A 57,127-nucleotide genomic window follows, 5' to 3' on the forward strand; every position below is an offset into this window, starting at 1 on the left:
AGGAGAAGCTGAAGGAGCTGAGGGACAAGGGTTATATTGGCGACACGGAACATCAAATTCTGACGGTGTTGACGGATGCTGGAAACGCCGCGGCCCACCGCGCCTGGTCTCCGACTGAAGAGGAAACCACTCATCTTCTCGATGTGCTGGAGAATTTCATGCATCGCGTGATCATCAATGGCAATCAGGCACTGGCGATGAAGGACGGCATTCCGGCGCCGCGGAAGCGAAAGGCGAATAAGCACCAACCTCTCGAGTAGCGACGAGCGAAGATCGAGCACGTTGCAGCATGTGAATGTGCGGTCGATCCCGGACCCGCTAGGGTCGAGACTCAATCAATTTGCCCACCATATGATGACTGCCGCGATAGCGACGGCGGATGAGAAGTTGGCGGCGAGTTTGTCGTATCGTGTGGCGATGCGCCGCCAATCTTTGAGCCTGCAGAACATTCTCTCGATGATGTTTCTGGCTTTGTAGGCGAGCTTGTCAAAAGGGTGAAAGCGTCGGCGTGTGGGGTTGTTCGGAATGACCGGCAAGGTTCCGCGTTCGGTGAGAAACTGGCGCAATCCGTTGCTATCATAGGCGGCATCTGCGGCCAGGTGCTTTGCTGGCGGCAAGGGTGCAATCAATGCCAGAGCGGCTCGCACATCACCCAACTGGCCAGGCGTGATCTCGAATGCCAGCGGTCGACCTTTTGCATCGACTACCGCGTGGATTTTGGTGGTGCGACCGCCACGAGACCTGCCAATCGCCTGCGCGTCCGCCGCCCTTTTCCTCCGCCTGCGGAGCGATGAGCTTTGGCGGTGGTGCTGTCGATTGCTTGGAATTCACGTCCATCCATGGCGACAAGGGCCGCCAGAATGCGGTGCCAGACCCGCCGGCCCGACCATCGATGAAAGCGGTTGTAAATCGTCGTTGGGGGTCCGTACTGCGACGGACAATCCTGCCATCGGCAGCCAGACTGGAGCACATGGATGATGCCGCTAATCACACGACGGTCGTCAACGCGACGCGCACCAGCAGCATTCCTCGGCAGCTTGAGCAGACGACCTTGAAGCGAATGGTTTCAATCTTGGTGTCGGGGCCGAACCGCCAGACGAGTTGCAAAATGTCGCTCTGCGACAGCCTCTCACAGCTTGCGTATTCGAAAAAGACTGCCAGCCGATCGTCCACCACATCGCGCAGCGTCCGGTCTTTCGGGTTTCGGTTGTCTTCAAACTTCGGGTTCGGCGTGGGTTAACAAAATAGGAACAATATCCTGTTCGACTCCACACCTATCGCACTTCCCGTGTTCCTTTTCCTCTTTCATTTTGTGACGAACGGCGAAGGCCGCCCTGAGCGGCCGCGTGAGACTTTCTGTCTAAATATTACGTCTATGCCATGTGGGGCTTTGGGTGAGTATCTCGCGTGGACAGCCCGCGAACAGCCGTTCTTCCGACCCTTGGCAGGAACCTCAAGGACCTACGCAGATCGGGGCCTGTCCGGTCGCCGTCTGGCCTGCCTCGGCCTCATAGGCTCGGAAGCCATGATCGTCCAGGATCATGATACGGTAGCAAGGGTTGCCGCCCGTCCAGTGCGGATCGGGCGCATCAAGGTCCGTTACGAAGCGATGCGCGCAGGCTTGGCCGGAGCTGTAGGGAATGCCTTCGCTGCTCATGCCGGTCATCGGCACATGGATATGGCCGAAAGCGATGTGGCGTAGGCCTGGCGCATGGGCGGCGAGTCTCTTCATAAGGCGGCCGTCATCATGCATTCCGATCCGGTCGAAATGCGCGATGCCGCAGCCCATCGGCGGGTGATGGATGAAGATCGTGGGAGGGGTCTCGTCAGCGCCGGAAAGCGCCTCGTCAACGAAAACCATGCGATCGTCGCCGAACATGCCGCCAATCACCCCCTTCTCGTGACTGTCGAGGAAGATCAGACGCCCATGCGGCGTGTCGATGAACGACTGGATGAAACCGTTGGCGTCGCGCGGATGGTCGGGAAAGGCCTCTATGAATTGCGGGCGTGCATCGTGATTACCGAGCAGTAGCCGCACTTCGCAGGGAACGGGCGCAAGAATGTCCTTCAGTAGCGCATAGGCCGCCGGCTCGCCATCGTTGCAAAGGTCACCCGTGATCACCAGAAGGTCGGCATCCGCATGCCTGGCCAGGATATCGGAAATGGCTGCGCGCAGCTGCCGCTCCGGATTCACGCCATTGACAGAAACGCCGGACGGAACGAGGTGGGTGTCGGTGATCTGGATGATTTTCATGCGCGGGTGTCTTTCCAATAAAAACGGCTGCCGAAGGGGTGCCTTCAGCAGCCGCATTCCGGTGATGTTGCTTACTGCATCAGTGCGTTGGTCTGCTCGACCATCTGCTTCAGGCCCGCTTCCGGCGTGACGTCGCCGCGCATGACCGAACCGATAATGTCGCGCTGGGTGCGCCAGATGCGAACCGAGTCGCCGCCCGGATAGCCGGCCCAGGGAAGCGAGCGGTCAGCCTGCAGGGAAGCCGTCTTCACATTCGGATGTTCGGCATAATAGGGCGCCAGATAGTCGGGGCCGGTTGCCAGCTTGTTGGTCGGCAGGTAGCCGGTGATGCGGACGATCGTGTTCTGAGCTTCAGGGCCGGTGATCCACTTCAGATATTTCCAGGCGGCATCCTGCTTGGCCTTGTCCTGGGTCAGGATCACGGCGGAGTTGCCGCCTGTCGGCACACCGCCCTTTTCCTTGTTGTCCAGCGGGAATGTGGCTGTCTTCAGCGGGAAGCGGTTGCCGACCAGCGCTTCGATCGTCTGGACATGGGCCGGTGTCGAGAAGATGAAGCCGGTGAGGCCGGCGCCGAACTGCTGGCGGGACTGGTCCCAATCGAGCAGGTTCTGGCCACCTTCTGTGACGAACTGGCGCGCCATCTTCAGCGCATTCAGGCCGATCTCGTTGTCGAAGGCCACCTTCTTGCTGGCCTCATCAACCAGCTTGCCGCCCTGTTCGAAGACGAGCGACTGCCAGAGCCAGTCATCCGGCCAGCCGTTGATGTCGTAGCCCATGCCGGCTATCTTCGGGTCGAGCGCATGGATCTTCTTGGCCAGTGCAATCAGTTCCGGGAAGGTCGTGGGCATGTGGTCCGGGTCGCCGCCAGCCTTCTTCACCAGATCGGCATTGATATACATGATCGGCGAGGAGGCGTTGACCGGCAGGCCGAACTGCTTGCCGTCGACCTGACCGAGAGCCGCCATCTTGGGCGAAAAGTTCTTGTCGAGAAAGGCCTGGCCGCCTTCAGCTGCAATGAACGGACTCAGATCGGTGATCTGATGGCGCGGCAGCAGCGTGTGCACCAGTTCGGCCGTCATGTTGTAGCCGGAGAAATAGACATCCGGGAGATTGCCGGTAACGGCGGCGCGCAGGACCTGCTGCTGGCCATCGTTGTAGCTGGCGGCGGGCGCCAGAAAGTTGATCTTGATGTCGGGATTGTTCTTCATGAATTCATCGGCGAGCGGCTGATGGAATTTCGTGAAGCCCGGCAGGTTGTAGAGCACGTTGAGCGTGATCTGGTCGGCGGCGTGGACCGGTGCCGAAAGCCCGCCAAGCGTTGCGGCGGCGAGCCCGGCAAGGCTGCCGAGCATGAGGCGTCGATTGATTTTCATGACGATCTCCAGACGTTGGGTTGGGAGGAGGAGAGGGTTATTTGACACCGGTCATGGTGATGCCGGCGATGAAGTGGCGACGTGCCAGAAGGAAACAGACGAGCATGGGAAGCGTGATCAGCGTGGCGCCCGCCATCAGTGCCCCGTAATTGGCGCCGGATTCGATATCGGCGAAGAACAGCATGCCGAGCGGCGGCGGCGCGAGTTCGGGCTGCGAGATGACGATCATGGGCCAGTAGAGATCGTTCCAGTGGGCCACCAGCGAGAAGACCGAAAAGGCGGCCAGCGACGGCAGCGACCCGCGCAGCACCAGGCCCCAGCAGATTTCCATTTCCGAGAACCCGTCCATCCGCGCCGCCTCGATGATCTCGTCCGGGTAGCTGCGGAAGGATTGATGGAAGAGGAAGATCGCGAAGACCGAGAGGAAGAAGGGGGCCATCATGGCAAAATAGGTGTTGAGCAGTTGCGCTTTGGCCAGCCCGACGAAGAGCGGCAGCGCCAGCGCCTGGATCGGCACGCAAAGGGCGGCGATGACGAGACCCATCAGCAGCTTCCGGCCCGGAAACTTGATCTTGGCGAGCGCATAGGCAGCAGGCACAGCGGTCAGGATCTGCACGATCAGAATGCCGCCGCAGACGATCACGCCATTCAGCATGAAGCGCGCCATCGGGGCCTGCGCAAGCGCTGCGCCGTAATTGGCCGCACCGCTGAAGTCCTTGGGGATCGGCCAGAGCGAGACGTCGAAGATCTCCGCCGGCGAGCGGATCGAGGTGAGGAACATCCAATAGAAGGGCAGGAGCATGATGGATGCGCCCGCTGCAAGAACCAGATGTGGACTGTATTTGCGCAGCATCAGTAGTGCACCTTGCGATCCAGATAGAAGGTCTGGCCGATCGACAGGACGAGGATGATGGCGAGAAAGATCAGCGTCAGCGCCGCCGCATAGCCGGTGTTGGAATATTCGAAGCCCTCGAGATAGAGTTCGAAGAGCAGGACTTCGGAACCCGCCCGCCCCTTGGTCAGAACCGCGACCGTCTCGAAGACCTTGAAGGCGGAAATCGAGGTGGTCACCGCCACGAAGAGCGTGGTCGGTCCGAGCATCGGCCAGGTGACGGTGAGAAACCGGTCGATCGGGTTCTTCGCGCCGTCGAGCTGTGCCGCCTCATAGAGATCCTTCGGGATCGCCGTCAGGCCCGCGAGAAACAGCACCATGTTGAATCCCAGAACCTGCCAGACGCCGATGGCGGCCATGGAGGGGATGAGCAATGTCGGATTGGACAGGAAGGAGACCGGCTCGAAGCCGAACCATTTGATCGCCGCATTCACGGGCCCGATCGAGGGGTGAAGCAGGAACTGCCAAACGGTTGCCATGGCCACGAGCGTTGCGGTGACCGGCAAAAAATAGGCGGCCTCCCAGAAGGCGCGGCTGCGCTTGCGGGCATGCACCAGCATGGCCACGCCGAGCGCCAGAAACACGCCGAAGGGAATGACGATCGCTACATAGAGCGCCGTGTTGGTCAGCGCGCGCAGGAAGACAGCATCGTGAAACGCCTTCACGAAATTGCCGATGCCCACGAAGTGGAAGGCGAGGGCGCCCAGCTTGTAATCCGTCACCGAAAAGCCGGTCAGCACCACGATTGGGATGATGTAGGTGGCGAACAGCAGCAGCACGGCGGGCGCAGCGAAGGCGAGCCCCCGCCAGGCCATGCGGCTTCCGGCGCTTCTTCGCTTGGCCGTGGACATTGCGGAAGGGATCTCGCCGGCTTCGATCGCGGTCATGCCGCCACCTCGCGCCGGTCGGCCAGGGCGCAGCGCAGGCCGTCGTCGCCGAAGAGATGGGCATTTTCCCGCCGGAAGCCGAGATGCAGGACGCCGTCGGCATCAGCCTCGAGCGCTGCGCCGGCATGGATGCGGACTGTCAGTCTGACAGCCTCGTCCTTCAGCAGGTGGCAGTGAACGAAGCGATCAGCGCCATGCATTTCGCTGCGCGCGATCCGCACGGCCAGTCCATCGACGACGGGGTGGAGGTCCTCCGGGCGAAGGCCGAGGGTTGCGGCATCACCCTTGCGATCGGCAACAGCCAGACCGAGATCCTGTCCCTGCGCATGGACCCGGCCCTCGGCGGAAATCTCGACTGGCAGGAGGTTGATCGAAGGCGTTCCGATGAAGCGGGCGACCGTCAGCGTGGCAGGCTGCCGGTAGAGTTCGTCCGGCGTGCCCAGTTGCTCGATGCGGCCTTCCGTCATCAGAGCGATGCGGTCCGACATGGTCATGGCTTCGACCTGGTCGTGGGTGACATAGATGAAGGTAGCGCCGAGGCGGCGATGCAGGCCGGCGAGCTCGTCGCGCATGTGGGCGCGCAGCTTGGCGTCGAGATTGGACAGCGGCTCGTCCATCAGGAAGGCCGCCGGTTCGCGCACGAGCGCGCGCGCCAGCGCCACGCGCTGCCGCTGGCCGCCCGACAGCTGGGCCGGCTTGCGGTCTAGCAGATGGTCGATCTGCAGCAGGGCCGCCGCCGCAGCGACGGCTTGGTCGATCTCGCCCAAGGTGTGACTGGAAGCCGCCATCCCCCCGACGAGCGGCAGACGCGCGGCGAGCGAAAGGCGGCGCATGCGCAGGGGCGTGGCGATGTTCTGCCTCACCGTCATATGCGGATAAAGCGCATAGGACTGGAACACCATGGCGAGGTTCCGGTCGCTCGGGTCGCGTTTCGTGACATCTTCGCCACCGATCAGCACCGTGCCGCGATCCGGCTGTTCCAGCCCCGCGATGATGCGAAGCAGCGTGGACTTGCCGCAGCCGGACATGCCGACCAGAGACAGAAATTCGCCCGGACGGATCGTAAGATCAATGTTCTTCAGAACATCGTCCGCTCCAAAGCCCTTGCCGATTCCGTGAAGCTCAACTGCGCGAGGTGTCATTTTAACCGTCCTTTTTCAGGCGGCTAATGGAACCTCGCCATGACAGACAGGCGACAATTGTGAGAAAGTTTCATGACCTGCACTGTTTCCGCATCGATGCTAAACTTTCAAAGATCAGGATCTCCCACAGAGATGCATAATGGCTAGGTCATATACCCATAAACTAATTTTTGATTTGAATGGATTGTGTTTCACTGCCTCTGTTGATTTGGAGGCAGAGATGGCGCGCTTTGATTTGACGGATTTCGAATGGTCGGTGATTGAGCCGCTTCTTCCCACGAAGGTTCGTGGTAAGGCACGGGTTGATGACCGGCGGGTATTGAATGGCATATTCTGGCGGTTGCGGACCGGTGCGCCCTGGGCCGATATTCCAGCTCGATATGGTCCCTATACGACCTGCGTCAATCGCTTCAACCGGTGGCGTCACGCCGGTCACTGGGCTCGCATTCTCAAGGCAATTTCAGAAGCTTACGACGGCGACATTCAAATGATCGACAGCTCATCGATCCGCGTGCATCAACACGCCGCCAACGGTCAAAAAAAGAGGAACGATCCGGTTGCATGGGTCGTTCGCGTGGCGGGCTGACAACCAAAATCCATGCCCTTGTCGATGCCGAAGGGCGTCCAATCATGTTGAAGCTGACAGCAGGCCAAGCGCATGATGGACGCTCGGCGGCGAATATGTTCGACACCGTCAAATCCGGCAACATTCTTCTTGCTGATCGCGCCTATGACAGCGACGCTCTGCGTGACACCCTCAAATCCCGTGGAGCATGGGGATGCATTCGCCCCATGCCCAACCGGGTCAATATTCCCGTCTTCAGCCCGTGGATTTACAAACAGCGCAATGCGGTAGAGAGGTTCTTCAACAAACTCAAACACTTCCGAGCCATCGCAACTCGTTATGACAAACGCGGCGACAATGTCCTCGCATCCGTCCAGCTTGCTTCAATTCGGATTTGGCTCCGTTCTTATGAGAACGTGGCCTAGACCGCCGTCCGCCGCTTAGGCGTTACGAACCCTCTCCGCTTGTCTGTTTCAGATCAAATTCCGCCAGCTGGCCGCGGATCAGCCGTTTGTAGTCGGCCACGATCCGTTCGCCCTCTTCGCCGCCCTGAAAGAGTGCAAGTCGCACTGCCCCGCCGGCCAACTGGAAGAGGAGATAGACGGAGCGGGTGAAGTTCTCGCGATGATGCTCGGCGATGAAATGCTGGAGTCTTGAGGAGACGGCCGCCGCCTGCGCGCGCGTCTGCGCGATATCCAGGTTCAGCAATTCCTTGTCTGCCTGCACGGCATGCAGGAGATCCTGGATGGCGGGTTTATCCTTCAGCAGATCAAAGTAGCTGTCGATGATGGCGTCCGTTGCGGGGAAAATGTCTTTCGCCGCCGTAACCGATTGAAGGAGCCCGGTGAGCTGGGTGAGAAACCCGTTCGAGAAACGGCGGTAGAGCTCCGCCATCACGGCCGTCCGGTTGGGGAAGTAGTGGTAGACCGTCGGCAGCGGCATCTTGCTGGCAGAGGCGATATCCGACATCGCCAGCCCCGCCAGCCCCTTTTCCCCGATCAACACCTGCGTAGTCGCAAGGATATGATCCACGCGCTCGCGGCTGCGATCCTGGCGCGGCTGACGCCGCAGCGTTTTCGTCACGTCTTTCATCCGCGCCCCCGATTGACAACATCCGGCAATCCTAGCATGTTTCAAAAGCTGATAGTCTATCAGTTTTTGAAAAGCTTCAAGAAATAGAAGCGGGGAACGGGAATGGATGCACAATGGCTGGTCGGCAATCCGACCCGCGCCAATGTATGGGCGGCGCTGTGGGTGGGCTCGGTAGGGCTTCTGGTTCTGGGACTGCAGCCCATTCTGCTCGGCGCGCTGCTGAATGAAGGGCGGGTCAATTTCGACCAGCTTGCTTTGGCCGCGACGGTCGAGATTCTGGCGATCGGGATCGGATCGGTTCTGTCGGCCTTCGCTCTCGGGAGCGGCGCAATTCGCACAAAGGCTCTGGTTTTTCTCGTTCTCGCGGCTGTCTGCGACCACGCCACGGCGGCAACCACCGGCCCAACCTCCGTCATCGTGACCCGCGGCCTGGCCGGCCTTGCCGAGGGCGCGCTGGTCGCCTTTGCCGTCGAGTTGATTGCGCGGTCTCGCCATCCTGGACGGATCGGCGGTTATTTCGTATCGTTTCAGACGCTGGGGCAGGCGCTGATGGCAGCCATGATGGCACTCTGGACCGTGGGGCGCTGGGGGGCTGCCGGCGGGTTCGAGACGATGGCTGTCGTTGCTCTGGCGAGCCTTGTCGTCGTCTTTTTCCTGCCCCGCGCCTATGGCGTGCTTCCGAAACCTGCCGATGAAACTGCATCGGGCCTTTTGCGTCTGGCGCCCGTTACCGCGCTTCTGGCGATCTTTTGCTTCTACCAGTTTCTCGGGGCGCTCTGGGCTTTTCTGGAGCCTCTGGGCGGTGACGCCGGCATTTCCGCCGATATCGTCGGATTGATGGTGTCGTTCAGTCTGGCAGCCCAGATCCTGGGCGCAACGCTGTCGACGGTCATCGAGGCGAGGTTGCCGTTTCGCCCTGTTGTCCTGATCGCCGGTCTGCTGGCCATCGGCATAGCCCTGATCATCCCGCTGCATCCGCCGGCCCTCGTTTTCTGGGGGCTTGCCATGACGATCGGTTTCATCTGGCTCTTCGTCGTCCCGTTCCAGATCCGCTTGGCTGTGGATGCGGACGCCTCGCGCGGGGCGGCCCTTCTGGTGCCCGCCGCTCAGCTTTTCGGCGCAGCGCTTGGGCCGGCAGGGGCTTCAGCCTTTGTCGAAACGGGTTCCGCCGCCGGCGTCGCCTATTATGCGGCAGCCAGCGCCGCCGCTTCCGTCGTTTTCGTCATTTTCAACGCGCTTGTTCGCCGGCGGCCGCGCTGAGAGAAGAAAGGGAGCCGCCACGCATGACGCAGATTGCACCCTCCACATGGTCCAACTGGGCTGGCAATGTCCGCGCCATGCCCCGCCAGATCGCGCGCCCGGCCGATGAGGCAGAATTGGGCGACGTCATTCGCATGGCTCCGGGACCGGTGCGGATCATTGGTTCCGGCCATTCCTTCACGCCGCTCGTGGCAAGTGAGGGAACGATCCTGGATCTGGCAGCCTTTTCCGGTCTCAAGGCGCATGATGCCACGCGCATGACCGCGACGATCGGCGCGGGCACGGCGCTCGGCACGCTGACCCAATTGCTGCATGCGGCGGGACAGGGCTTGCCCAACATGGGCGATATTGACCGCCAGACGATCGGCGGAGCCCTGGGCACGGCCACGCACGGCTCCGGCATAGGCCTCGGGGCCTATCACACGCAGCTCCTGAATGTGCGCCTTGCCGATGGGCGCGGTCAAATCCGGACGATCAGCGCAGAGACGGAGCCGGAAATGATCCGCGCCATCGGCGTCAATCTCGGAGCCTTTGGCGCGATGACCGAGGTCACATTCCAGAATATGCCGTCCTATCGGCTGCGCCGCCGCCGCAGGGCGCTGCCGGTTGGAGATGCGCTGACCAATTTCGACAGCCTGCTGAAGGGGCATCGCTCGGCAGAGTTCTTCGTAATCCCTTTTTCGGGTCATGCGCTTCACCTGAGCTATGACATCGTCGACGATCCCGTCAGTACCCATCCGCCCGAACAGGACGAAGATGGTCTGAAGACCCTCAAGATGCTGCGCAACGCGTTGAAATTCCTGCCGTGGCTCCGGCGCAAGCTGATCGGATCCGCCATTGCCAGGCTCGCGCCGGAGGATTTCGTCGACATCTGGTTCGGCGCCTATGTCAGCGAAAGGCGGACGCGCTTCAATGAAATGGAATACCATCTGCCTTTCGAGGCTGGCGCGCGGGCGCTCCGCGAAATTCTCACGCTGATGGAAAAGCAGTTTCCCGAGGTCTATTTCCCGCTGGAGATCCGCTCGGTGGCGGCCGATGAAACCTGGCTCAGCCCCTTCTATCGCCGGGAGACATGCTCGATCGCCGTCCATCATGACGCGGCGGAAGATTCCACCGCCTTTTTCCGCGCGGTGGAGCCGATCTTCCGCAAATATGAGGGCCGGCCCCATTGGGGCAAGATGCACAGCCTGACCGCCCGCGACTTCGCCGCCCTCTATCCGCGCTTCACGGAGGCAATGGAGGTGCGCCGCGACATCGATCCGGAAAACCGTTTCATCTCCCCTTATCTCGCGAAAATCCTGGGCGTCGGGGCATGAGCGACGGCGCCTATTTTGGGTCTCTGACGACAGCCCTGCAGGATGCCGGACGCTATGGTCCCACGCTGGTGATCGACCTTGACCGGCTGAACCGGAATCTCGAGATCGTCCGCCAGGGGGTCCGCCCCGGGGTGACGCTGCGCGTGGTGGACAAGTCGCTTCCCTCGATCCCGCTGCTGGCGCATGTGATGGAAAGGCTGGGAACCCGGCGCATCATGAGCTTCGATCTGTCCGTGACGCGCGCCGTGCTGCGGGCCTTTCCGGATGCCGATATCCTCTTCGGCAAGCCAATGCCGAGCGCCGCGCTGGCCGTCTTCCTCTCCGGCATGGAGAGAGATGCAGTCTGCGACTTCGCGGCTCGCTCCGTGCTTCTGGCGGATGGATTGCCGCGGATCGAGCAGCTGGCGATGCTCGCCCAGGCGCATCGGGTTTCACTGCGCGTCGCTTTCGAGGTCGATGTCGGCATGCATCGCGGCGGACTGCAGAGCCCGGCGGCAGTGGCCGAGGCCGCGCAAGCGGCCTTGAAATCCGGCGTTCTGACGCTGGAAGGCCTCATGGGTTATGAAGCGCATATTCCCGCCATTCCCGGTTTCGCCGGCGGGGCGGCCGGCGAAGCGAAGGCCGTCAAGGCAAGGCTTGCTGCCTTTGTGGAGGCCTTGCCTCCCGCATGCCGCATGATCGTCAACAGCGGCGGCAGCAAGACGGTTCTCACCTATGCCGATCCGGGTGTGGCGACGGAGCTATCCGTGGGTTCGGCCTTCGTGAAGCCCACCGATTTCGATACGCCCTCGCTTGCCGCCCTGCAGCCGGCCGTGTTCATCGCGACGCCGGCGCTGAAGGTCGTGTCGGCCATGTTGCCCGGGCCTGTCTGGATGACGAAGGTCTTTCAGGCGCTGGGACTGTTCGCGAAGAAGGGGTGTTTTCTCTACGGCGGTCATTGGCTCGCCAGGCCGGTCTATCCGGAAGGCATGCGCGGAAGCAGTTTCTGGGGACAGTCGTCCAACCAGCAATTCATGGCCCTGCCAGCCGGCTGCGATTTGAAAAACGATGATTCGGTCTTTTTCCGGCCCACGCAGAGTGAGGCCGTGCTCTGGCAGTTCGGTGACATCGCGCTCTTTTCGCAGGGCAGGATCGTCGGTAATTGGCCGCCGATCATACCGGGAAGCCTCAGCGCGGCGCATATTCCTGGATCAGGAAGCTGATGGCCGTGGGGTCGAATTCAGCCTTGTCGATGCGGAAATCTGCGCCATATTCCGCGAAAGACTGGAAATAAGGGTCGGTCAACGACGAGGAGATCACGCCGATGGGGCCGATATAACCGCTCTGGCGCAGCCGAGGGGCGCTTTCGCGGAAGTCTTCTCCCGGTCCCAGACGGTTGTCGAGAAGCACGATGTCGACGGTCGCGCCCTTGCCGAACATGGCGACGGCATCGTCCAGGCTGGGCGCATAGAGCATGTTGATGTCGTAATTTACGACTTTCTTCATCTGCGCCCGGAAGATCAGTTCTTCCGCCGGGTCGTCATCGATCAGCATTATGTTGACGACAGTCGCCATTAACCTTGCAACTCCGTTTCGCCTGTCCAGGCAATTATCTGTTTGGCGCTGCTGCTGCAAATGTCAACAGAACCGCCATGCAAAATACAAAGACTACAGAAATTGCCAAAGTCTGAAATTCGCCACAGCAATCTGGGGATCAGGGGATGATTTGCTCCCGGATCGCCTTCGCCACCATCTGAGTCCGATTGACCACGTCGAGCTTCTTGAGGATCGTCGCGGTATGGGAATTCACCGTATGCTCGGACACGGAGACGATAAGGGCGATCTCGCCTGCCGTCTTGCCGTGCGAAATCCACTTGAGAATTTCGAGTTCGCGCGGGGTTAGACCCATACCCTTCTTGTTCGCCAGAATCTCCCGGAAATAGAAGTCGAACGCGTAAGCCGCATCGTAGTAGACGGCGTGCAGCAGTTCCATGTTCGGCACGTCGCGGTCGCCCATGAAGATGATGGCATGACGGCTGCCGTTGAGGCCCTGAAGGGGAATGCACAGTGCCAGCTCGAAACCGAGCTGGCGCATCAGTTCATCCTGCGTTCCGTCGGCGTCGATCCAGTATGTCGGCAGGGTTGTTTCCTGCAGCATCTTGAAAAGCCCGGATTGCGAGAAGACGAAGCGCTCATCATAGGCCTCGGCCAGCCCCGCGGGCAGGTCGTGCAACTCAAGCTGGGTGGAAAGCGTTGGAGACGGGATATCGGCAAAAAGCCGCAACAGGCAGAAATGTTCAAATCCCGCACGCAAGGCCATCGAATGAAAAATACGGAAAAAGTCGACACGGTTGACGGCTTTGGCAAGTTCGGTCTGATAGCTGCCAGGGCATTGGTTTTTCAATTGCAACGTCAAAAGCCCGTCCTTGAACCATGTGATTGCATGCACGCACAATAGGACAAAAGAACCCGGCCGTCGCCGGTACAGGCCCGAAAAAATCCGGTTCCCCACCCTTGTCTCGCCAACCCATCAAATAGTTCGCTTCGACAAGCGGTTCTCCGCCCCGGAACGGCACTGAACCGGAAAACCCGCGAAGCGCAATCGCCGATTTCAACTATTGATTTTTCTGAAAGGCCAAAACGCCCTGCAGGTGATTCAAGATCTGCTGAAACAACCCTGCGTCAGGCGGAGGCGCTGACCTTGTTCGGCGCATCTTCAAGGCCGAGAAGGAAGTTGATTTGCGGTCTGGCGACCACGAGATCGTGGATCGAATATTGCGCGAGAACCTCGAAAAACGCGTTCAGCGCCTTGCGCAGCGCGGAGTTCAGGCCACAGCTGTCGACCAGCGGGCATTCTGTGACGTCGGAATCGAAACATTCCGCCATCGAGAAATTATCCTCGGTCACCTTCACCACGTCGAAGAGGCTGATCTTGTCCGCAGGGCGGCCAAGCCTGATTCCGCCATTGCGTCCGCGCACCGTATCGACGATCCCGGCCTTGTGCAGCGGCTGCAGAATCTTGAACAGGAAAAGCTCCGACACGCCATATGCCTTGGCGATTTCCGGGATACGGCTCAGATTGTCGGCATTGGCCGCGCAATACATCAGCATTCGCACCGCATAATTGGTCTGCTTGGTCAGCCGCATCCGAAAACCTCTATCGTTCGATGGGGCCTTTATAGACCCGTTCGCAGTTTGGAACAATTCCAAAAGATGAACGCCTCACTCATATTTCGCAATTCATATTGACGATGCAAGTGGGTCACCTTAAAAGATGAGTGAAACTGTCAAGAAAGATACTGGAGGTATCATTTGTCGAACGTCTTGAAGAAGTCCGCTTTCGCCGCAGTGCTTGTTGCCGGAACAGCTTTGCCCGCATTTGCCGCCGATGGCGAGGTGAACATCTATTCCTATCGTCAGCCCGACTTGATCAAGCCGGTGCTGGACGCCTTCACCAAGGAAACGGGCATCAAGACCAATGTTCTGTTCCTAGATAAGGGGCTTGTGGAGCGGATCAAGGCTGAGGGCGAGAATTCTCCGGCAGACGTGATTCTCACGATCGACATCTCCCGTCTCACTGAAGCCAAGGACGGCGGCGTCGTGCAGCCGTTGAAGGATGCGAAGATCGACGCCAACATTCCTGCGAATTTCCGCGATCCGGATGGCGACTGGTTCGGCCTGACGACCCGCGGCCGCGTGGTCTATGCCTCCAAGGAGCGCGTCGCCCAGAACGACATCACCTATGAAGAGCTTGCCGACCCGAAGTGGAAGGGCAAGATCTGCATGCGCGACGGCCAGCATTCCTACAATATCGGCCTTATCGCCTCGATGATCGCCCATGACGGTGCCGAAGCGACCGAGAAGTGGCTGACGGGCCTGAAGAACAACCTCGTCCGCAAGCCCGACGGCAACGACCGCAGTCAGGCCAAGGCCATCTGGGCCGGCGAATGCGATCTGGCGCTCGGCAACACCTATTATGTCGGCCTGATGCTGACCGACACCAAGGAGCCGGAACAGAAGGAATGGGCCGGCGCGATCAAGGTGCTCTTCCCCAATGCCAAGGATCGCGGCACGCATGTGAACGTGTCCGGCATGGCGCTCGCCAAATACGCGCCCGACAAGGAAAACGCCATCAAGCTGATGGAATTCCTGTCCTCGAAGGAAGCCCAGCAGATCTATGCGGAGCAGGTCTTCGAATATCCGGTGCTCCCGGGCGCCGAACCCTCTGCCATCGTCAAGTCCTTCGGCGAAATCCACCCGGACAAGCTGCCGCTGACCGATGTGGCCAAGTATCGCAAGCAGGCCTCTGAACTGGTCGACAAGGTCGGCCTCAACGACGGTCCTGCGAAATAAGCTGACCGCAGGGCTTGAGTTGAACAGGGCCGGGCGTCAGCGCTCGGCCCTATTTTATCTTCGCCTCTCTGGCCTCGCGCGCCCATTGCTCGATCATCTTCTGGCGATCCGGCATGCCGGGATGCGTGTCGAACATGCTGGTTTCATCTGCCCCCACATTCAACTTCTCCTGAAGCGCGGTAAAGAAGCGGGCCAGCGCCAGCGGGTCTCTTCCCGCCTTCGTCATGAGGATGACCGAATAGTGGTCCGCCTCGCTCTCGGCTTCGCGTGAATAGGAGAGGGAGAGAAGGGCCGCTCCATTGGTCAGCACGTCCTGCATGGCGCTGCCGACGTCGCCGGCAATCAGCATGATCAGGCCCGCGGTACCCGCAGCGCGATAGATCTGGCGCAGCGAATGCTTCCTGTCGACATGGCCGATTTCGTGGGCGAGCACGGCGAGGACCATGTCGGTATCGTCACCCGCGATATCGACCAGTTCGTCGGTCAGGATGATCGTGCCTGATGGCAGCGCGAAGGCATTCGGCCCGATCGCGCCGCCCTCGCGGAAGTTGAGCGAGTATCCACCCGTTCCCCGGTCAGCCCTCTTGGCCAGATCGGCAAAACCCTCCTCGATGCTGCGTCGTTTGACCTCCGGCAATTGGCTCGGCTTCAAAAGAGTTGCGTCCAGTGACTTCAGTGTGCCGGCCGACATTGTCTGCGGCACCACATCGGGCGTCACCAGGACTGCCACTTCGACCAGCGCGGGGAGGGCGAAACGATAGATCGCGGCGGCTAGAAGGAAGACTGCGGCCACGAAAACGATCAGCCGCGGGTGGAAGCGTTCCAGCCCGTGAACGAATGCACCGGCCCTGTTGGAACCGTGCTTCGTCAGCAACTGGTCAATGCCGGCGTTATCCGGCGTTTCGAAGAGGGAGCCGTTGCTGAAGGCGATGCGGCGCGGCACGTTACCGACGCGGGATGATACTTCAATTGTCGAGAGAAAGCCGAGCGCAAGAGCGGGCTCGCCCGCTGAGGCGCCTGCGCGACGCACGATGACTGAATCGCCTTGAACCCAGATTTCGGCCGTGATCGCCTCGCTGGATCGCGGCGGATGCCATACGCCCTCGGCGATGCGCTCGAGGGACGTTGCGCGTGCGTCAGAAGCCAAAATCGAAGCCCTCTAGATCGAGATATTCCGCCGTGGCGGCCACACCGGCTGCCTCCATGGAATCCAGCACGGTCCCGAGGTCGCCATCGAAGGTGATGCCGCTGTGATCAATCACATAACGTTGCTCCCGAATGGCCGTCCAGGGCCGCATCAGGCCCATCGTCAGAAAGACGAGGAAGAGGTTGCTGACGACGACGAAAAGATAGCCGAAGCGCGGCAGGTCGCTGAACAGACGGTGCCGTTCATCGAGCAGCGAGGCATTCATGACCACATTCCGCACACCTGCCCGATACAGGATCGCGCACAGAAAATAGATGATCATGAGCGGTACGATCATGCCGAAAAGGCCGGCTGCGAACGCGTTCTCCAAGGCCTCATCCACAGAGCCATCCGCCGGGAGCTGATTGGATGCCATGAAGACCAAGAAGGCGATTGCGATGGAAATGACGATGCCCACGACGAAGAGGATGATGGCGGGAAGTGCCGCGCCATAAATCTTGCCCACGCGCGGATCGGTCGAGAAGCTGCGGTCGCCATAGCGGAGATTGTTGAACAGGTAGCGATAGAACCAGCGGCTGGCGAGCGGGGCGAGAATGCCGAGAGAAAGGACCGCGACTGCACCACCGAGTATGACGGCCGTGAAGGCGCCCCAGGCGGTTCCCGTGAAGTTGAAGCGCACATTGCGATAGCTCGTTACCCGCGCCGAGAAGCGCAAGCCCCGCGCCATCAGCCAGGGCAATACAATCAGGAACACGATTGGGGTCAGGAATGCGAGAAGCGGCACGACGGCGGTCACGATGTTGATCGCGATCAGGCCAGCGAACACGATGAGGCGGCCGATGAATATCTGCTTGCCCTTGGCGTGATAGTCGAAGGATTGCCCGGCCACAAACGTGTTGCCGTAAAAATAGCGGTTGCGCCGCACCTTGGCCCATGCGGAATAGATGCCCAGCGTCACGATGGTCAGCAGAATGTTGACCATCCAGATGCCGAAATATTCGCTCGCCGTCCCGCGAAACTCGGTGCGAACCAGCCCGCCCGCGCCCTGTGCACTCATATCCGCCAATGTCCGCTCCCCAGCGTGGCCTGCCTCTCCGATCGCTCGCGCGCAGCCTTCAACATCTTGTAAAGACGCAAAAAAGGCGGGCCCCATGAGGGCCCGCCCACTATACAGAAAACGCATGCACTGCAAATCGGAGATTGCAGCAGCAATGCTTACTTCATCGTCGGCATGGAGAATTCCGCGCCGTCCTTGATGCCCGACGGCCAGCGCGACGTGATCGTCTTGGTGCGGGTCCAGAACTTGATCGAGTCCGGGCCGTGCTGGTTGAGGTCGCCGAAGGACGAGGCCTTCCAGCCGCCGAAGGAGTGGTAGGCGAGCGGAACCGGAACCGGCACGTTGATGCCGACCATGCCGATATTGATGCGCGAAGCGAAGTCGCGGGCGGCGTCACCGTCGCGGGTGAAGATGGCGGTGCCGTTGCCATATTCATGCTTCATCGGCAGGGCGAGCGCGTCTTCGTAGTTCTTGGCGCGGACAACCGACAGAACCGGCCCGAAGATTTCCGTCTTGTAGATGTCCATTTCCGGTGTGACATTGTCGAACAGCGTACCGCCGACGAAGAAGCCGTTTTCATAGCCCTGCAGCTTGAAATCGCGACCATCGACCACGAGCTTGGCGCCTTCCTCGACACCGCGCGAGATCAGGCCCTTGATCTTGGCCTGGGCTTCCTTGGTGACGACCGGGCCCATGTCGGCCTTGTCATCGGTATAGGGACCGATGCGCAGCGACTCGACCTTCGGGATCAGCTTTTCGATGAGACGGTTTGCCGTTTCCTCGCCAACCGGGACGGCAACTGAAACCGCCATGCAGCGCTCGCCGGCCGAACCGTAGCCAGCGCCCATTAGCGCGTTGACGGCCTGATCGAGATCGGCGTCCGGCATGATGATCATGTGGTTCTTGGCGCCGCCGAAGCACTGGGCGCGCTTGCCGTTCGTCGCCGCGGTGCCATAGACATAGCGGGCGATCGGCGTCGAGCCGACGAAGGAGACGGCGCTGATGTCCGGGTTCGTCAGGATCGCATCGACGGCAGCCTTGTCGCCGTTGACGACGTTGAGAATACCTGCCGGAAGACCCGCTTCGATCATCAGTTCGGCGAGACGCAGTGGCACGGACGGGTCGCGCTCGGACGGTTTCAGGATGAAGGCGTTACCGGTGGCAATCGCCGGCGCAAACATCCACATCGGGATCATGGCCGGGAAGTTGAACGGCGTGATGCCGGCGCCGATGCCGACTGGCTGGCGCATGGAGTACATGTCGATGCCCGGACCTGCGCCTTCCGTGAACTCACCCTTCTGCAGGTGCGGAATGCCGATGACGAATTCGCAGACTTCGAGGCCGCGGATCACGTCGCCCTTGGCGTCCTCGATCGTCTTTCCATGCTCGCGCGACAGCATTTCGGCGATCTCGTCCATGTTCTGGTTGAGGAGGTCGACGAACTTCATGAAGACGCGGGCGCGGCGCTGCGGGTTGGTCGCAGCCCAGCCCGGCTGGGCGGCCTTGGCGCTGGCAACGGCGGCTGCAAGCTCGCTTTCGGTCGCAAGTGCGACACGAGCCTGCACTTCGCCGGTGGCCGGATTGAAGACGTCTGCAAAGCGACCGCTTTTTCCCGCGACGTGCTTGCCGTCGATGTAATGACCGATTTCCTTCATGGGATCCTCCTTGAGAAATTTGGGCGCATAGTGACACTGGATTTTGTCGAGAGCAACGGCACTGTTTCCGCATCCGATGTGCAATTATGCACAACGGCTTCTGCAAATGAAAATGCCCCAAGATCGCTCTCGGGGCATGATTTCTAACGGTGCTTGTAACGCTGAGCGGCTTATTCGCCGTCACGCTGCGGGTCGACCGGACGCGGGCGGTTGCGCGGGCGCAGTTCCTCGACGGTGGCGCTGCTGCGCGGCGAGCCGTCTTCGTTGAACTCGCTTTCCTGCGCATCCGGCTCGAAGTCGAGCGTGATGCCGGTAACCTGTTCTTCCGGCTTGCCCTTGATCTTGATGAGCTGGCTCTGCAGGAAGTTGCGTTCGCGGCGGGCCGAATTGAGCGCGCCTTCGAGATAGGTGCGGTCGGCGCGTTCGTTTTCCAGCTGCTCGTTGAGCTTGCGGCTCTGATCCTCGACCTGCTGCAGATATTCGGCGTGACGCTTGTGCAGCGCCTCGATGACTTCCTGCTGCATGCGGATCTTCTCGGCCGACTGCTCGGAGGAGCGGACATGGCCACGAAGCTGGATGCTGAGTTCTTCGACGCGGGCCTGCAGCTGCGTTTCGGACTTTTCGAGTTCCTTGTTGCGGCGCGCTGTGTCCTGCAGCTCCTGTTTCAGACCTTCAACCTCGGACTCGAGGCGCCGCATGTGGCGCTGCGTTTCGGCCTGCGCCGTCTGGTCGCGGAAGTTCGAACGCTGTTCGTCGCGGGCCTTCTCGAGCAGATGCTCGGCAAGCCGTGCGCGCGAGGTCAGGGCCTCCAGGCGGATTTCGTAGTTCTTGGCATCGGTCTCGCGCAGGGTTTCCGCCGTCTGCAGGCTCGCCTGCAGCTCTTCGCGTTCACCCAGAAGCTCCGACTGGCGGGCTTCCAGCTTCATCACGCGGTCGCGCGCCTTGTCGAGCTCGTCCGTGGCCGAAGCCAGCGCCCGGCGCTGCGACTGCATGCTGGTCACGACTTCGTCATGCAGCTTGGAGAAGCGGATGCGTTCGGCCACTTCGAAGTCGACGCTCGACTGCAACAGCTTGCGCTCTTCGCGCAGTTCATGCAGCTGCTTTTCGTTCTCGCCGACGATGACCGAGAGGTGATCGGCCTTTTCCGTCAGATTCTCGATCGTTGTGCGCATCGCGCTCATTTCGTTTTCGAGAACCTTGGCGCGGGCATCCGCCTCGCGAAGGGCAATCTGGTCGGACTTGTGCGCGTCTGACAACTCGTTGCGCATGCGCAGCAGCAGATCGCGCTCCGAGGAAATTTCGTCCAGCTGGCTCTGCAGGCGCAGAAGGGCAGCCTGGGACGAGGAAAGCTTTGCGCGCAGCTCCTCGTTCAGCTTGCGCGACGAGCCGTAGGCCGTCTTGATTTCGGAAAGTTCGCGCTTGTTCAGATGGAGTTGGCGGGCAATCTCGCCAAACTCCGTGAACAGCCCTTCCATCTCTTCAGCCGCGCTGCGCAGCGATTTCAGCGAGTTGAGCGCCGTTTCACTGCGATTGCGCAAGCCCTCGTGATAGGTGCCGAGCGCACGCACGGCCTCGACGGTGTCCACCGGCTCGGAAGCTTCGGGTTTCTCGGTCTTTTCGCGGATCATGGGCAAGTCGCTCTGCATTGGTTCCGGCATGTCACCATCTCCCTCGCCGCCGCTGCTGCCTTTTCGCTTTCTGAGCAGTGAAAAATTGGAAATCATGAATGCCCCAAATCCCGACGGACCAACCGTCGCGGTTCCTGGTCTGCTGCGCGCCCCGCCTGCAAGGTCGCCTTGTCCTCGTTCGCCGGCCGATCAGGCCAACGGTTCCGCCAAAGCATGACGCGTAAAACTCCCCGTGTGCGAAATGAGGGCCGCAAGCCTGCCCACATGCCGCATACATCTACGCGCACCTATGTAATTAACCAAACCTATCAGTTGACCCAGCCTATTGCAATCGGCCCGGCTGTGCAAAGCGGGGGCAAGCGGGATAACTAAAGCGTTGTGGCCCGGGTGCAATAGCTGTCTTTTGACTTAAATGCCGGCCGTCGCCACGCTAAGCTGATGAGAAGAAGCCGGATTCGGCGTTGGGATAAGCCTTTTCATGAACTGGGATGATGTTCGCATATTTCTTGCCGTGGCGCGGGCAGGGCAGATCTTGGCCGCCGCCCGTACGCTCGGGGTCAATCATGCCACAGTCGGCCGCCGCATCAGCGCGCTCGAGGAGGCTCTGCAGACACGGCTCGTGGTCCGCCGCACCAATGGCTGCGAATTGACGCCGGAGGGCGAGGTGTTCCTGAACGCCGCCGAGCGGATGGAAACCGAGATGCTGGCCGCCCAGGCCCATATCGGTCGTGTCGACGCCGCGCTGGCCGGAACCGTGCGCATTGGCGCGCCCGACGGGTTCGGCGTTTCTTTCCTGGCGCCGCGCCTTGGCGCGCTGATTGCCCGCCATCCGGCGCTGAAGGTGCAGCTCGTGCCGGTTCCGCGCGCCTTCTCGCTGTCGCAGCGGGAGGCCGATATCGCCATCACCATCGAGCGCCCGGCGGAAGGTCGGCTGATTTCCGGAAAGCTGACCGATTATACGCTCGGTATTTATGCCTCCCGCGCCTATCTCGCGGCCAACGGCGCACCTGCGGATATCGAGGCGCTGAAGTCGCATCGTCTCATTGGATATGTGGAAGACCTGCTTTTCACCCCCTCGCTGAACTTCGCCCATGAAGTCTTCAAGGGCGCCGACACGGCCTTCGAGATTTCCTCGGCCATCGGGCAGACGGAGGCCGTGCGCTCCGGCGCCGGCATTGGCATCCTGCATGATTATATTGCGCGCAACGACGAAAGCCTTGTCCGGATCCTGCCCGAAATCGGGCTGCGCCGGACCTACTGGACCATCATTCACGAAAGCGCGCGGGAACTCGCCCGTGTTCGGGCCGTCGTGAGCTTCCTGCAGGAAATCGTCGAAACGGATCGCGCGATCTTCCTGTAGAAGATGATGCATATAAGAAGGAAGAAGTGGTACGGTTGGGGGGTCTCGAACCTCCGACCTCAGGAGCCACAATCCTGCGCTCTAACCAACTGAGCTACAACCGCATGAGGCACGTCTTGAAAGGCGTGTGACGCTCACATACGGGCGTCGGGATTTTTTTTCAAGCATAATCCGCATAAAAATCATAAAAAAAAGGCCGGGGAGACCCGGCCTTTTGATCGGAAAGCTCCTGGCATCGGCGCGACGATCCGAACCGGTTTTCGCAAGGAGCGATGCATGGATCCTGTCTGTCAGGGCGTCGTCGTGCGCCCCAAAGGGACGCACGACGCTCTGATCAATCAGGCAGCCTTGAAGATCGAAGCGACCTTCTGGGCGGCGTCCTTGGACGGCTTGGAAACATCTTCGGCAACCTTGCGCGAGGTTTCCTGCATGGACTTTATCTGCTCGACAGCGACTTCAGCCTGCTTGCGGGCGAAGGCCGTCTGGAGTTCGATCAGCTCGGAAACCGACTTCACGCCGAGAAGAGCTTCCATATGAGAGAAGGTGCTTTCTGCATTGGCGCGAACGGCGTCGATGGCCTTGAGGCCGAGTTCGACGGTGCCAGCCTGCGCCTTTTCGAGCGTGGCTTCAATCGTCTTCGTCGCATCTTCGGACGCTTCCTTCACCTTGGCGAAAGCATCCTTGGACTGGTTAACACTCTTTTCAGCAAGCTCGCGGAAAGACTCGGAAAACTTGGACGGGTCGAAGGACGAGAACGAGAAAACGTCGTCGAGTTTCGGGGTAGCCATGATATGCGCTCCTTGGGTCGGTGGCCCTCTTTTGAGGCGCCAGCTTTGTTGATGGCATACATATAGCATTGCTCATTGTGCATTGCAACATAATTGTGCGTCGCACACAAATTAACCCTGCCGCGTAATAGCTTTGGGGGGCTCGGCTGTTTTTGTGGACCCTGCCCGGCTGCGGCGCTATTAATAATCTGTTAAGACTTTGCGGAGGGGGTCCGCCGGGTTTCGTAAGTGTGAGTACCCATGAGCCAGTATCCATTCATCGACATCGCAGTTCACGAGAAGGTTCGCGAACGCTTTGCGCGCGGAGAGGCTCTTGTTGTGTTCAGCGAAGACCTGTCGGGTGTGCTCTGGGCCAATGGCGCGGGCGCGCGTATGTTTGGGAATGCTTCGATCTACGATTTCATTGATCAGGGCCCAGATATCCGCGAACCCTCCTGGCGGCAGATGACCACGACGGCGGGTCAGTTGGGCGCGCCTTTCGGTCCGCGCAGCTTTCTCATGCGCGTTTCCTCCGGTTTCGAGCGCATTACCGTGCAGGCGAGCGTTGAGAAGATCGTCGTCGGACATGAAATGGCGGTGCTGTTTGCCGCGCCGACCGGCGTTCGTTCCAATGCCGTGCGCGATGTCGCCCGTCGCCTGATCGAGGGCTTTGACGATCCGGAAACGCATGTGGCCGTTCTGGGCGAGGGCGGCGAGGTTCTGTCGGCGACGGAAGGCTTTGGCGCGCTGGCGCTACCCGCACACGTCCTGTCCATGTTGCAGGAGGGTGTTCGCGGCAAGCCCGGTCACGTGCTGAAGCGCCCCGTTCATATCGGTGACACCGTCTATCCGGCGGCTATCGCTCAATTGTCGGACAGGCCGGCCCTCAACCTTCTTTTCGTCATCGGCGAAGAAATCCGCGAGCCTGCCCCGCCGGCGGCCGCCGAGCCTGTCGAGACCGATCATCGGGTCGAAGCCGCGGCAGCGTCCGGCTCTGAAAATTCGGAGCCCGTTGCCGACCCATTGCCGGCCGAGTTTTTCTTCGATCGGGAAAGCCGTCCCGCGCGTTTCATCTGGCGCATCGACGCCGACGGTGTCTTCCACGATGTTTCACCGGAACTCGCATCCGCTGTCGGTCCGCGTGCGGCTGACATCGACGGCAAGACCTTCGACCACGTAGCCGCCCGCTTCGGTCTTGACCCCGACGGTCGCATTGCCGCTCTGCTTGCCAAACGCAACACCTGGTCCGGCCGCACGGTCTTCTGGCCGGTCGAGGGCATGGCGTTGAAGGTGCCGGTCGATCTGGCGGCCCTTCCGACCTATTCGCGCGACCATCAGTTCGAGGGCTTTCGCGGCTTCGGCATCGTCCGTGTGGGCGACGTCATCGAGGATCCGGCAGGCGTGGGCCTCAAGCTTCTGGCGCCCGCGCCGGCAGCGATCGACAGTGCTGCTGTGAGCGCGCCGGAGGAGCCTTTGCCGCAGGAGCCGCGCGACGAACCACCGGCGCTGAAGTTTGAAGACACACCGACGCGTCGCTATTCTGACAAGGTGATCCGCTTCGAGGAGCGCCGCTCGAGCGCGCTTCCCGAAACGTTGTCATCCGACGAGCAGGCTGCCTTCCGAGAGATCGCCCGCAAGCTTGGCGGACGCATCGACGAGACTTCGGAGGAAAAGGCCGGTGAGCCGGCTGTCACCCAGAGCCGACCGGAGAAGCCGCAATCGTCGAAGCAGCCCAAGCCACCGGCGCGCAGCTCCGTGTTGGCGAGCGAAAAGCCGCCTTTGCTGCGTCTGGTCCGGACCAGCGAGGAGCAGGCCGCTGAAGACCTCAAGGACGATCTGGCGGCCATCAAGGCCTTCCGCTCGCAAGGAGACGGGCTGACGACGCTGGTCGCCCAGCAACTGCCGATGGCGTTGCTGGTTCATGTCGCCGACCGGCTGATTTACGCCAACCCCGAATTCTTCCGCCTGACCGGCGACCGCACGCTGCGAGATCTCGAAGCGCGCGGCGGCATTGAGGCGCTGCTGGAACGCGATGAAAGCATGAACCCGGACGGGCCGGGCATGATTCTTGTCCAGGCAGATGGTGAGCGCGTTGCCGTCACCGCCAAGCTGCAGTCGGTTCGCTGGGAAGGCCGCGCCGCCCTTCTTCTGGCGCTGAACCCGATGCCCTCCGTTCCGGTTCCGGTCAAAGCCGATGCGCCGGCGCCGTCTGTCGCGGAGCCGGTTGCGGAACTCAGCCCCGTTGCATCGGCCGAGCTTGCCGGCCTGCGCGCCGAAGTTGGCGAACTGCGCTCCATCCTTGAAACCGCGACCGATGGCGTCGTGGTGATCTCGGGCGACGGCGAAATCCGATCGATGAACCGTTCGGCCTCGGCCCTCTTCAACTATGATGAGGCGGAAGTGCGCGGCAAACCCTTTGCCATGCTCTTCGCACACGAAAGCCAGCGCGCCGTTGCCGACTATCTGGCCGGTCTTGCCGGCCATGGCGTCGCCAGCGTTCTCAATGATGGTCGGGAAGTCATCGGCCGCGAGGCCTCGGGTGGCCGCCTGCCACTCTTCATGACACTCGGTCGGCTGTCATCGTCCTCAAGCTATTGCGCCGTCATCCGCGACATTACGCAATGGAAGCGCACCGAGGACGAGCTGAAGAACGCCAAGCGCGCCGCCGAAACGGCCAACGCCCACAAGAGCGATTTCCTCGCCAAGGTGAGCCACGAAATCCGCACGCCGCTCAATGCCATTATCGGGTTCTCCGAAATGATGTCGAACGAGCGCTTCGGCCCTATCGGCAACCAGCGCTACATCGAATATGCCAACGACATCAGCCGCTCCGGCCGGCATGTGCTCGATATCGTCAACGACCTGCTCGATATATCAAAGATCGAGGCGGGCGAGATGGATCTCGACTTCACCGCCGTCCGCCTCAATGCGACCGTGGCGGAAGCGATCTCGCTCCTGCAGCCGCAGGCGAACAGCCAGCGCGTCATCGTGCGCACGGCGCTGTCCGAGCGCGTTCCGGATGTCGTCGCCGATACTCGCTCGGTGAAGCAGATCCTCATCAACATCCTGGCCAACGCCATCAAGTTCACGCCCGCCGGCGGCCAGATCGTCGTCTCGACATCCTACGAGCCGAATGGCTGCGTGATGCTGCGCATTCGCGACACCGGCATCGGCATGACGCGCGAAGAGTTGGAACAGGCAATGAAGCCCTTCAAGCAGGCGCCTTCGGGGGCAGCCCGCCAGCGCGGCGAGGGCACAGGTCTCGGTCTGCCACTCACCAAGGCGATGACGGAAGCCAACCGCGCCACCTTCTCGGTTAGCTCAACGCCCAACGAGGGCACCCTGGTCGAGATCTCCTTCCCGTCTCAGCGGGTGCTGGCGACCTGAGAAGAGCCGGAGAAGGCCGATGCCCGGTTGCGGATGAGCCTGCCGAAAGGCCTGGGCCAAAACCTGCCTGCTTCTCTCAAGTCTTGCATCTGCCTCCACCCACCGGTATCGAAGTCCGACGACAGGGAAGGCGAAATGCAGGCAGAGATCAGCGCAGGGATGGCAGAGGATGCGCGCGTGGCAAAGACAGGCGAGGGCCGTCTGCTGCGTTTTTCTGCCATTCTGGTTGCGCTTGCCGCCGTTCTTCCCATCATCGCCATCATCTGGATCGCGCTTTCGGGAAGCTTTGGCGCCTGGCCGCATCTCATTCAGAATGTCATTCCGCGCTCGGCCGCGACCACAGCCACGCTGCTGATCGAGGTCTGCGCCTGCACATTGATCACCGGCGCAGGAACCGCCTGGCTCACCTCCGCCTGCGAATTCCCGCTACGGCGTACGCTCACCGTGGCGCTCGTCCTGCCGCTTGCCATGCCCGCCTATCTTTCGGCTTATGCTTTCGGCGAATTCTTCGACTATAGCGGCCCACTGCAATCCGCCATCCGGGCGCTGACCGGCCTGCGCTCCGCGCGCGACTATTGGGCGCCGGATATCCGCACGACGACGGGTGCTGCCTTCGTGCTCGGCTCGGTGCTCTATCCTTATGTTTTTCTGACCGCGCGCACGATGTTCCTGATGCAGGGCCGGAATGCCGCCGAAGTGGCGCGCACATTGGGGGCAGGACCAGTCCGCACCTTCTTCCGCGTTCAGCTTCCGATGGCTCGCCCCGCCATTGTCGTCGGTCTGACGCTGGTCATCATGGAAACGCTGAACGATATCGGCGCAGTCGAATATCTCGGCGTCAAGACGCTGACCTTTTCGATCTACGAGACCTGGCTGAACCGCAACGATCTGGCCGGTGCCGCCCAGATCGCGCTGGTGATGCTCGCCATCGTCATTCTTCTCGCCTTCATCGAGCGCTATGCCCGCGGCCGCCAGCGCTATGCAGGCTCCAAGCCCGCATCCGCGCAAAACGTGACGCGGATCCGCATGAAAGGCCCCGCGCGCCTTCTCGCCATCCTCGTCTGCGCCGCCCCGCCGCTCGTCGGTTTCGTCATTCCGGCCTGGATCATGGCGGGTTACGCCGTCAAGCGTCTGGATGCCTTTGCCTCTCCGATCCTGTTGTCTGCGCTGGGGCACACGATTGTAGTGGCCGGCGGGGCCGCCATCGTCGCGACTTTGGCTGGTTTCGTGCTCGCCTATTCGATCCGCCATGGCGGCACGCGGGTAGTGAGAACCGCCAACCGCCTGGCCTCCTTCGGCTACGGAGTGCCGGGCACTGTGCTTGCCATTGGCGTGCTCATCCCGCTCGCTGCCTTCGACAATGCGCTCTCGTCGCTGACCAAATCCCTGTTCGGCGTCTCCGCCGGCCTGCTGCTGTCAGGCACCGGTTTCGCCATCGTCTATGCCAGCGCCGTGCGGTTCCTCACCATGGCCGAAGGCAATGTCGCGGCCGGTTTCGACAAGCTCTCCCCCAATCTCGACTGGGCCGCCCGCACGCTTGGGCGAACGCGCGGCGGCGCGCTGCGCGAAGTGCTGATGCCGATGATGCGCCCGGCGACACTGACGGCAGCACTCCTCGTCTTCATCGAGACCTCGAAGGAACTCTCCGCCACAATCCTGCTGCGCCCGTTCAACTTCAACACGCTGGCAACGCTGGTCTACGAGGACGCGTCCCGCTCCCAGGTCGCCGACGCCGCCGTGCCCTCGGTGATCATCATTCTGGCAGGGCTGGTGCCGGTGATCGTGGTGTCGCGCTTGCTGGAAAAGGGGCGCTAGGCCGCCCCTTCTCTCCTTGGGGGGATCAGCCTTCGTTCAGCTCTTCAGCTCGTCCAGACCGGCAAACAGTTCCAGCGCTTCCGGATTGGCCAGCGCCTCCTTGTTCTTCACCGGCCTTCCATGCACGACCTCGCGCACGGCCAGTTCAACGATCTTGCCGGATTTGGTGCGCGGAATGTCGGCGACCTGGATGACCTTTGCCGGGACGTGGCGCGGCGAGGCGCCGGTGCGGATCTTGGTCTTGATCTTCTTGATCAGCTCTTCGTCGAAGGCGACACCTTCAGCCGTGCGCACGAAGAGAATGACGCGCACGTCATCGTCCCAGTCCTGCCCGATGCAGATCGCTTCGATGACTTCGGGAAGCTGCTCGACCTGATTGTAGATTTCCGCCGTGCCGATGCGAACACCGCCCGGATTGAGCGTCGCGTCCGAGCGGCCATGGATGACGAGGCCGCCATGGGCAGTCCATTCGGCGAAGTCGCCATGGCACCAGATATTGTCGAAGCGCTCGAAATAGGCGGCCCTGTATTTCGCCCCGCCCTCGTCGTTCCAGAACATGACCGGCATGGAGGGGAAGGCCTTGGTGCAGACGAGTTCGCCCTTTTCGCCCTTCACCGGCTGGCCATCGTCATTCCAGACATCGACCGCCATCCCGAGGCCGGGCCCCTGGATTTCGCCTTCCCAGACAGCCTTCAGCGGGTTGCCAAGAACGAAACAGGAGACGATGTCCGTGCCGCCGGAGATCGAGGCCAGATGCACATCCGGCTTGATGCCTTCATAGACGAAGTCGAAGCCTTCGGGCGACAGCGGCGAGCCGGTCGAGGTCAGCAGACGCAGGCTCGACAGGTCGTGGGTGTTCTTCGGAACGAAGCCACCCTTGCGGACTGCGTCGATATATTTCGCCGACGTGCCGAAGACCGCGAATTTCTCGTCCTGAGCAAAGTCGAACAGCACATTGCCGTCCGGATAGAACGGCGAGCCGTCGAAGAGGCAAAGTGTCGCGCCGATGGCGAGACCGGAAGCCAGCCAGTTCCACATCATCCAGCCGCAGGTGGTAAAGTAGAAGAGCTTGTCGCCCTTCTTCAGTCCGCAGTGAAAGGCGTGTTCCTTGAGATGCTGGATCAGCGTACCGCCGGCCGAATGGACGATGCATTTCGGAACGCCCGTCGTGCCGGAGGAGAAGAGGATATAGACGGGATGCGAGAAGGGCATCCGGGTAAATTCGACCGTCTTGGCCGCGAAGGGTGCAGTGAACTGAGCGAAGGTGCGGCCATCGGCAAGCGAGGAGGCCAGTACATCCGCTTCGCCAGCATAGTGAACGATGAGAACCGGAACATTCAGTTTGGCCGAAACCGTACGCACCTTGTCGGCGACGTCCTGCTTCTTGCCGTTATACCAATAAGCGTCGCAGGCGATGAAGAGCTTCGGGCCGATCTGGCCGAACCGGTCGAGCACACCCTGTTCGCCGAAATCGGGGGAGCAGGAGGACCAGATGGCGCCGAGCGATGTCACGGCCAGCATCAGCGCATAGGTTTCCGGCATGTTCGGCATCATGGCGGCCACGCGATCGCCGGCGCTAATCCCCATCGCAGCCATCGCCTGTTGAAGCCGCGAAACGGTTTGATGCAGTTCGTCCCAGCTCCAGCGATAGGAGACCTTGTCCTCGCCGCGGAAGACCAGCGCGTCACCGCTGCCGGTTTCCTTCAGCAGGTTCTCGGCGAAATTCAGCTGTGCCTCCGGGAAGAACCGCGCCTCCGTCATATGGCCATGGTCGGTCAGCGCGGTGGAGCCCTTTTCGCCGACGACGCCGCAATGGTCCCAGACGGCATCCCAGAAGGCACCGCGTTCTGTAATCGACCATTGATGGAAGCTGTCATAATCGTTGAAAGGCGACCCGGCACGCGCCCCGCAGAAGCGCACGAAGTCCGTCATCGGACTCGCTTCGATCTGAGCGGAAGACGGCTGCCAAAGGGGGTGATTTGTCGCCATTTTTATTCCTCCAATAGATATGCGGATTGTTAAATCATGTTGCATTGCGGAAATAAAGGGGCTGACGGCCTGGGGAAAGGCCTGTGATTTGCATTCCGGCGGCCAAGGGTTTATCCCCTTTTGCGCATTCGCCCGCAGACGTCCCGGGTGAAACGAGTATCCGAGTATGCCAACGCTATCCCTTGATCGATTGCAGCACATCCGTTCCTCGCTCCGCTCTGTCCTGACATGGCGGATTGTGGTGCTGGCGGCGATCGTGCTCGTCGTCTTCACGGGCGGGCAAAGGCTCCTCGGCTCGCTTTTTCTCTCGGCCGGCATGGTGCGCCAGCAGATCCATGAGGCGGTCTTGCGCCAGACGGGACTGCAATTCCTCGTCAACGGCGAAACCTCGATCTCCTTCTGGCCGTCGCCTTACATCACGTTGAAGAATGTCGATGTCATCCGGTCCGACGCGGCGAACGAGCAGCCGGTCTTCCACGCCGATGCGATCTCGGGTCGCTTCGACGTCGTGTCCGCGCTGACCGGCAGTCCGCAATTCGGTTCGATCACATTGACGCGGCCCGTCTTCCGCGTCGACCGCAGCGCGGCGGGAACCTACGTATGGCAGGCGCCCGTTGGGGCCAAAAGCTCTGGCCAGACAACGCTGGACGATCTGCATCTCGGCCGGATCACGCTGGTGGACGGCATGCTGGAATTCCACCAGCTGAATGGGTTCAGCGCGACATTCAGGAATGTCGCGGGCTCGCTCGACTTTTCCACCCTGTCGCGAACGCTCTCCTTCGACCTCAGTGCTTCGGCCAGCGATCGGCCGCTGACGCTGACCGGGTCGCTGCAGTCACCGGAAAAGCTGCTCTCGGGCGACAATTCCACCTTGTCGGTAAAGCTTGTTTCCGACGATATCGACGCGAGTTTTTCCGGCAAGGCCAATATCGGCGAGCAGAGCTTCCTGTCGGGCACGGTCGATGCGTCCGCATCCGATCTCGGTGCGGTCGCCAGCTGGGTTGGCCTCGACTATGCCGTCATCAACAAGCTGACGGTCGTGGACCTCAAGGCAACCATTGTTTCCGAAGGCCTGAAGTTCACACTCTCCGATTTGAAGTTGCAGCTGCCGGCCTATCAGGCGACGGGCATCCTCTCGGCCGGCTGGACGAAGCGCGGCGAGCCGCCCTTTTTCTCCGGAACCCTGGCCTTCGACAATTTCGATGCTGGGGCGTTCCTGACCGCCTTTGTCCCCTCCGCCGCCAATCTGCGCGACATGCCGCTGAAATTCGACACGTCTTTCCTGCGAGAGTTTCAGGTCGATCTGCGTCTGTCGGCAACCAAGGCCTCCTTTGGCGCGATGGCGCTGGCGGACATGGCGGCAGGTGTTCGAATTACGGATGGACACGCCTCCTTCGCCATCGCCACCGGCCAGGTTGCCAACGGCAATGTATCGGCTGAAATCTCCGTCGATGAGGATCGCGAGAAGGGGCCTCTGTGCAAGCTCTCCGCTCTGGGGCGCAATGTGGACCTCAGCGCCATTCCCGCCATGCTCGGGCTCAGCGGCCCGTGGCCGCAGGCGACAGGAAGCTTCGAATTGGATTTACGCTCGCGCCTGCCGCTCTCGCCCATGGGCCATGCCGAAACAAGCGGCTCCATCAGGGTGCATGGCGGTGCAGGCAAGCTCTCCGGTTTCGATCCCGCTGTCTTCCGCGAGCTGGCCTCGCAAAAGCGTTTCTTTGATCTTTCGCTCGCCTCGGCTAGCCCGTTGCGGTTCGACAGCTTCGAACTGGCCGCCGTGATCGATAACGGCATTGCCGAACTCAATACGGCGAGCTTCAGCAGCACATCCGGCAATCTCGACTTTGCAGGCGTGATTCCTTACAAGAACAACAGCATCGCCGTTTCGGGCACGCTGGGCCCGCCGAGCGGCGTCGACGCGCCGGCAACGCGATTCTTTGCCGGCGGCGCGTGGCCCAATATCCTGATCTCGCCCTTCTCGGCGATCATTTCGGGTCAATAAGCAACACTTACAATATTGTCATTTGTGTGCGCTGCACAATGGTGCTAGCAATTGTTCAGCTTTTGACAATTGTTATGAGAATGTCTGTGCTATGTCCCTGCTTTCAGACAAGAAGATCATTGTTTTTCAAGGCGGCGGCGCGCTAGGCGCCTATCAGGCCGGCGCTTATGAAGCCTTGCATGAGGCCGGTATCCGGCCCGAATGGATTGCCGGGATTTCCATCGGTGCCATCAATTCGGCCATCGTCGCGGGCAGTCCGGAAGACAGGCGCGTGGAGAACCTGCGCCGCTTCTGGGAGCTGGTGACGTCCGGCCCGCGCACGATCCCGATCGGCGAGGAGCCGATGTTGCGTCGCTTCTTCAACGAATTTTCCGCCTCTCTGGCCGCAACGATCGGTGTCAACGGTTTCTACAAACCGCAACTGCCCAACCCGATCACGCTGCTCAGTGGGCGCGCACCCATTGCCTTTTACGATACGTCGCCGCTGATCGAGACGCTGGAAAATCTCATCGACTTCGATCTCATCAACGGCGGCCCCACCCGTCTCAGCGTCGGCGCGGTGGAGATCGAGACGGCTAATTTCCGCTATTTCGACAGCACCCAGCTGAAGAACCGCGGCGGCATCAATGCGCTCCACATCGCGGCCTCGGGCGCGCTGCCCCCGGGCTTCCCGCCGATCGAAATCGAGGGTAGGCATTATTGGGACGGTGGCCTCGTTTCCAACACGCCGCTGCAATGGATCATGGATCGCCGCGATCACAAGGAAGACATCTGCGTCTTCCAGGTCGATCTGTTCAGCGCCGCCGGTCACATGCCCCGCGACATGCTGGAAGCGGCCGCGCGTGAAAAGGAGATCCGCTTTTCCAGCCGCACGCGCCTGAACACCGAGATCGCGCGCGATCAGGAAAAAATGCGCAAGGCGCTGAAGCGGGTCCTGCAGAAGGTTCCGCCGGAACTCAGCAATGATCCCGACGTTAAATACCTTCTCGGCGAACAGGATGGCGGCGGCACAACGGTGGTGCATCTCATATACCAGCGACGGGGCTATGAAAGCAGCACGATGGATTACGAGTTCTCGCGCATTACCATGGAAGACCATTGGCGCGCCGGTTACGACGATGCGAAGGAAACGCTCGCCTGCGGCCAGTGGGTCAATCGTCGTATCCCCGAAGAGGGCTTCAAGACCATCGACCGCCGGCGCGTCGCGAACGGCAAATAAAGCAGAGTTTGTCTGGAAAACGTGAAAACCGGCGTTCCCGAAGACAAACCCAAACGAAGACGTAAAGGAGCACAGCCATGAACATGAAGGACAAGGTCTGCATCGTCACGGGTTCGGCCGGCGGTATCGGTTACGCGATCGCCAGGCGCTATGTGGCTGAAGGTGCGAAGGTCGTCATTGCCGACCTCAAGGCCGATGCGGCTGAAAAGGCGGCTTCCGAGCTGAAGGCCATGGGCCCCGGCGATGCTTTCGCGGTCGAAATGGATGTGACGAGCGAAGAGGCCGTGAATGCCGGCGTTGCAGCGACCATCGAGAAGTGGGGCCGCGTCGATGTCCTCGTTTCCAATGCCGGCATCCAGATCGTCAACAAGATCGAGGATTTCGCCTTTGCTGACTGGAAGAAGATGCTGGCCATCCATCTCGACGGTGCGTTTCTCACCACCAAGGCCTGCATGCCGCACATGAAGGCCCAGAAGGGTGGCGCGATCATCTATATGGGCTCGGTCCATTCCAAGGAGGCCTCGCCGCTGAAATCGGCCTATGTCACGGCCAAGCACGGACTTTTGGGTCTTGCCCGCGTGGTCGCCAAGGAAGGCGGCAAGTTCGGCGTCCGCGCCAACGTCATCTGCCCGGGGTTCGTTCGCACCCCGCTCGTCGAAAAGCAAATTCCGGAACAAGCCAAGGAGTTGGGGATTTCGGAGGAGGAAGTCGTCTCGAAGGTCATGCTCGGGCAGACCGTCGACGCGGAATTCACCACCGTCGAGGATATCGCCGAAGTAGCGTATTTCTTTGCCGGATTCGAGACAAATGCGCTGACCGGGCAATCCATCGTCGCCAGCCATGGCTGGTACATGGAATAGTTACTTCTGGGGTGGCTCTGCTGCCGTCACAATTTTGCCCGGGATCATGTTAACAAAAGTTAACGGAGACGAGGAGCAAGATCATGGCATCGCAGCATGTGAACCAGGAAATGATCGACGCCTATTACGAATACACCCATCTGACGCTGGATCGTCGGAAATTCGCTAGCAAGCTGAGACAGATGACCGAGACCGAGGCAACGCCTCGGTCTTTGCTCATGGAGAGCGAGTGGCAGGAGCCTCGCTCCGACAGCGAGCTCAAGCTTCCGCAATAGGGCGGTCAATCGTTCGAATAACATAGCCGGAAGACCGTCGGGCGTGAAATCTCGCGGTTGACATTGATCAATGCGTCCACGGCATTGGTTCCGTCTTATGGGGCTCCATTCAGCCCCATGGAGGCAACCATGACGATGACCATGAAAGCAGCGGTCGTACGCGACTTCAAATCCCCCCTCCTAATCGAGGAGATGCCTGTCCCGAGCCCGGGCGAAGGCCAGATTCTGGTCAAGTTCGAAGCCACCGGCGTCTGCCACACCGACCTGCATGCCGCGCGCGGCGACTGGCCGGTGAAGCCCAACCCGCCCTTTATTCCCGGCCATGAGGGCGTCGGCTTCGTCGCAGCGCTTGGCAAGGGCGTGACCCGGGTCAAGGAAGGCGACCGCGTCGGGGTGCCGTGGCTGCACACAGCCTGCGGTTATTGCTCCCATTGCCGCACCGGCTGGGAAACACTCTGCGGTTCGCAGAAAAACACCGGCTACTCGGTCAATGGCAGCTTCGCCCAATATGGTCTGGCAGACCCCGATTATGTCGGCCTGCTGCCCTCCAAGCTGGATTTCGGCCCCGCCGCACCCGTGCTCTGCGCCGGCGTGACGGTCTACAAGGGCCTGAAGGAAACCGAAGTGAAGCCGGGCGAATGGGTTTTGATTTCCGGCATCGGCGGGCTCGGCCACATGGCCGTGCAATATGCGAAGGCCATGGGCATGCATGTCGCCGCCGCCGATATCTTCCCCGAAAAGCTGGAACTCGCCAGGAAACTTGGCGCCGATGTGACCATCAACGCCCGCGACGAGAAGGCCGTGGCGGAATTCCAGGCCCATGGTGTTCATGGCGCGCTCGTGACCGCCGTTTCGCCCAAGGCCATGGAGCAGGCGTTTCACATGCTGCGCTCCCACGGCACGATGGCGCTTGTGGGCCTTCCTCCGGGCTTCATCAGCTTGCCCGTTTTCGACACGGTGCTGAAGCGCATCACGGTCCGCGGCTCGATCGTGGGCACACGTCAGGACCTTGAGGAATCGCTGGAATTTGCCGGCGAAGGAAAGGTCGCCTCCCACTTCTCGTGGGACAAGCTGGAAAACATCAACGCCATCTTCGAGACCATGGAAAAGGGCGGCATCGACGGCCGCATCGTTCTCGATATGCATTGATGGAATGAATGGTAAGGCCGCCGCGCACACCGGGAACGGTTTGCGCGGCTTTTTGTTTGGTAGGCTCACGACTTTGTGTTTTGCCGCCTCAGGTCCATCGGGTCACGATAAGCGTATCAAGCTCGGAGTGTGGGAACGCCATCCATTGATCGAGAGGAGACAGACGTCATGACCAGGCCCGAGAACGATCCGAAGATCACGCAGGCGATGATCAATGCGTATGACGAATATACGCATCTCACGCTCGACCGCCGCGATTTCATGCGCAAGCTGACCGCGCTCACCGGCTCGGCCGCCACTGCCGCCGCCGTTGCGCCGCTGCTGGCCGCCAATCAGGCCAAGGCGGAAATCGTGGCTCCCGACGACGCACGCGTGAAAGCCGAGGAGGTCACTTTCCCCGGCGCAAGCGGCGAGATCAAAGCCTATAAGGTTCGTCCCGCGAGCGCGACCGGCAAGCTCCCGGCGGTCATCGTCATCCATGAAAACCGCGGGCTGAACCCCCATATCAAGGACATTGCCCGCCGGATTGCGCTGGAAGGGTTCGAAGCGCTCGCCCCGGATTTTCTCTCCCCCGCCGGCGGCACACCTGCGGATGAGGACAGAGCGCGTGAAATGATTTCGGCGCTCAAGCCGGAGGATGCCACTGCCAACGCAGTCGCCGCCGTGAAATATCTGGAAAGCGCTCCCGATACGACCGGCAAGGTCGGTGTCATCGGTTTCTGCTGGGGCGGCGGGCTTGCCAATCAGACGGCGGTCAATGCGCCCGACCTGAAGGCTGCCGTCGCGTATTATGGTGCACAGCCGAAATTTCAGGACGTGCCGAAGATCAAGGCGGCGCTTCTGTTGCACTATGCCGGGCTGGATGAGCGCATCAATGCCGGCATCGACGCCTTCCGCAAGGCGCTGACCGATTCCGGCAAGGACTTCCAGATCTACATCTATGACGGCGTCAACCACGCCTTCAATAACGACACCTCGGCCGCCCGTTACAACAAGGAGGCCGCCGATCTGGCCTGGAGCCGGACCATCGCCTTCTTGAAGCAGAAGCTCGTCTGAGCCTTCGGCTTGGGGTGGGGCCTGCCCCACCCGGCCTTCTTTCCACGATCGCGAAACAAATGTCACGGCAGCGCATTAAATCTCGGCAATGTGCTGCGGTGCAACATTTTGACGCCCAGATTGGGCAGGACATTGTTTCCTGGATGCTTTGGAAAGAACGAAGGAGTTTGCGATGAAGATCAGCGATGTGAAGAAAAACGCCTTTGCCATGCCGCTCACCAGCCCGTCCTACCCGCCGGGCCCCTATCGCTTCGTCAACCGGGAATTTCTCGTCATCACCTACCGAACGGACCCCGATGCGCTCTCCCGTGTCCTTCCCGAGCCGCTCACCTTCGATGAACCGCTGGTCAAATATGAATTCATCCGCATGCCGGATTCCACCGGCTTCGGCGACTACACCGAGTCCGGTCAGGTCATTCCCTGCAAGTTCAACGGCGTCGCCGGCGGCTATGTCCATTCCATGTTCCTCAACGATGACGCGCCCATTGCCGGCGGTCGTGAGATCTGGGGCTTCCCGAAGAAATTCGCCGAACCGTCGCTGTCCGTCGTGAAAGACACGCTGGTCGGCACGCTCGATTATTCCGGCCAGCGCATCGCCACCGCCACCATGGGCTACAAGCACCGGGCGCTCGATCTGGACCAGGTGCGCAAGAGCCTGCTCGCGCCCAATTTCATGCTGAAGATCATCCCGCATGTGGACTGCACGCCGCGCATCTGCGAGCTCGTGCGCTATTATCTCGAAGATCTGACGGTCAAGGGCGCGTGGGAAGGGCCGGGGGCTCTGGCGCTGTTTCCGCATGCGCTGGCTGACGTCGCCGAACTGCCGGTTCTGGAGGTCAAGTCGGCGGTTCACATTCTCACCGATCTGACGCTGGGCCTCGGCGAGGTCGTTCACGACTACATGAAGGATTGATTGCCTTCAGCGGGACATTGCGACGGTTTCGGATGTCCCGCCGAGCAAGCTTTCCGCTGCCCGGTTGCAGACAGCACCGAACGCCTCGAAGTCCCGCCGGCGCATCGCGCTGCCCTTGCGCCAGATCAGGCCGATCTCGCGATAGGGCTGCGGCTCCGCCATGCGCACCACACGCATGCGATTCCTGTCCGCCTCATCCTTCACGGCGATCTCCGGGATCAGCGTGATCCCCATGCCGTGGCTGACCATCTGCAAAAGCGTCGTCATGGACGTTGCGCCGAAATTCGAGACCCGCCGGCCGGAGCCCGACCCGCAGACGGCGAGCGCCTGTTCGCGCAGGCAGTGGCCCTCATCAAGCAGAAGCAACCGCTCGACATCCACCTCATCGACGCTCAGCGGCGACATCAGGATATCGGTCTCGTTGTCGGCGCTGGCGACCAGAAAGTGGTCGCGGAAGAGTGGCAGGCTCTCGACGTTGCCCGCCTCCGCGGGCAGCGCGATCAGCGCGCAATCGAGCCGCCCCGCCTGCAGTTCCTCCAGGCATTGCCGCGTCATCGCTTCGCGCATTTCGAGATTGAGCTCCGGATAATCCGTTTTGAGAAGCGGGATTAGGCGCGGCACCAGATAGGGCGCCACCGTCGGGATGATCCCCAGCCGCAGCCGGCCTTCCAGCGTGGCCCGCGATTGCCGCGCCCGGTCGTGCAGACGGTCTACACCAGACAGGATAGATCGGATTTCCGGCAGCAGCCCTTCGCCTTCCTCCGTCAGATAGGTGCCCGAGCGTGAGCGTTCGACCAGCTTGACGCCTAGCGCTGCCTCCATCTCGGCGATTTGCGCGGAGAGGGCAGGCTGGCTGACATTGACCATGTCGGCCGCCTTGCCGAAATGGCCGGTGGTCGCGAGAGCCTCGAAATAGCGCATTTGACGGATGGTAATCATCATAGGTTTTTCTTATCGAAAATTTCAATAAATACAATTGGAGACTATAAGAAATTGGTGCGAGATTGCCGATGTGTCCGGCCCGTACCGGCAAAACGAACGTCGTTTGAGGGATGGAGAAACGATGCGGCCGCACCGCCGAGAGGCGAGCGGCGGCGGAATGAATGGAGGGCGCTTCCGCGTCATCATTCTTACAAAACCCCTCGACAAGATGAAAAGATTGAACTGAACACGGAGAACACATCCATGGACGCGAAGGTCGATAAATCGGGCAAATGTCCCGTCATGCACGGCACCACGAATGTCAGCATGCGCTCGAATGCAGACTGGTGGCCGAACCAGCTCAACCTGCGAATTCTGCATCAGAATTCCGCTCTCTCCGATCCGCTTGGCAAGGACTTCGACTATGCCAAGGCGTTCAAGTCCGTCGATTACGCCGCGCTGAAGGCGGACCTCACCGCACTGATGACGGACAGCCAGGACTGGTGGCCGGCAGACTATGGTCATTACGGCGGTCTCTTCATCCGCATGGCCTGGCACTCCGCCGGCACCTACCGCACCGGCGACGGCCGCGGGGGTGCGGGCACTGGCCAGCAGCGTTTCGCACCGCTCAACTCCTGGCCGGATAACGGCAACCTCGACAAGGCCCGCCGTCTGCTGTGGCCGATCAAGAAGAAATACGGCAAGAACATTTCCTGGGCCGACCTGATGATCCTCGCCGGCAACGTCGCGCTGGAATCCATGGGCTTCAAGACCTTTGGTTTCGCCGGTGGCCGTGCCGATGTCTGGGAACCGGAAGAAGACGTTTACTGGGGTTCGGAAACCGAATGGCTGGCCACCAGCGACAAGCCCAACAGCCGCTATACGGGCGATCGCGAGCTGGAAAACCCGCTTGCCGCCGTGCAGATGGGCCTCATCTACGTCAATCCGGAAGGCCCGGACGGCAATCCCGACCCGTTGGCATCCGGCCGCGATATCCGCGAAACCTTCGCCCGCATGGCGATGGACGACGAGGAAACCGTTGCGCTGACCGCTGGCGGCCACACCTTCGGCAAGACCCATGGTGCAGGCCCCGCCACCCATGTCGGCCCCGAGCCGGAAGCGGCTCCGATCGAAGCCATGGGCTTCGGCTGGCTCTCGACCTATGGCAGCGGCAAGGGCCGCGATGCCATCACCTCGGGCATTGAAGGCGCCTGGACCCCGAACCCGATCAAGTGGGACAACGCCTATTTCGACGTTCTCTTCGGCTATGAATGGGAACTCGTAAAGAGCCCGGCCGGTGCGCATCAGTGGACGCCGAAGGACCTGAAGCCGGAAGACTTCGCGCCCGATCCGGAAACCGGCGAAAAGACCCACCGCATCATCATGACCACTGCCGATATGGCGATGCGCATGGACCCGATCTACGGTCCGATCTCCAAGCGCTTCCATGAAAATCCGGATCAGTTTGCCGACGCCTTTGCCCGCGCCTGGTTCAAGCTGACCCACCGCGACATGGGTCCGAAGGCCCGCTATCTCGGCCCGGAAGTCCCGGCTGAAGATCTGATCTGGCAGGACCCGATCCCGGCCGTCGACCATCCGCTGATCGACGCTGCCGATATCAAGGCGCTGAAGGCCAAGATCCTCGAAAGCGGTCTCACCGTTTCTGAACTCGTCTACACCGCCTGGTCGTCTGCCTCGACCTTCCGCGGTTCCGACAAGCGCGGCGGCGCCAATGGTGCGCGCATCCGTCTTGCCCCGCAGAAGGATTGGGTCGTCAACGAGCCGGCAAAGCTCGCGACGGTTCTGTCCAAGCTGGAAGCCGTCCGTTCGGCCTTCAACGCGTCGGCGGCCGGTGGCAAGAAGGTGTCGCTCGCCGACATCATCGTGCTGGGCGGCGCGGCGGCTGTCGAAAAGGCCGCCCGTGACGCTGGCTTCGAAGTCGAAGTTCCCTTCACGCCGGGCCGCACGGACGCCTCCGCCGACCAGACGGATGTCGAATCCTTCCAGTTCCTGGAGCCGCAGGCCGATGGTTTCCGCAACTACCAGAAGACCGCCTTCACGATCTCGACGGAAGAGCTGCTGATCGACAAGGCTCAGCTGCTGACCCTGACCGCGCCGGAAATGACGGTTCTCGTCGGCGGCATGCGCGTGCTCGGTGCGAACTTCGGCGGCACCCAGCACGGCGTCTTCACCGACCGCGTCGGCGCTCTGACGACGGACTTCTTCGTGAACCTGCTCGACATGAGCACCGCCTGGTTCCCGCAGTCGGAAGCCGCCGACGTCTTCGATGGCCGCGACCGCAAGACCGGCAAGATCAAGTGGACGGCCACCCGCGCCGACCTCGTCTTCGGCTCCAACTCGCAGCTTCGCGCTCTGGCGGAAGTTTATGGCGAGGCGGATTCCGGCGCGAAGTTCGTGAACGACTTCGTTGCGGCCTGGAACAAGGTCATGAACGCGGACCGTTTCGATCTCGCCTGATTGCTCTAAGCAGAAGGCAAGGAAAGGGCGGGCCGTAGGTCCGCCTTTTCTGTTTGATGTGGCGGCAGGGAATTCCAAGCCTGCCATAGCCAAACCATCCCAAATATATTTCAGGACAGCATATAGGTTTTATTGCATAGCTTCTCGCGTTTCAGCGCAAGGCGCGCTTCAGTTTGGGGATCGAACATGAAAATTCTTAAGGTTGCGGCGACGGCTGCGCTCGCATGTGCAATGTCTGCCTCGTCGGCTTTTTCTGCCGGCATGGAATTCAAGATTCATAACAAGTCGGACTACGTCATCAACGGTTTTTACGTTCAGGGCAAGGACGGTTCGCTCAGCAGCAACTGGATGAATTTCGAACTCAACGGCAACGAAACCGCAAACATGAAATTCGATTACGATGGCGATTGCGATATCGTTTTCGTCGTCGCCTGGGCCGCGACCGATGGCTCCGAAATCAAGGGCGATCCGACCTCGATCGACATTTGCAAGGCGGACAATATCTATTTCGACGGCAAGGACGCCACTTACGATTGATCGGTTTCAGCCGAGACCGCAGTCATGAACGCCGGCCAATAAGGCCGGCGTTTTTGCATGGTGAAAACGGAAAGATGTCAGCGGCGGATGATCGGGCAACCCGGGCGGTTGGCCACGACCATACGGTCCAGCCGGTAGCCGCGCTTGCCTTCCAGAATCACGCGGTTGGGCGAGCGGCCGATGACATAGGCACCGCGCATACCGGAGCTTGCTGCGCGCCACACGGCTTCGCGGTTCGTGCAGGCGCGCGGTGCGTGTGAGCGCGGGCGGTGATGGTAATATCCGTCGCGGACCTCCACCCGCACACCGACATCACGGGCCGCGGCCATGGAAGGGACGGTGGCGATGGAGCCAAGGCCGATCAGTACGGCGAAGGCGGCTTTGGTGAAAAGCGAAGTCATAGGCTTCCTCCGGTTCTTGTCTTTTGGTCGCTGGAGTTTCGGGTTGGAAGCGGTGTCGGACGAAAACGTCTGTCCAACCGCGTTGCTCAATCGCTGAAAGGAGCGATTGTTCCGAAAATTAGCATCTGCTGACTGAACCTTAGCCAAACCTGCCGCTCATCAAGAGTTCATCACCAGCTCGAGCCGGAATTGGCCACCACGAGATAGGGCAGTTTCGCTGCAGCCTTGAAGTCTTCGCTGATCTCCGCGCCAAATGCGGCCGGCGTGATGTTGTCGAGACAGGCCGCGATATGGCTGGTAATGGCGTTCATCAGCGAGGGCGCAACGCCCGGCCGCTTCATGATGCCGATCTGGATCGGCGCAAGAGGCGGGAACCCGTCCTGCTGGCTCAATACCTTCATGCCGGTGCGCAGCGCCGATTCCGGCTGCACGGAAACGGCCATGCCGGCGAGAACCGCGGCAGCAAGCACCGTCGATGACCAGCTGGTGAAGAGGATGTGATAGTCGCGCCCGATGGTATCGAGCGCAGCACACGCCGCCTGCCTCCACTGGCAGTCGGTCCGTCCCAGCGCGAGTGGCACCGGCGCGTTGTCTGGAAGCGGATGGTTGGCGGAGGCCACCCAGCACAGCGGCTCCGTCCGCACGACTTCCGAAACGCGGGCGCGGGGATTGTGGGTCACCAGGGCTACATCCAGCTCGCCGCGCTTCATCTTCTCGGCCAGATCGACGGAGGATTCGCAGATGATGTTCAGCTCAACGCCTGGATTGGTGCGCGCAAACCGGCTGATGATTTCCGGCATATAGCGGTCGGCATAGTCGTCCGGCGTGCCGATGCGGAGGCTGCCTTCAAGACGATTGTCATCGAAGGCGGCGATCGCTTCGTTGTTGAGCCGCAGCATGCGCCGCGCAAAGATCAGCAGCCGCTCGCCCTCGGGGGTCAATTTGTTACCACGACCGTCCTTGATGAAGAGCTGCTTGCTCAGGCGCTCTTCCAGCCGGCGCATCTGCATCGAGACGGCAGACTGCGTCTTGAACACGCGATCGGCGGCTTTCGTGAAGCTTCCCGTGTCCACGATTGCCACGAATGTTTGCAACTGGTCGATATCAAGGGGTGCAGCCATCGCCAACTCCATCAAGCTTGTTGATGGTAATCATTAAAAACATTCGATGGACTGATCAATAAAAATTTGCGAGCCTTACCATATGCAAAGGAAAGAGCACTTTTCGCCAAGACGTGTTTGCGCGAAAATGCTCCGGTCGCGTCGGCTTGATGCTGTCGCTGGCGATTTGCTTCCAGTTTTCCCCGCAGGGTCCCGCCAATAGACCCTGCCTCTTGGCCCGGTCCCGCTCCCAAGGCGGCCGGGCTTTTTTCATTCGGCTGTCAACTCTTTGGCGCGTTGCCGTTGAAGCCCTTCATGTAGCCGTCGAAGATCTGCTCCATGCTTTTCTGGTAGGACTTCTGCACTTCGAGCCCGCTGTCAAACAGCGAGCCGACAAGTTCCGAATACTGGGAAAGGTCGACCGGCTTTGCCGTCTCCACGGTCTCCGGCTTGGCGGTCTGCTTTGCCGCTTCCGGCTGGGCGTTCTGCGGCGTCATGAAGCCCTGCATCATCTTCATGAAGGCGCCTGCGCCGAATGGATCTGCCTGTTGCGGGGCAGGCGTTGCTGCGGCCGCGCCGCCCATCATCATCTGCATCATCTGCAGGAAGGGATTTTCGATCGGCTCCGGCTTCTTGGGCTTGGGCGCGAAGCCGGCAGCCTCCATCCATTGCGTCATCGCACCCATCATTGGATTCGAAGCTTTCCACTGGCCGGACATTTCCTTGATGAGGCCACCTGCCATGGCGCTTGCCATCGCCGGCATCATGGCGCGCAGCATGTCCTGGCCGACACCCGTCACTTTGGCGGCCTGCTCGGCAATCGCCTTCTGCACCTCGGCCGGGCCGAAGATCGTGCCCATGAAGTTCTGCCCGTCGGCAATGCCCTGGGGCGAGAAGGCAGCATTCACGTCCTCGAAATACTTGGCATAGTTCCCGCTCATCAGCGACGACATCAGCGCGCTGAAATCATAGGGGTTGGCGGCGCTGCGCTTGAGGCCGGTCGAGAAGGCAGGCGTCAGGGCAGCCATGGCTTTCGCCATCTGCTCCTGCGCAAGGCCGTACTGGGCAGAAAAGGCCTCCAGCGCCTTCCCGTTTTGAGCCTGCATCATCAAGTCAAACAGCGGCAGCATGCGAATCCCCTTCAATCAGATTGTTGGGGTTCACTATATCCGTGAATTCACAAAGGAAAACTCCCGAAGCCTCGCCGCACCGCAATTTTGGCAAATTGGGCTGGCGGCGGCACGGCCTCAGTATTGCCAGGCTCCGAAGGCTGGTTCGACGCTCTCTCTCCAGGCGCCGTGGAACTCGGCCAGCATGTCCTCGGCCAGAACCTTGCCTCGGACGAGCATCTCGTCGAGCGGGTCAAGGTAGACGGCCTCATCTTTCCCCGCTGCATTGAGGCGTGCGCGGTTCTTCAGACCCCGTCGACTAATCGCGAGAACATCCTTGGCGACATCGGCAAGCCTGCCGCCGCGGAAGGCCGCGCTGAGCCCTTGAACGGGCACCGCGTCGCGCAGTGCCTGAACCTCTGCAAAACTCCAGTCCCGCGTCAGCGTCTCGGCAGCGGCAAGCGCTTCGCTGTCATAGAGCAGGCCGACCCAGAAGGCGGGAAGGGCGGCGATGCGCGACAGCGGTCCGCCGTCAGCGCCGCGCATCTCGAGGAAGCGCTTCAGCCGCACATCCGGGAAGAGGGTGGAGAGATGGTTTGCCCAGTCGCCCATATTGGGCTCCCAGTCCGCAACCTCGCCCTTCAGCGCGCCGTCAAGCGCTTGTTGGAATGTGATATGCGTACAGTCGTGATACTTGCCGTCGCGCACGACGAAATACATCGGCACGTCGAGTGCCCACTTCACATAATCCTTGAACCCGAAATCCGGGTTGAAGGTGAACGGAAGGAGGCCGGAGCGGGCATTGTCCGTGTCGCGCCAGATCTCGCCACGCCAGGAGAGATAGCCGTTCGGCTTGCCCTCGGTAAACGGGGAAGCAGCGAAGAGCGCGGTCGCCAGCGACTGCAGCTTCATCGACACCTGCATCTTGCGGCGCATGTCCTCTTCGGACGAGAAGTCGAGATTCACCTGGATCGTGCAGGTGCGGTACATCATGTCGAGGCCGTGGCTACCGACCTTGGGCATGTAGCGCGTCATGATCGCATAGCGCGACTTCGGCATCTTCGGCGTCTCGTCGAAGGACCATTGCGGGCTGCCGCCCATGCCGAGGAAGCGGATGTTCATCGGATCGGCGATCGTCTTGAGGATCGCCAGATGCTCGGCCGCCTCGTCATGCGTCTGGTGCAGGCTTTCCAGCGGCGCGCCGGAAAGTTCGAACTGGCCGCCCGGCTCGATGGAGATCGCGCCCATACCATGCGGTTCGGCAAGCCCGATGATGTTGCCGGCATCCATGATCGGCTCCCAGCCCTGAGCCGCCTGCATGCCCTTCAGCAGGCCTGAGATGCTGGCCTCGCCGAAATAGGGAACGGGTGCGTGGCTGTCGCAGAAAAAGGGAAATTTCTCGTGCTCCGTCCCGATCCGGAACTCCGCCTCCGGCTTGCAGCCTTGGGCCAGATAGTCGGTCAGGTCGCCGATCGAGCCGATGGAGGTATGATCGGAAGTGTCGCGCGCCATGGAACTGTCTCTAGATATCACCCTCGGACGAGGGCTCGGGATGAGGCTGGATGAACGGATTAGCAGACTTTTGCAAATAAAAAGCCTTCACTGAGCTTCAAATTCTGCTGAACCCGCTTTCCCCGCAGCCGATATAGGTCAGCCGGTTCGTCAGTTCCAGTCCCCCAGCGTCACCTGCATGACGGCCAGCGCCGCCACGGCGGCGGTGTCGGCGCGCAGGATGCGGGGGCCGAGCGGGATGGGCGTCACGAAATCGAGCCCGCGCAGCATCTGCCGCTCCTCTTCCGAAAAACCGCCTTCCGGTCCAATCAGGAGCGCATAGTGCCGGTCCTTGAGACCCTGCAGGACCGGCAGCGGGTTCTGCCCCGCATCGCCCTCATCGCAATAGATGATGCGGCGGTCCTTCGGCCAGGTGGCGAGCAGGTCCGCGAGCTTCACCGGCTCGGCAATCTCCGGGACCGCAAGGATGCCGCATTGCTCCGCCGCTTCCATCGCGTAGGCCGACAGCTTGTCGAGCGAGTGGATCTTACCCTGCACATGCTGGGTGATAACGGGGCGGATTTGCCCGGCCCCCATCTCCACCGCTTTCTGGATGAGATAATCCATGCGTCCGGTTTTCAGCGGCGCGAAGAGATAATGCAGATCGGGAAGCGGCGGCTGCGGCCGCGTCTGTTCGTCAGCCCTGAGCACGATCTTCTTGCGGCTCGGATAAAGGATCGTCGCCTTCCATTCCCCATCCCGTCCGTTGAAGAGCAGGATTTCCGCCCCTTCTTCCAGCCGCAGGACATTGCACAGATAATTGAACTGGTCGGGCGAAGCGCTGACCTCGCTCCCGGCAGAGAGACCTGCATCGACGAACAGCCGCTGCATTCGGAAATTGGCACGCATGGAGCCTCCTTGAGCGCTAACAAAGAGTAGGGCGGTTGATAGGCGACGTTATCCCCGGCGGTGCTTTTGGCTCACGCCTGAAAGGATATCAACGCCAGGATTTTGTAGAGGATGGCGGCAAGAACGGCGGCCAGCGGAACGGTGATGACCCATGCGGCGATGATCGTCATGAAATGCGAGCGGCGAACGAGATAGCGGCGCCTTGCCTCTTCGGGGGTGGCCTTCCGTTTCGGCCGGACAACCGCGTTCTCGCCAGCCTTCATCTCGATATATTGCGCCCGCCGCATCGAATTCTGCATGTACCACTCCCGGAAGAAGCCGACGCCAAAGACGCTTCCGATGGCAATATGCGTCGAACTCACCGGCAGGCCGAACCACGATGCCACCAGCACGGTGACGGCCGCCGAAATGGCGACGCAGAAGGCACGGATCGGATTGAGCCTTGTGATTTCTTTGCCGACGATCAGGATAAGGCGGGGACCGAAAAGCAGGATGCCAGCCGAAATGCCGAAGGCACCGATCGTCATGACCCAGAAGGGAACCGTCACGGTTTGCGAAAGATTGTCCGTCGAAGCGGCGTGGACAATGGCCGACAGCGGGCCGATCGCATTCGAAACGTCGTTGGCGCCATGGGCGAAGGAAAGCAGCGCCGCCGAAAAGACAAGCGGTAACCGGAAAAGCTTGCGCACCGACTGGTTTCGGTTTTCGAGCCCCTCTGCCCGTCTCCGCAGGATCGGCACAGAGATGCGCCAGGTGACAACGCCGATGACAAGACCTGCCGCCAGGGCGGTGTTCAGGGAGATGTCCACCACGTTCGCGAGAGCCTTGAAGGCGAGATAAGCGGCAAAGGAGCCACCCATGACCCCCAGCAGAACGGGCAGCCACCTGGTCGCCGCATTGATCTTGTTCTGCCGATACACGATGAATTCATAGATGAAGGCAAGAAATCCTGCGGCAACCACGGCACTGATCAGCGGCGAGAGAACCCAGCTCAGGGTGATCTCCCACATGGATTGCCACGAGATGGCCGAGAAACCCGCCGCCGCAACGCCTGCACCCAGCACGCCACCGACGATGGCATGCGTTGTGGAAATCGGCGCACCAAGCCAGGTGGCGAGGTTGATGGAGAGCGCCGCAGCCATTAGCGCGGCCAGCATGACCGAAACGAATGCTGCGCCGTCCGGCATGGCGTCGCCATGAACAATGCCGCTCGATATGGTCTTGACAACCTCGCCGCCGGCTAGAAGCGCGCCCGCGGCGTCGAACACGGCCGCGATGATCAGCGCCTGCATCATCGTGATGGCGCGTGCGCCGACCGCCGCGCCGACATTGTTCGTCACGTCGTTGGCGCCGATGTTGATCGCCGTATAGGCGCCGAGCGCCGCGCCGGCGATAATGCCGATGGCGCCGGAACCGTGGCCGACAAAGACACTGGCAAGCAGGCCGGCGAGAACGAGAAGGATGAGTCCGGCAGCCGGACGAAGCAGGCTGCGGGACACGAATTGCCCTGCTTCCTCGAAGAACGTTACCTTCTTGAGATCCTTATCGAGCGCGGAGCGCCCGGGGACCTGCCGTCGTCTTGCCATGGCTCACGTAGCGCACGACAGATCCTTGACGTCGTCCGCGTCTCCTGCCTGCTCTTTATCGGGCGCTGCGGCCGAGAGCAACCCTGGGGGGCCCGGAGGAATGGGGGGGGCGTCGCCCTGCGAAAGATTTGAAAGTGATCATTTTTTTTAAGATCGGCCAGACCGGTGAGACGAGGGCGTCCGGGGCAATAAGATTCCAAGCGGCAGGCGCGTACGGAAAAGATCAGCCGCTTGCCGCCGTCTGTGTCTTCTTGCGTTTTTCGAACTCGAGGATGATTTCTTTCAGCCCGGGCTCATCAACCAGCGCAGCCGCGTCTTCACAGCTGAACCAGGCCATCTCGCGCTGGCCCTTTTCCTTGTAGTTGCTGGCAAAGCCGCTAACCTTGAGCGCGTGAACCTGCACCTTGCATGGCAGTTCCACGCCGGAATCGAGCCCCTTCATGTAGCCGTAAAGACCCAGAGGCTTCACCTCGGCCTTACCCTTGACGCCCGCTTCCTCGAAGGCCTCGCGCTCTGCGACCGCATGCGCCAGTTTGCCGTTCATCGGCCAGCCCTTCGGAATGATCCAGCGGCCGGTTCCGCGGCTGGTGATCAACAGGATTTCGACAGCGCTCTTGTCGCTGGTTTTACGATAGCAAAGAGCGGCAAACTGCAACCGGTCGGGGCGGCGCAGCATGAGGCGTAATTCGGACGCAAGGCGTGTGACAACGTTCAATTTTCAGGGGAACCCCGCAATTTCAGGAAAACTCGATTCCTTTAATATAGGGTCTCAGACTTTAAATTGTACGACATTTTTGCGACAATCCCGTATTTATCGCGACAATTGGGGATAAGCGGATCAACCTATGATTACAATATGAAGCGCGCGGGGGCCATGCGCACCCATGATGATCTTCTGTTCGATATCGCCAGAGCGCGAGGGGCCGGTCACGAAATTGACCGTGCGCGGCATCTCGCCTTTGCCGTAAGTGGCTGTAATTCCCGCAAACGCCTCTTCTAGAGACGCACCGACATCTGCCGCGCGAACCGCCACGATGTGATGTTCGGGTAGAAAATTGATCGTGACCGGATTGTTGGGGCCGGAGGCGAGCACCAGCGTTCCGCTTTCCGCCACGGCGCCGCGCGCATGGCTGACACCGGCCACGTCGGTTCCGTCCGATGCGCCGGAAATCACGGTCAGCATCGGCTCACTCTCGAAACGGGCGTCCTTCAGAAGCGGATCCTCGCCCATCCGGATCGAGGCGGGCAGATTATTGCTTTTCAGGTAGCGCGAAACTTCCTGCGGCAGGTGCTCAATGGATCCGACCCGTGCGATCGTCGCACCGTATTTCTCGGCATATTTCGCGAAGACCTCGATCCGCTCTTCCCGCGGCAATTGTCCGCGCGCCGGGATCAGCCCAGATTTTGCCTCTGCAAGGCGGCTGACCACGGCGGCGCGACGCTGAGCATCGCCGCCCGAAACGCCCAGCGAGCGCCGTACGCGGCCAAGAATGTTGTCACGCGCACTCATCGTCCGCCCTCCCTTGCCTGCTTCTCCGCCCAGGCCTGCAGGAAGGTCTTGCCCTCGGGCGCCGGCATCTCGCGATGTTTCGTCCAGCCGCCCGCCAGCGGCAGGCTGGAAATGCGCCGACTCGTTCCTCCAAGCACCGACAGCAGTGGCATGACGACCGACACGGCGGCCCGATAAAGCTTCGGCCGTTTGGCAAAGAAGGCCCAGAATTTCAGCCCGTAGCGCGCGGCAGAGGGCGTCAGATGTTTCTCGAATTCCCGCTCCCGCCAATGCCGCATCATCTTCGGCAGCGGAATGCGCATGGGACAGACGCTCTCGCACCGCCCGCAGAAGGTGGAGGCATTCGGCAGATGCCCACCAACCTCGATGCCCGACAGGGAGGGCGTGAGAACCGCACCCATGGGCCCCGGATAGACCGCGCCATAGGCATGCCCGCCGACCGCATGGTAGACCGGACAGTGGTTCATGCAGGCGCCGCAGCGGATGCAGCGCAGCATGTCTTGAAACTCCGTGCCGAGCATCGCGGTGCGGCCATTGTCCAGCAGCACGACATGATATTCCTCCGGCCCGTCGGGATCGTCTGCCCGCTTCGGCCCGGTGGAAAAAGTCGTGTAGACGGACATGTCCTGCCCGGTTGCCGAACGCGCGAGAACGCGGAGTATCTGCGCGCAGTCGTTCAGCGTTGGCACCAGCTTTTCAAGCGAGGCGACGACGACATGGCACTTGCCGAGCGTCTGCGTCAGGTCGCCATTGCCCTCATTCGTCACGATGACCGAGGATCCGGTCTCGGCGATGAGGAAATTCGCGCCCGTGATCCCGACATCTGCCTCGAAATAGCGCTGCCGCAAGACCTGCCGCGCCTCGTTCAGCAGCGCTTCGTGCTGAGAAAGGTCGCGCTCCGGCGGCAGATGCGTGTGAACGCGGCGGAAATCGGCCTCCACCTGATCCTTGTTGAGGTGGACGGCGGGCGCGATGATATGGCTCGGCGTCTCGCCGCGTAGCTGGATGATATATTCGCCAAGATCGGTCTCGACCGGCGTGATCCCGTTCTTCTCGAGGAAATCGTTGAGCTCGATTTCCTCGGTGATCATCGACTTGCCCTTGGTCACGGTCTTCGCATTCCGCTTCCGGCAGATGTCGAGAATGATGGCCCGCGCATCCTCCGCCGTTTCGGCAAAATGCACATGGCCGCCCGAGGCGATCACCTTCTTCTCGTATTCCTCCAGATAAAGATCGAGATGGGCCAGCGTGTGGTTCTTGATGTCGCGGGCATTGTCGCGCAGGGCTTCGAATTCCGGCAGCGCATCGGCGGCGGCCAGCCGCTTGGCGATGAAGCCAATCTCGACATTCTTCAGCGCCTTCTGCAGGGCAGCATCACCAAGCGCGCGGGTGGCGTTTTCCTTGAAGTTCGGCGTCGTGATCTGCATCTGTCTCGCCTCACTTGCCCGCAATCGGCGGCGCATCGGTCATGCCCGCCAGCACTTCTGCGACATGCCGTACCTCGGTCCTGCCGCCCTCGCGCTTTATCTTCCCCGCCATGTTCATCAGACAGCCGATATCGCCGGCCAGCAGCACATCCGCGCCGGTCTCGCCAATCGTTGCCTTCTTCTTCTCGACGATGGCGTTGGAAATATCCGGATATTTCACGCAGAACGTGCCGCCGAAGCCGCAGCAGACGTCGCTGTTCTTCATCTCGGCAAGCCGCACACCGGGCAGCGACGAAAGCAGCTTGCGCGGCTGCGCCTGGATGCCAAGCTCACGCAGGCCCGAACAGCTGTCGTGATAGGTGACGGTGCCGGCGAAATCGCTTTCGACCTTTTCCACCTTCATGACGTCGGTGAGGAAGGAGACGAGTTCATGCACCTTGGCGGAAAAGGCCAATGCGCGGGCTTCCCATCTCGCATCGCCCTTGAACAGCCCCGGATAATGCTTCTTCAGCATGGCCGCGCAGGAACCGGAGGGCGCGACGACATAATCGAAGCCATCAAAGGCCTCGATCGCCTGTTCGGCGAGCGCCCGGGCATCTTTCCTGTCGCCGGAATTATACGCCGGCTGGCCGCAACAGGTCTGCGCCATCGGCACTTCGAGCCGGCAGCCTGCATCTTCGATCAGCTTTGCGGCCGCGAAACCGACGGTCGGCCGGAACAGATCCGCAAGACAGGTGACGAACAGCCCCACGCTCGGTTGATCGGTCATGCGCATTTCCTCCGCTCGTCAGATGACTGCGGGAAGAACAGCCGGTCAATAGTTTTGTTGGCGAACGAGCCGGTCAGCTCAGGAAGGCGATCAGCACCTGGACGCTGTCATGCAGGCCCATCCAGTTGTTGAAACCGCCGACACCGAAGACAACGCCGCCAAGGCCGAACGCTGAGGCAACGCCAAAAAGCCATCGGATACGCACCAGCGCGGTGACCGCAAACAGCGCCAGTGCCACGGAAAGCAGCGCATCCGAAAGATCGAACATGTCGTCGCGATTGTTGCCGGCGTCATAATCCGCCTGCCGTGCCTTGGCCTTGTCGGAGGACTCTTGCGCGCGCGATTTGTAGAGATCGGCGGATTTTTGCCAGGTTTCGAGCGTCTTGGCGCGGTCCGGCGTATCGGGCTGCGTCGCCTTCAACTGCTCGATGGCGATTTCAACGCCGAACTGGCGCTGGCGGCGGGCCTGATATTCATTCCAGAAATCGACCGACTCGGCCTGCGCCTTCTGCATGGCCTGGACGATATTGTCGTCCTTGATCTTGCTGACCGCCATGAAGGCCGAAAGCAGCGCGACAGCCAGCGCAATCGCATTGAAAAACCCGCGGTCAGAGCCGCCTTCGCCCGGTTCGGGCAGTTCCACGCCTTCCATCGAAATCCCCGTTGTTCGAGCCGCGATTCGCGGCCGTCTTCGCGCGATGGATAGCAATCCGCCTATGAACTGCCAAGCGGGCGCATCAGCCCTCCCAATAGGGTCGCGGCCCGTAAAGCCCAGCCAGATAATCGATGAAGATGCGCACCTTGGCGGGCAGGAACTCCCGGCTCGGATAGACCGCCGAAAGCGCGACATTCTTTGGCGCTTCCAGGAAGGGGAGAACGGGCACGAGCCTGCCGCTTTTCAGCTCCGGCCCGACATCCCAAGTGGAGCGGAGCGCAATGCCGAGCCCGGCAATGACGGCCTCGCGGATCACTTCCGATGAATTGGTCACCAGCGGTCCCTGCGGCCGGTAGATCACCGGCCCCTCCGGTCCTTCCAGCCGCCACGTGTCATTGTTATGCGGGGCTAAGCAGATATGCCGGTCGAGGTCGGAAAGCGTTTCCGGCATGCCATGCGCGGCGACATAGTCCGGGCTGGCGCAAAGCAGCCGCCGCACCGGCGCAAGCCGCCGGGCCACGAGAGAAGAATCCATCAGTTCGCCGATGCGGATGGCGAGATCATAGCCGCCGGCGACGAGATCGATGAATTCATCGGACAGCGTCAGATTGATCGTGATGCCCGGATTGGCCTGCATGAAGGGTTTGAGATGCGGCGCGACATGCATGCGTCCGAAAGAGGTGGGGGCGGAAATCTTCAGCGTTCCCCGCGCCTCTTCCGCCCGGCCCGCAATGAACGCTTCCGCATCCTCGATGCCTGCAAGAATGGCCTCAATGCGGATCAGGAAGCCTTGCCCCGCTTCCGTCAGCGACAATTGCCGGGTTGTGCGCTGGAAAAGCCGGGTCCCCAGCCGCTCCTCCAGATGCTTGATCCGCTTGGACACGACCGCGGGCGATAAGCCCAGTTCTCGCCCCGCCGCCGACATGCTCAGACTGCGCGCCACCTGGGCGAAAATGTCCAGATCCTCGAGCCGTGTCATGGCGCCTCCGTTTAAAATCGGTTCGATTATCGCCCTTGAGGAAAAAGTTATTAGCATTTCGCCGTGCTTGCGCAAGCGCCGGCGGACCGGATAGATTCGGCATCGAAACTTGCAAGGGGAGGACAGGATGAGCGGAGCGATTGCCCTGAAGGCGCCGGACCCGGCGATCCTGTCGCGCCGGGATCAGATCATCGCCGACCTCGCCGATTTCCTGCCTGCCGGAACCGTTGTCTCGTCGGAGCGCGAGCTGAAACCCTTCGAAACGGATGGCTTCATCGCCTATCGCCGCATGCCGCTCGTCGTCACCCTGCCGCGCACGACGGAAGAGGTCGCGGCGATCATGAAGTACTGCGCGAAATACAAGGTGCCGGTCGTGCCGCGCGGCGCAGGCACTTCGCTCTCCGGCGGCGCCATCCCGCAGGAAGATGCGGTCGTCGTTGCGCTGACCCGCATGAACCGTATTCTCGAGGTCGACTATCCCAACCGCTGCGCCCGCGTGCAGGCCGGCGTCACCAATCTGGCGATTTCCGAAGCCGTCTCGGCGGACGGCTTCTTCTATGCGCCCGACCCGAGTTCGCAGCTTGCCTGCACCATCGGCGGTAATATTGGCATGAATTCCGGCGGCGCGCATTGCCTGAAATATGGCGTGACGACCAACAACCTCCTCGGCGTGAAGATGGTTCTCTTCGACGGCACGGTGATCGAGCTGGGCGGCAAGGCGCTGGATGCCAGCGGCTATGATCTCCTCGGCATCGTCTGCGGCTCTGAGGGCCAGCTTGGCATCGTCACGGAAGCGACCGTGCGGCTCATCGCCAAGCCGGAAGGCCAGCGCCCGGTCCTCTTCGGCTTCGAGACCTCGGAAGGAGCGAGCGCCTGCGTGACCGACGTCATCGCCGCCGGCCTCATTCCCGTTGCCATCGAATTCATGGACAAGCCGGCGATCGAAATCTGCGAGGCCTTTGCTAAGGCCGGCTATCCGCTGGATGTCGAAGCGCTATTGATCGTCGAGGTCGAGGGCTCCGAGACCGAGATGGATGCGATGCTCAAGGCGATCATCGATATCGCCCGCCGCCATGGCGTCAAGACGGTCAAGGAATGCCAGTCGGCCACCGAGGCCGCCCTGATCTGGAAGGGTCGCAAATCCGCCTTCGGCGCGACGGGACGCATTGCCGATTATATCTGCATGGACGGCACGGTCCCCCTCTCGCAGCTCACCAATGTGCTGCGCGGAACGGCCAAGATCGTCGCGCGCTATGGCCTGCGCGTCGCGAACGTCTTCCATGCCGGCGACGGCAACATGCATCCACTGATCCTCTACAACATCAACGACCCGGATGAAGCCCGCCGCGCCGAAGAGGCCGGCAACGAGATCCTCAAGCTCTGCGTGGATGCGGGCGGTTGCCTCACCGGCGAACATGGCGTGGGCATCGAGAAGCGCGACCTGATGACCCATCAATATTCGAAACCCGATCTCGACCAGCAGATGGCCGTGCGCGCCGCCTTCGATCCGGACTGGCTGCTCAATCCCTCCAAGGTCTTCCCGCTGGAAGGGCGATCCTGATGGCGGATATCTATGAGCCGCAAACCGAGGCCGACGCCGCAGCGATGATCACCGAGGCGGCACGGGAGGGCAGGGCGCTCGCCATCTTTGGCGGCAACACCCGCGCCGGCTTCGGCCAAAAGGTCGAGGGGGCAGCTTTCACCGCGAAACGCCTCCGGGGCATCACAGCTTATAATCCGTCCGAAATGACGCTGACCGCGCTTGCCGGAACGCCCGTTGCCGAAATCGAGGCGGAACTGGCCGACAACGGCCAGATGATGGCCTTTGAGCCTGCGGATCACCGCATGATGATGGGCACCGAAGGCGTACCGACGATTGGCGGCCTCTTCGCCACCAACACCTCCGGCCCCCGCCGCTTCGTTTCCGGTGCCGCCCGCGACAGCCTGCTCGGCATCCGCTTCGTCAACGGCATGGGCGAGGTGATCAAGTCCGGCGGACGGGTGATGAAGAACGTCACCGGCCTCGACCTCGTGAAGCTTCTCGCGGGCTCCTACGGCACGCTCGGTTTCCTGACCGAAGTCACCTTCAAGGTCCTGCCCGTGCCGCGCACCGAGGCAACCGTCGTTGTTACTGGCCTCAACGACGCCGAGGCGGCGATAGCGATGTCGGCAGCACTTGCCACCTCCTGCGAAGTCTCCGGTGCCGCGCATCTGCCGGAAAGCGTGCGCTGGCTCTTTGGCAAAAACGGCCTGCCTGACGGGCCCGCGACGCTGCTCCGCATCGAAGGTGTCGAAGCCTCCGTCGCCGACCGCGTCAACCGCCTGCAACCTTTCCTGCAGCGCTATGGCGCGGTGAGCCAGATCGACCAGGGCGACAGCCAGCAGATCTGGCGCGAAATCCGCGACGTCACGCCCTTTTCCGAAGATGGCTCGTGCAAACCGCTCTGGCGCATCTCCTGCGCCCCCTCTGCCGGTCATCAGCTGCTCGCGGCACTCCGCCTCGAAACCGGCGTCAACGCCTTCTTCGACTGGCAGGGCGGCCTCGTCTGGATGCAGATGGAGGGCGATGGGGAAGCCGAGATGATCCGCGCCTATCTCAAGCGCCTCGGGGGCGGCCACGCCACGCTGATCCGCGCCAGAGATAGTGTGCGCGCCGCAATCGCCGCCTTCGAGCCGCAGGAGAAGGGCGTCGCCGCCCTTTCGGCGGCGGTGAAGGCCAAGCTTGACCCGAAAGGCATTTTCAATCCGGGGCGGATGGGGTGAGGGCGATGTTGGGGGATATGGATAATGTCTGACATTCAGGGCGGAATGCCCGAGGCATCCGGCTTTCTCGAGCCCGGCAAGGGGAGTGCCCAGCTGGTCTATGTGCTTTATCTGGCGACATATGTCATCGGCTTTACACCGCTGCTGGGGGTACTTCTGGCCTATATTAATCGCGGGAAACTCGGCACCTTGATCGACAGCCATTACACCTACGCGATCCGGACTTTTTGGCTCGGACTTCTTTACAGCCTCATCGCGATCGGTGCCGTGATCAACGCGATCGTCTCTGTGGGCGCCTCGCCGAACGTCGCGGTATCCTCGATCATTGTCGGTGTCCTTTTCGTCATTGCATTGGCCATCTGGTGGTTGGTGCGGTGCGTGATCGGCCTTTACAAGGTTAGCCGCGGCGAACCGATTGCAAACCCGCAAAGCTGGCTTATCTAGAGCAATTCCAGGAGAAGCGGGAACCGGCTTTCCGTCCGGAATTGCGTAAAAACAAGCAGATAGAGCATTTCGGGTGATCCTGTTTTCACCGGAAATGCTCTAGCCACTCAAGGACACAAAAGCCCGTGCAGACCAATTTCTCGCTCGCCCAGCTTGCCGACCCGAAGACCGCCGAGGCGGAAAGCATCGTGCGCAAATGCGTGCATTGCGGGCTCTGCACGGCCACCTGTCCGACCTATGTCACGCTCGGCAACGAGCTCGACAGCCCGCGCGGGCGCATCTATCTGATCAAGGACATGTTCGAGAATGGTCGCGATGCGGATGCCGAGACGGCGCTGCATGTCGACCGCTGTCTCTCCTGTCTCTCCTGCACCTCGACCTGTCCGTCCGGTGTCGATTACATGCACCTGATCGATCTCGCCCGCGAACATGTCGAGAAGACCTATGCCCGGCCGCTGGCCGACCGGCTGGCACGCGGCGTTCTTGCCTGGGTTCTGCCTTATCCCGGTCGTTTCCGGCTGGCCCTGAAGGCGGCAAAGCTCGGCCAGCCCTTTGCCGGGCTGATGAAGAAGCTGGCGCTCACCCGCGCCTTCGGCCATATGCTCGATCTTGCCCCCGCCCATGTCCCGCCGAAAAGCCCATTTGCCGAAGCCGGC

At 61.2% G+C, this 57,127-nt stretch carries 51 protein-coding genes, 1 tRNA gene and 1 pseudogene (2 of these 53 only partly in view); 22 read left to right on the plus strand and 31 right to left on the minus strand.

Annotated elements, in window-relative coordinates:
- Positions 1-260, plus strand: partial view of a DUF4145 domain-containing protein gene (locus LQK83_RS14710; RefSeq protein ID WP_230838140.1) — the 3' portion only. 481 nt of this gene lie to the left of the window's left edge; the window shows 260 of its 741 coding nt (coding positions 482-741); its start codon lies beyond the left edge, outside the window; its stop codon occupies positions 258-260.
- 75 nt (positions 261-335) lie between these two features.
- Here LQK83_RS14710 and LQK83_RS14715 read toward each other — a convergent pair.
- From LQK83_RS14715 to LQK83_RS14745, 7 genes are all read right to left on the minus strand, one after another.
- Positions 336-1,045, minus strand: a protein-coding gene (locus LQK83_RS14715) for an IS5 family transposase (protein WP_442966770.1) whose coding sequence is annotated in 2 segments (ribosomal slippage) — positions 336-764 and positions 767-1,045 — 708 coding nt in all. Because the reading frame shifts where the segments join, the coding sequence is not laid out codon by codon here.
- Complete coding sequence (locus LQK83_RS14720) at positions 988-1,176, minus strand: hypothetical protein (RefSeq protein WP_230838141.1); 189 nt, start codon at positions 1,174-1,176, stop codon at positions 988-990. The genes LQK83_RS14715 and LQK83_RS14720 overlap by 58 nt, the downstream gene beginning before the upstream one ends.
- A 277-nt stretch (positions 1,177-1,453) precedes the next feature.
- Positions 1,454-2,254 (minus strand): phosphodiesterase, encoded by an 801-nt coding sequence (locus LQK83_RS14725; protein ID WP_230838142.1) that lies wholly within the window; start codon positions 2,252-2,254, stop codon positions 1,454-1,456.
- A gap of 71 nt (positions 2,255-2,325) precedes the next feature.
- Positions 2,326-3,627 (minus strand): ABC transporter substrate-binding protein, encoded by a 1,302-nt coding sequence (locus LQK83_RS14730; RefSeq protein ID WP_230838143.1) that lies wholly within the window; start codon positions 3,625-3,627, stop codon positions 2,326-2,328.
- A gap of 37 nt (positions 3,628-3,664) precedes the next feature.
- Positions 3,665-4,480 (minus strand): carbohydrate ABC transporter permease, encoded by an 816-nt coding sequence (locus LQK83_RS14735; protein WP_230838144.1) that lies wholly within the window; start codon positions 4,478-4,480, stop codon positions 3,665-3,667.
- Positions 4,480-5,406, minus strand: a complete 927-nt coding sequence (locus LQK83_RS14740) for a carbohydrate ABC transporter permease (protein WP_442966763.1) — start codon at positions 5,404-5,406, stop codon at positions 4,480-4,482. Before LQK83_RS14740 ends, LQK83_RS14735 begins: the two co-directional genes overlap by 1 nt.
- The gene (locus LQK83_RS14745) at positions 5,403-6,548 is read right to left on the minus strand and encodes an ABC transporter ATP-binding protein (protein ID WP_230838145.1); all 1,146 of its coding nucleotides are present in this window, start codon (positions 6,546-6,548) and stop codon (positions 5,403-5,405) included. The genes LQK83_RS14740 and LQK83_RS14745 overlap by 4 nt, the downstream gene beginning before the upstream one ends.
- A gap of 220 nt (positions 6,549-6,768) precedes the next feature.
- Between LQK83_RS14745 and LQK83_RS14750 the strand changes: the two are divergent.
- Positions 6,769-7,538 (plus strand): annotated as a pseudogene (locus LQK83_RS14750) (IS5 family transposase).
- A 22-nt stretch (positions 7,539-7,560) separates the two neighbouring features.
- On the opposite strand, the gene LQK83_RS14755 reads toward LQK83_RS14750, so the two are convergent.
- The gene (locus LQK83_RS14755) at positions 7,561-8,205 is read right to left on the minus strand and encodes a TetR/AcrR family transcriptional regulator (RefSeq protein ID WP_230838146.1); all 645 of its coding nucleotides are present in this window, start codon (positions 8,203-8,205) and stop codon (positions 7,561-7,563) included.
- A 102-nt stretch (positions 8,206-8,307) separates the two neighbouring features.
- Here LQK83_RS14755 and LQK83_RS14760 point away from each other — a divergent pair, with 102 nt between their 5' ends.
- Genes LQK83_RS14760 through LQK83_RS14770 form a run of 3 tightly spaced genes read left to right on the plus strand, consistent with a single transcriptional unit; the run spans position 8,308 to position 11,983 of the window.
- Positions 8,308-9,465: an MFS transporter gene (locus LQK83_RS14760; protein WP_230838147.1), complete on the plus strand. Its 1,158-nt coding sequence runs from the start codon at positions 8,308-8,310 to the stop codon at positions 9,463-9,465.
- A 23-nt stretch (positions 9,466-9,488) separates the two neighbouring features.
- On the plus strand, positions 9,489-10,781 hold the full coding sequence (locus LQK83_RS14765; RefSeq protein WP_230838148.1) for a D-arabinono-1,4-lactone oxidase: 1,293 nt from the start codon (positions 9,489-9,491) through the stop codon (positions 10,779-10,781).
- The gene (locus LQK83_RS14770; RefSeq protein ID WP_230838149.1) at positions 10,778-11,983 is read left to right on the plus strand and encodes an alanine racemase; all 1,206 of its coding nucleotides are present in this window, start codon (positions 10,778-10,780) and stop codon (positions 11,981-11,983) included. Before LQK83_RS14765 ends, LQK83_RS14770 begins: the two co-directional genes overlap by 4 nt.
- Here the strand turns inward: LQK83_RS14770 and LQK83_RS14775 are convergent.
- The 3 genes from LQK83_RS14775 to rirA all read right to left on the minus strand — a co-directional run bounded on the left by LQK83_RS14775 (position 11,949) and on the right by rirA (position 13,907).
- Positions 11,949-12,335 (minus strand): response regulator, encoded by a 387-nt coding sequence (locus tag LQK83_RS14775; RefSeq protein WP_230838150.1) that lies wholly within the window; start codon positions 12,333-12,335, stop codon positions 11,949-11,951. The genes LQK83_RS14770 and LQK83_RS14775 overlap by 35 nt on opposite strands.
- Before the next feature lie 139 nt (positions 12,336-12,474).
- Positions 12,475-13,164 carry a LuxR C-terminal-related transcriptional regulator gene (locus LQK83_RS14780; RefSeq protein ID WP_230838151.1) on the minus strand — a complete coding sequence of 230 codons (690 nt, stop codon included), beginning with the start codon at positions 13,162-13,164 and terminating at the stop codon, positions 12,475-12,477.
- Between the two features lie 278 nt (positions 13,165-13,442).
- Complete coding sequence (gene rirA, locus LQK83_RS14785; protein WP_230838152.1) at positions 13,443-13,907, minus strand: iron-responsive transcriptional regulator RirA; 465 nt, start codon at positions 13,905-13,907, stop codon at positions 13,443-13,445.
- 177 nt (positions 13,908-14,084) lie between these two features.
- On the opposite strand from rirA, the gene LQK83_RS14790 reads away from it, so the two are divergent.
- The gene (locus LQK83_RS14790) at positions 14,085-15,113 is read left to right on the plus strand and encodes a Fe(3+) ABC transporter substrate-binding protein (RefSeq protein WP_230838251.1); all 1,029 of its coding nucleotides are present in this window, start codon (positions 14,085-14,087) and stop codon (positions 15,111-15,113) included.
- Between the two features lie 49 nt (positions 15,114-15,162).
- On the opposite strand, the gene LQK83_RS14795 is transcribed toward LQK83_RS14790, so the two are convergent.
- The 4 genes from LQK83_RS14795 to LQK83_RS14810 form a co-directional block, all read right to left on the minus strand.
- Positions 15,163-16,260: a M48 family metallopeptidase gene (locus LQK83_RS14795; protein ID WP_230838153.1), complete on the minus strand. Its 1,098-nt coding sequence runs from the start codon at positions 16,258-16,260 to the stop codon at positions 15,163-15,165.
- Positions 16,250-17,317 (minus strand): YjgN family protein, encoded by a 1,068-nt coding sequence (locus LQK83_RS14800; RefSeq protein WP_230838154.1) that lies wholly within the window; start codon positions 17,315-17,317, stop codon positions 16,250-16,252. Before LQK83_RS14800 ends, LQK83_RS14795 begins: the two co-directional genes overlap by 11 nt.
- A 158-nt stretch (positions 17,318-17,475) precedes the next feature.
- Complete coding sequence (locus LQK83_RS14805) at positions 17,476-18,972, minus strand: CoA-acylating methylmalonate-semialdehyde dehydrogenase (RefSeq protein ID WP_230838155.1); 1,497 nt, start codon at positions 18,970-18,972, stop codon at positions 17,476-17,478.
- 170 nt (positions 18,973-19,142) lie between these two features.
- A complete protein-coding gene (locus LQK83_RS14810) occupies positions 19,143-20,630 on the minus strand; it encodes a hypothetical protein (protein ID WP_230838156.1) in 1,488 nt (495 codons plus the stop codon).
- 448 nt (positions 20,631-21,078) lie between these two features.
- Here LQK83_RS14810 and LQK83_RS14815 point away from each other — a divergent pair, with 448 nt between their 5' ends.
- On the plus strand, positions 21,079-21,960 hold the full coding sequence (locus LQK83_RS14815; protein ID WP_230838157.1) for a LysR family transcriptional regulator: 882 nt from the start codon (positions 21,079-21,081) through the stop codon (positions 21,958-21,960).
- Between the two features lie 27 nt (positions 21,961-21,987).
- Here the strand turns inward: LQK83_RS14815 and LQK83_RS14820 are convergent.
- Together LQK83_RS14820 and LQK83_RS14825 are read right to left on the minus strand one after the other, a co-directional pair.
- Positions 21,988-22,064, minus strand: a tRNA-His gene (locus LQK83_RS14820).
- 234 nt (positions 22,065-22,298) lie between these two features.
- The gene (locus LQK83_RS14825) at positions 22,299-22,748 is read right to left on the minus strand and encodes a phasin (RefSeq protein WP_230838158.1); all 450 of its coding nucleotides are present in this window, start codon (positions 22,746-22,748) and stop codon (positions 22,299-22,301) included.
- Between the two features lie 240 nt (positions 22,749-22,988).
- Here LQK83_RS14825 and LQK83_RS14830 point away from each other — a divergent pair, with 240 nt between their 5' ends.
- Positions 22,989-26,114, plus strand: coding sequence for an ATP-binding protein (locus LQK83_RS14830; protein WP_230838159.1), 3,126 nt, complete (start codon positions 22,989-22,991; stop codon positions 26,112-26,114).
- Between the two features lie 135 nt (positions 26,115-26,249).
- Positions 26,250-27,929 (plus strand): ABC transporter permease, encoded by a 1,680-nt coding sequence (locus LQK83_RS14835; protein WP_442966764.1) that lies wholly within the window; start codon positions 26,250-26,252, stop codon positions 27,927-27,929.
- 36 nt (positions 27,930-27,965) lie between these two features.
- Here LQK83_RS14835 and LQK83_RS14840 read toward each other — a convergent pair whose 3' ends face one another.
- Positions 27,966-29,918 (minus strand): acetoacetate--CoA ligase, encoded by a 1,953-nt coding sequence (locus tag LQK83_RS14840; protein WP_230838160.1) that lies wholly within the window; start codon positions 29,916-29,918, stop codon positions 27,966-27,968.
- A 166-nt stretch (positions 29,919-30,084) separates the two neighbouring features.
- Between LQK83_RS14840 and LQK83_RS14845 the strand changes: the two genes are divergently transcribed.
- From LQK83_RS14845 to LQK83_RS14875, 7 genes are all read left to right on the plus strand, one after another.
- On the plus strand, positions 30,085-31,920 hold the full coding sequence (locus tag LQK83_RS14845) for an AsmA family protein (RefSeq protein WP_230838161.1): 1,836 nt from the start codon (positions 30,085-30,087) through the stop codon (positions 31,918-31,920).
- Between the two features lie 91 nt (positions 31,921-32,011).
- The gene (locus LQK83_RS14850; RefSeq protein ID WP_230838162.1) at positions 32,012-33,139 is read left to right on the plus strand and encodes a patatin-like phospholipase family protein; all 1,128 of its coding nucleotides are present in this window, start codon (positions 32,012-32,014) and stop codon (positions 33,137-33,139) included.
- Positions 33,140-33,216: 77 nt separating this feature from the next.
- Complete coding sequence (locus LQK83_RS14855; RefSeq protein ID WP_230838163.1) at positions 33,217-33,999, plus strand: 3-hydroxybutyrate dehydrogenase; 783 nt, start codon at positions 33,217-33,219, stop codon at positions 33,997-33,999.
- An 83-nt stretch (positions 34,000-34,082) separates the two neighbouring features.
- A complete protein-coding gene (locus tag LQK83_RS14860; RefSeq protein WP_230838164.1) occupies positions 34,083-34,274 on the plus strand; it encodes a hypothetical protein in 192 nt (63 codons plus the stop codon).
- A gap of 129 nt (positions 34,275-34,403) precedes the next feature.
- Complete coding sequence (locus tag LQK83_RS14865) at positions 34,404-35,423, plus strand: zinc-dependent alcohol dehydrogenase (protein WP_230838165.1); 1,020 nt, start codon at positions 34,404-34,406, stop codon at positions 35,421-35,423.
- 168 nt (positions 35,424-35,591) lie between these two features.
- On the plus strand, positions 35,592-36,479 hold the full coding sequence (locus LQK83_RS14870; protein WP_230838166.1) for a dienelactone hydrolase family protein: 888 nt from the start codon (positions 35,592-35,594) through the stop codon (positions 36,477-36,479).
- A 172-nt stretch (positions 36,480-36,651) separates the two neighbouring features.
- Entirely contained in the window at positions 36,652-37,392 is a 741-nt protein-coding gene (locus tag LQK83_RS14875; RefSeq protein ID WP_230838167.1) for an acetoacetate decarboxylase, read from the plus strand.
- Positions 37,393-37,398: 6 nt separating this feature from the next.
- Here the strand turns inward: LQK83_RS14875 and LQK83_RS14880 are convergent, their stop codons facing one another.
- Positions 37,399-38,334, minus strand: coding sequence for a hydrogen peroxide-inducible genes activator (locus LQK83_RS14880; RefSeq protein ID WP_230838168.1), 936 nt, complete (start codon positions 38,332-38,334; stop codon positions 37,399-37,401).
- A gap of 243 nt (positions 38,335-38,577) precedes the next feature.
- On the opposite strand from LQK83_RS14880, the gene katG reads away from it, so the two are divergent.
- A complete protein-coding gene (katG, locus tag LQK83_RS14885) occupies positions 38,578-40,791 on the plus strand; it encodes a catalase/peroxidase HPI (RefSeq protein ID WP_330166286.1) in 2,214 nt (737 codons plus the stop codon).
- 186 nt (positions 40,792-40,977) lie between these two features.
- Positions 40,978-41,328, plus strand: coding sequence for a hypothetical protein (locus LQK83_RS14890; protein WP_230838169.1), 351 nt, complete (start codon positions 40,978-40,980; stop codon positions 41,326-41,328).
- Positions 41,329-41,405: 77 nt separating this feature from the next.
- Here LQK83_RS14890 and LQK83_RS14895 read toward each other — a convergent pair whose 3' ends face one another.
- The 12 genes from LQK83_RS14895 to LQK83_RS14950 all read right to left on the minus strand — a co-directional run bounded on the left by LQK83_RS14895 (position 41,406) and on the right by LQK83_RS14950 (position 53,264).
- Positions 41,406-41,729 (minus strand): hypothetical protein, encoded by a 324-nt coding sequence (locus LQK83_RS14895; protein ID WP_230838170.1) that lies wholly within the window; start codon positions 41,727-41,729, stop codon positions 41,406-41,408.
- A gap of 170 nt (positions 41,730-41,899) precedes the next feature.
- Positions 41,900-42,850, minus strand: a complete 951-nt coding sequence (locus LQK83_RS14900) for a LysR substrate-binding domain-containing protein (protein WP_230838171.1) — start codon at positions 42,848-42,850, stop codon at positions 41,900-41,902.
- Positions 42,851-43,110: 260 nt separating this feature from the next.
- Entirely contained in the window at positions 43,111-43,959 is an 849-nt protein-coding gene (locus LQK83_RS14905; protein ID WP_230838172.1) for a DUF937 domain-containing protein, read from the minus strand.
- Between the two features lie 117 nt (positions 43,960-44,076).
- Positions 44,077-45,450 carry a glutamate--cysteine ligase gene (locus LQK83_RS14910; RefSeq protein ID WP_230838173.1) on the minus strand — a complete coding sequence of 458 codons (1,374 nt, stop codon included), beginning with the start codon at positions 45,448-45,450 and terminating at the stop codon, positions 44,077-44,079.
- Between the two features lie 150 nt (positions 45,451-45,600).
- Entirely contained in the window at positions 45,601-46,338 is a 738-nt protein-coding gene (locus LQK83_RS14915) for a 16S rRNA (uracil(1498)-N(3))-methyltransferase (RefSeq protein ID WP_230838174.1), read from the minus strand.
- 71 nt (positions 46,339-46,409) lie between these two features.
- Positions 46,410-47,924, minus strand: a complete 1,515-nt coding sequence (locus tag LQK83_RS14920; protein ID WP_230838175.1) for an inorganic phosphate transporter — start codon at positions 47,922-47,924, stop codon at positions 46,410-46,412.
- Positions 47,925-48,147: 223 nt separating this feature from the next.
- Positions 48,148-48,639 carry an NUDIX hydrolase gene (locus LQK83_RS14925; RefSeq protein WP_230838176.1) on the minus strand — a complete coding sequence of 164 codons (492 nt, stop codon included), beginning with the start codon at positions 48,637-48,639 and terminating at the stop codon, positions 48,148-48,150.
- A 123-nt stretch (positions 48,640-48,762) separates the two neighbouring features.
- On the minus strand, positions 48,763-49,434 hold the full coding sequence (locus LQK83_RS14930; RefSeq protein WP_230838177.1) for a LutC/YkgG family protein: 672 nt from the start codon (positions 49,432-49,434) through the stop codon (positions 48,763-48,765).
- A complete protein-coding gene (locus LQK83_RS14935; protein WP_230838178.1) occupies positions 49,431-50,861 on the minus strand; it encodes a LutB/LldF family L-lactate oxidation iron-sulfur protein in 1,431 nt (476 codons plus the stop codon). Before LQK83_RS14935 ends, LQK83_RS14930 begins: the two co-directional genes overlap by 4 nt.
- 10 nt (positions 50,862-50,871) lie before the next feature.
- Positions 50,872-51,630: a (Fe-S)-binding protein gene (locus LQK83_RS14940; protein WP_230838179.1), complete on the minus strand. Its 759-nt coding sequence runs from the start codon at positions 51,628-51,630 to the stop codon at positions 50,872-50,874.
- A gap of 73 nt (positions 51,631-51,703) precedes the next feature.
- Positions 51,704-52,282 carry a DUF4337 domain-containing protein gene (locus LQK83_RS14945; RefSeq protein ID WP_230838180.1) on the minus strand — a complete coding sequence of 193 codons (579 nt, stop codon included), beginning with the start codon at positions 52,280-52,282 and terminating at the stop codon, positions 51,704-51,706.
- A gap of 85 nt (positions 52,283-52,367) precedes the next feature.
- Positions 52,368-53,264 (minus strand): LysR family transcriptional regulator, encoded by an 897-nt coding sequence (locus LQK83_RS14950; RefSeq protein WP_230838181.1) that lies wholly within the window; start codon positions 53,262-53,264, stop codon positions 52,368-52,370.
- A 127-nt stretch (positions 53,265-53,391) separates the two neighbouring features.
- Between LQK83_RS14950 and LQK83_RS14955 the strand changes: the two genes are divergently transcribed.
- The 4 genes from LQK83_RS14955 to glcF form a co-directional block, all read left to right on the plus strand.
- Positions 53,392-54,825, plus strand: a complete 1,434-nt coding sequence (locus LQK83_RS14955; protein ID WP_230838182.1) for an FAD-linked oxidase C-terminal domain-containing protein — start codon at positions 53,392-53,394, stop codon at positions 54,823-54,825.
- Positions 54,825-56,027: an FAD-binding protein gene (locus LQK83_RS14960; RefSeq protein ID WP_230838183.1), complete on the plus strand. Its 1,203-nt coding sequence runs from the start codon at positions 54,825-54,827 to the stop codon at positions 56,025-56,027. The genes LQK83_RS14955 and LQK83_RS14960 overlap by 1 nt, the downstream gene beginning before the upstream one ends.
- Before the next feature lie 24 nt (positions 56,028-56,051).
- The gene (locus LQK83_RS14965; RefSeq protein WP_230838184.1) at positions 56,052-56,471 is read left to right on the plus strand and encodes a DUF4870 family protein; all 420 of its coding nucleotides are present in this window, start codon (positions 56,052-56,054) and stop codon (positions 56,469-56,471) included.
- A gap of 125 nt (positions 56,472-56,596) precedes the next feature.
- On the plus strand, positions 56,597-57,127 hold the beginning of the coding sequence (glcF, locus tag LQK83_RS14970; protein ID WP_230838185.1) for a glycolate oxidase subunit GlcF. Its footprint extends 744 nt past the window's final position; the window shows 531 of its 1,275 coding nt (coding positions 1-531); its start codon is at positions 56,597-56,599; its stop codon lies beyond the right edge, outside the window.

It is taken from the genome of Rhizobium sp. C1 (assembly GCF_021026335.1).
Taxonomy (GTDB): domain Bacteria; phylum Pseudomonadota; class Alphaproteobacteria; order Rhizobiales; family Rhizobiaceae; genus Ensifer_A.

What these genes read in the sequence shown, in the direction of transcription:
- LQK83_RS14725 (WP_230838142.1), bottom strand. Translation starts at nt 2,254, where the DNA reads ATGAAAATCATCCAGATCACCGACACCCACCTCGTTCCGTCCGGCGTT.
- LQK83_RS14730 (WP_230838143.1), bottom strand. Translation starts at nt 3,627, where the DNA reads ATGAAAATCAATCGACGCCTCATGCTCGGCAGCCTTGCCGGGCTCGCC.
- LQK83_RS14735 (WP_230838144.1), bottom strand. Translation starts at nt 4,480, where the DNA reads ATGCTGCGCAAATACAGTCCACATCTGGTTCTTGCAGCGGGCGCATCC.
- LQK83_RS14740 (WP_442966763.1), bottom strand. Translation starts at nt 5,406, where the DNA reads ATGACCGCGATCGAAGCCGGCGAGATCCCTTCCGCAATGTCCACGGCC.
- LQK83_RS14745 (WP_230838145.1), bottom strand. Translation starts at nt 6,548, where the DNA reads ATGACACCTCGCGCAGTTGAGCTTCACGGAATCGGCAAGGGCTTTGGA.
- LQK83_RS14755 (WP_230838146.1), bottom strand. Translation starts at nt 8,205, where the DNA reads ATGAAAGACGTGACGAAAACGCTGCGGCGTCAGCCGCGCCAGGATCGC.
- LQK83_RS14760 (WP_230838147.1), top strand. Translation starts at nt 8,308, where the DNA reads ATGGATGCACAATGGCTGGTCGGCAATCCGACCCGCGCCAATGTATGG.
- LQK83_RS14765 (WP_230838148.1), top strand. Translation starts at nt 9,489, where the DNA reads ATGACGCAGATTGCACCCTCCACATGGTCCAACTGGGCTGGCAATGTC.
- LQK83_RS14770 (WP_230838149.1), top strand. Translation starts at nt 10,778, where the DNA reads ATGAGCGACGGCGCCTATTTTGGGTCTCTGACGACAGCCCTGCAGGAT.
- LQK83_RS14775 (WP_230838150.1), bottom strand. Translation starts at nt 12,335, where the DNA reads ATGGCGACTGTCGTCAACATAATGCTGATCGATGACGACCCGGCGGAA.
- rirA (WP_230838152.1), bottom strand. Translation starts at nt 13,907, where the DNA reads ATGCGGCTGACCAAGCAGACCAATTATGCGGTGCGAATGCTGATGTAT.
- LQK83_RS14800 (WP_230838154.1), bottom strand. Translation starts at nt 17,317, where the DNA reads ATGAGTGCACAGGGCGCGGGCGGGCTGGTTCGCACCGAGTTTCGCGGG.
- LQK83_RS14805 (WP_230838155.1), bottom strand. Translation starts at nt 18,972, where the DNA reads ATGAAGGAAATCGGTCATTACATCGACGGCAAGCACGTCGCGGGAAAA.
- LQK83_RS14810 (WP_230838156.1), bottom strand. Translation starts at nt 20,630, where the DNA reads ATGCCGGAACCAATGCAGAGCGACTTGCCCATGATCCGCGAAAAGACC.
- LQK83_RS14815 (WP_230838157.1), top strand. Translation starts at nt 21,079, where the DNA reads ATGAACTGGGATGATGTTCGCATATTTCTTGCCGTGGCGCGGGCAGGG.
- LQK83_RS14825 (WP_230838158.1), bottom strand. Translation starts at nt 22,748, where the DNA reads ATGGCTACCCCGAAACTCGACGACGTTTTCTCGTTCTCGTCCTTCGAC.
- LQK83_RS14830 (WP_230838159.1), top strand. Translation starts at nt 22,989, where the DNA reads ATGAGCCAGTATCCATTCATCGACATCGCAGTTCACGAGAAGGTTCGC.
- LQK83_RS14835 (WP_442966764.1), top strand. Translation starts at nt 26,250, where the DNA reads ATGCAGGCAGAGATCAGCGCAGGGATGGCAGAGGATGCGCGCGTGGCA.
- LQK83_RS14840 (WP_230838160.1), bottom strand. Translation starts at nt 29,918, where the DNA reads ATGGCGACAAATCACCCCCTTTGGCAGCCGTCTTCCGCTCAGATCGAA.
- LQK83_RS14845 (WP_230838161.1), top strand. Translation starts at nt 30,085, where the DNA reads ATGCCAACGCTATCCCTTGATCGATTGCAGCACATCCGTTCCTCGCTC.
- LQK83_RS14850 (WP_230838162.1), top strand. Translation starts at nt 32,012, where the DNA reads ATGTCCCTGCTTTCAGACAAGAAGATCATTGTTTTTCAAGGCGGCGGC.
- LQK83_RS14855 (WP_230838163.1), top strand. Translation starts at nt 33,217, where the DNA reads ATGAACATGAAGGACAAGGTCTGCATCGTCACGGGTTCGGCCGGCGGT.
- LQK83_RS14860 (WP_230838164.1), top strand. Translation starts at nt 34,083, where the DNA reads ATGGCATCGCAGCATGTGAACCAGGAAATGATCGACGCCTATTACGAA.
- LQK83_RS14865 (WP_230838165.1), top strand. Translation starts at nt 34,404, where the DNA reads ATGACGATGACCATGAAAGCAGCGGTCGTACGCGACTTCAAATCCCCC.
- LQK83_RS14870 (WP_230838166.1), top strand. Translation starts at nt 35,592, where the DNA reads ATGACCAGGCCCGAGAACGATCCGAAGATCACGCAGGCGATGATCAAT.
- LQK83_RS14875 (WP_230838167.1), top strand. Translation starts at nt 36,652, where the DNA reads ATGAAGATCAGCGATGTGAAGAAAAACGCCTTTGCCATGCCGCTCACC.
- LQK83_RS14880 (WP_230838168.1), bottom strand. Translation starts at nt 38,334, where the DNA reads ATGATGATTACCATCCGTCAAATGCGCTATTTCGAGGCTCTCGCGACC.
- katG (WP_330166286.1), top strand. Translation starts at nt 38,578, where the DNA reads ATGGACGCGAAGGTCGATAAATCGGGCAAATGTCCCGTCATGCACGGC.
- LQK83_RS14890 (WP_230838169.1), top strand. Translation starts at nt 40,978, where the DNA reads ATGAAAATTCTTAAGGTTGCGGCGACGGCTGCGCTCGCATGTGCAATG.
- LQK83_RS14895 (WP_230838170.1), bottom strand. Translation starts at nt 41,729, where the DNA reads ATGACTTCGCTTTTCACCAAAGCCGCCTTCGCCGTACTGATCGGCCTT.
- LQK83_RS14900 (WP_230838171.1), bottom strand. Translation starts at nt 42,850, where the DNA reads ATGGCTGCACCCCTTGATATCGACCAGTTGCAAACATTCGTGGCAATC.
- LQK83_RS14905 (WP_230838172.1), bottom strand. Translation starts at nt 43,959, where the DNA reads ATGCTGCCGCTGTTTGACTTGATGATGCAGGCTCAAAACGGGAAGGCG.
- LQK83_RS14910 (WP_230838173.1), bottom strand. Translation starts at nt 45,450, where the DNA reads ATGGCGCGCGACACTTCCGATCATACCTCCATCGGCTCGATCGGCGAC.
- LQK83_RS14915 (WP_230838174.1), bottom strand. Translation starts at nt 46,338, where the DNA reads ATGCGTGCCAATTTCCGAATGCAGCGGCTGTTCGTCGATGCAGGTCTC.
- LQK83_RS14920 (WP_230838175.1), bottom strand. Translation starts at nt 47,924, where the DNA reads ATGGCAAGACGACGGCAGGTCCCCGGGCGCTCCGCGCTCGATAAGGAT.
- LQK83_RS14930 (WP_230838177.1), bottom strand. Translation starts at nt 49,434, where the DNA reads ATGAGTGCGCGTGACAACATTCTTGGCCGCGTACGGCGCTCGCTGGGC.
- LQK83_RS14935 (WP_230838178.1), bottom strand. Translation starts at nt 50,861, where the DNA reads ATGCAGATCACGACGCCGAACTTCAAGGAAAACGCCACCCGCGCGCTT.
- LQK83_RS14940 (WP_230838179.1), bottom strand. Translation starts at nt 51,630, where the DNA reads ATGACCGATCAACCGAGCGTGGGGCTGTTCGTCACCTGTCTTGCGGAT.
- LQK83_RS14945 (WP_230838180.1), bottom strand. Translation starts at nt 52,282, where the DNA reads ATGGAAGGCGTGGAACTGCCCGAACCGGGCGAAGGCGGCTCTGACCGC.
- LQK83_RS14950 (WP_230838181.1), bottom strand. Translation starts at nt 53,264, where the DNA reads ATGACACGGCTCGAGGATCTGGACATTTTCGCCCAGGTGGCGCGCAGT.
- LQK83_RS14955 (WP_230838182.1), top strand. Translation starts at nt 53,392, where the DNA reads ATGAGCGGAGCGATTGCCCTGAAGGCGCCGGACCCGGCGATCCTGTCG.
- LQK83_RS14960 (WP_230838183.1), top strand. Translation starts at nt 54,825, where the DNA reads ATGGCGGATATCTATGAGCCGCAAACCGAGGCCGACGCCGCAGCGATG.
- LQK83_RS14965 (WP_230838184.1), top strand. Translation starts at nt 56,052, where the DNA reads ATGTCTGACATTCAGGGCGGAATGCCCGAGGCATCCGGCTTTCTCGAG.